Genomic DNA, 56,762 nt, shown 5'->3' with positions numbered 1-56,762 from the left:
GGCGGGCAGCGGCCGGCGCAGCCCGCGGCCGCGGACCCGCCTGCCCGACGGCAGGGTCAGCACGCCCGGTGCGTCCGGGTCCCAGGGTCGGCCCACCGGGTCACGGTACCGAGGGGCCAGGCTAAGGTCACGGGCGTGACCCAACGCACTCTCGTCCTGCTCAAGCCTGACGCGGTCCGGCGCGGCCTGGTCGGCAACGTGCTGGCCCGGTTCGAGGCCAAGGGCCTGAGCATCGTGGCCATGGAGCACCGCCACATCGACGCGGCGATGGCGGATGCCCACTACGCCGAGCACGTCAAGCGCGACTTCTACCCGCCGCTGCGCACGTTCGTGACCAGCGGACCGCTCGTGGCGCTGGTGCTCGAGGGCGACGAGGCGATCGAGGTCGTCCGCGCGCTCAACGGCGCGACCGACGGGCGCAAGGCCGCTCCCGGCACCATCCGTGGGGACCTGTCGCTCTCCAACCGGGAGAACCTCGTCCACGGCTCGGACTCGCCGGAGTCGGCGGAGCGCGAGATCGCGCTCTGGTTCCCCGGCCTGCGCTGAGGGCTCGCGGGGGCTGCGGGAATCGCCGGTCGACCGGCGATCCCGGCACTTGTCGGGCGTTGCAACGCGCGACAAGTGACAGTTCTGCCCGCCCAGTGTGACCCCTGTGACTCCTGAGACCAGGCGCGCCGCACCGGCGTGCCTGCGCGCCTGAGCCGCCGCCGTTCCTTACGCTCGCAAGCGGAGGCCGTCGGATCGTGCGCTCGGCAGCCTCCCCGGCGCTCCATCGGCCGGCTTCCCCGACGCGCACGGACGGTCCTGTCCGCCGACGGGTCCGGCGACGTCTTGCGAGGAAGCGTGAGGGCGAACTCCATCATCGGCCGCGACATGGCCGTGGACCTCGGCACCGCCAACACGCTCGTCTACGTCCGCCGCCGCGGCGTCCTCCTCGACGAGCCGAGCGTGGTCGCGCTCAACGACAGCTCCGGCGAGGTGATCGCCGTCGGGCACCAGGCCAAGCAGATGCTCGGCCGCACGCCGGACAACATCACCGCCCTGCGCCCGCTGCGCGACGGCGTCATCGCCGACTTCGAGGCGACCGAGCAGATGCTGCGCCACTTCATCGCGCGCGTGCACCGGCGCCGCTACTTCGCCAAGCCCCGCATGGTCATCTGCGTGCCGAGCTCGATCACGCCGGTCGAGCAGCGCGCGGTCAAGGAGGCGGGTTACCAGGCGGGCGCCCGCCGCGTGTACGTCGTCGAGGAGCCGATGGCCGCCGCGATCGGCGCCGGACTGCCGGTGCACGAGGCGACGGGCAACATGATCGTCGACGTCGGGGGAGGCACCACGGAGGTCGCCGTCATCTCGCTCGGCGGCATCGTCACCTCCCTGTCGGTCCGCACCGCCGGCGACGACCTCGACGCGGCCATCATCGCGTGGATGAAGAAGGAGCACGGGGTGATGCTCGGCGAGCGCACCGCCGAGGACGTGAAGATCACCCTGGGCTCGGCGTTCCCGCGTCCCGGTGAGCCCCAGGGCGAGGTCCGCGGCCGCGACATGGTGACCGGCCTGCCGCGCACGGTCGACGTCACCGCCGCCGACATCCGGCACGCGCTGGAGGAGCCGCTGCACGCCATCGTCGACGCCGTCCGGGTCACCCTCGACCAGACGCCGCCCGAGCTCGCCGGGGACATCATGGACCGGGGCATCGTGCTCACCGGCGGAGGAGCGCTGCTGCGCGGCCTCGACGAGCGGATCCGGCACGAGACCGGCATGCCCGTCCACGTCGCCGAGGACCCGCTGGTCTCGGTCGCCATGGGGGCGGGGCGCTGCGTCGAGGAGTTCGAGGCCCTCCAGCAGGTGCTCGTCACCAACCAGCGGCGGTTCTGACGCGATGGCGATCGACACCCGACCCCCGACCTCGCCGGTCCGGCGCACCGGCACGTCGCGCGACCCCGACCACGACTCCGGGCGGCCTCCGCGCTCCCTGGTGCTCGCGCTGGTGCTCGCCTGCGCCGCCCTCATGGTGGTCGACAAGGCCGGTGGCGACAGCTCGCCCCTCGATCCGGTCCGCCGCGTCGTGGGAGAGGTCGTCGGACCGGTCCAGGCCGGAGTCTCCACCGTCGTCCGCCCGCTCGTCGACCTGCCCGGCGCGCTGCGGACCAACGGATCGCTGCGCGACGACGTGGCCGCGCTCGAGGCCGAGAACGCCGACCTGCGCAACCGGCTCGCCAAGGCCGGGTACGACGACCGGCGGCTGGCCGAGCTCGACGGGCTGCGCGCCATCGCCGGCGACCTCGGCTACGCCCTCGTGCCGGCCCGGGTGATCGCGATCGGCTCCGCCCAGTCGTTCTCCAGCACGGTCACCCTCGACGCCGGGTCCGACGCGGGCCTGCGCCCCGACATGACGGTCGTCGCCGCGCAGGGCCTGGTCGGCCGGGTCACCTCGGTGACCGCCCACACCGCGACCGTGCTCCTCATCGTCGACGACAGCTCGCGGGTGGGCGGCCGGATCGGCGACAACGGCGAGCTCGGCTTCGTCCGCGGGCACGGCACCCTCGGCACCGACGACCGGCTGGAGCTGGAGCTCGCCGACCACCGCGTGGTGCCGAAGATGGGCCAGCCGATCCTCACCTGGGGCAGCGAGGGCGGCTCCCCGTACGTCGCCGGGGTGCCGATCGGCACGGTCGGCAAGGTCTACGAGTCCCTGCGCGAGACGTCGTACCGCGCCGTCATCACGCCGGCCGTCGACTTCACCGCGCTCGACCTGGTCGGCGTCGTGGTGCCCTCCGGCACCCCGAGCGCCACCATCGAGGCCGACGGGAGCCTGGTCCCATGAACCGCCGCGGACGCCTGGGCGCCGTGCTCGTCGCCGTCTTCGCCGCCCTGCTGCTGCAGGTGACCGTCCTCCCGCACGTCGCGTGGGACATCGGCGGCCTCGGCGTCGTCCCCGACCTGGTCCTCCTCGTCGTGGTCGCGACCGCCGTCGCCACCGACACCCGCTTCGCCACCCTGACCGGCTTCTGGGCCGGCCTGCTGCTCGACATCGCGCCGCCCGCCGACCACCTCGCCGGCCGGTGGGCGCTCGCCCTCATGGTCGTGGGGTACGTCATCGGACGTCTCGTCCACGACCACGCCGGCGACCCGGGCGGCGCGGCCGGGGGGAGCCGGTTCGCGCAGTTCGGCACCCGCCGCCCGCCGCTGCCGCTCGCGCTGGCGGCGGCCGCCGGCGGCTCCTTCGTCGGCACGTCGGTGTTCGCGCTCTCCGGCGTCCTGCTCGGCGACTCCGCCGCGCCGGTCGGCGACCTGCTGCCGGTGGCGCTGGTCGCGCTCCTGCTCGATGTCGTGGCCGCGGTGCTCGTCGTCCCCGCGACGCTCCGGCTCCTGCGGCGCGCCGCCGGCGACGCCGCGCCGCGCGTCACCCCACGGATCCGGGTCCGCGCCTGATGCCGTCGACCCCCGTCCCCACCGCCGGCGCCTCCCACCGCAGCCGGCTGCGCCTGATCGTCATCCAGACCCTCGTCTTCTCGCTCCTCGCCACCCTCGGCGTGCGCCTCTACTACCTCCAGGTGATCTCGGGGGAGAGCTACCAGGGCAAGGCCGCCTCGCAGTCCGTGCGCGAGATCGTCGTGCAGCCGCAGCGCGGCCTCGTCGTCGACGCGATGGGCCGCCCCCTCGTCACCAACCGGCTCACCTGGGTCGTCTCGATGGACCGCACCCTGCTCGGGCGGATGTCGGCCGCCGACCGTGCCGAGCTGCTGAGCCGCACCAGCGAGGCGATCGGGGTCGACGTCGCGGCGATCGAGACGAAGCTTGTGCTGTGCGGCGATGCCGGCGCCGTCGCGGGGGAGTGCTGGAACGGTTCGCCCTACCAGCCGGTCCCGATCGCCCGCGACGTCAAGGAGGGCGCCGCCCTGCGGATCCTCGAGCAGCCCGAGGACTTCCCGGGCGTGGTCGTCGACCGGCAGAGCCTGCGGCAGTATCCCGCTCCCTACGGCATCAACGCGGCCCACGTGCTCGGCTACCTCAGCCCGATCACCAAGGAGGAGCTGGAGTCCGCGGAGGACGCCGGCGACAGCTCGGTCAACGGCGCCTCCGTCGTCGGCCGCGCCGGCGTCGAGAAGGAGTACGACGAGTGGCTGCGGGGCCAGCCCGGCTACGACCAGGTCGCGGTCGACTCCCAGGGCCGGGTCCGCGAGGACGTGTCCGGGCTGGAGGCGCAGCCCGGCGACACCCTCGTCACCTCGATCGACGCGAAGGTGCAGAGCGTGGTCGAGGAGCAGCTCGCGGCGATGATCGCCAAGCAGCGCAGCACCCGCGACCCCGTCACCAAGCGCAACTTCGAGGCCGACTCCGGCGCCGCGGTCGTCATGGAGGCGAAGACCGGGCGGATCGTCGCCATGGCCAGCCAGCCGACGTACGACCCGTCGGTGTGGGTCGGCGGCATCACCGACAAGCAGCTGCAGCGGCTCTACTCCGAGGCCGCCGGCACCCCGCTGCTCGCGCGCTCCTTCCAGGGGCAGTTCGCGCCCGGCTCGACGTGGAAGCCGTTCATGACCGTCGGCGCGCTCACCCACGGATACGCCCCGTCCACCGTGCTCGGCTGCCCGTCGGCGGTGCAGATCGGCAACCGCCCGTTCCGCAACCACGAGTCGGCGGCGTACGGGTCGATCGGCTTCGCCAAGGCGCTCGAGGTCTCCTGCAACACCTTCTTCTTCCAGGTCGGCATGAACTTCTGGCAGAAGTACGGCTCCGACCCCGACGACGTCGACGCCAAGGACCCCCTCGTGGAGGAGGCCGAGAGGTTCGGCTTCGGCGAGCGGACCGGTGTCGACCTGCCCGGCGAGGCCTCGGGCCGGGTCGCGGACCGGAAGTGGAAGCGTGCCTACTACGAGTCGATGAAGGACTACTACTGCGGGATCGCCGACAAGCCGCAGGACGACGACACCTCCGACTTCGTCTACAGGTTCTCCCGTGAGTTCTGCGTCGAGGGCTGGAAGTACCGCCTGCCCGACGCCGCCAACTTCGCCATCGGACAGGGCGACACCATCGTCACCCCCCTGCAGCTGGCCCGCGGGTACGCCGCGATCGCCAACGGGGGCACGCTCTGGGAGCCCCGGGTCGGCAAGGCGATCGTCTCGCCCGAGGGCGAGGTGATCCGTGAGATCGAGCCGCAGAAGGACCGCAAGCTCAAGATCCCCGCCTCCGTGCTGAGGTACGTCGACGAGGCGCTCCAGGGCGTCGCGAGCCGCGGCACGATGAACTGGAAGCTCGCCGGGTTCCCCCTCGACAAGGTCGCGATCCGCGCCAAGACCGGTTCGGCCGAGGTCTACGGCAAGCAGTCGACGGGCTGGGTCGCGTCGTACACCGAGGACTACGTCGTCGTGATGATGATGAGCCAGGGCGGCACCGGATCCGGGTCCACCGGCGACGGCATCCGCGCCATCTGGGAGGCGCTCTACGGCGTCGACGGCGACCAGGTGGATCTCGACCGGGCCGCGATCCCCGGCGGCCGGCCCCCCGCGCAGCTGCCGACCTTCGGCGACGACGGCTCGATCCTCCCGCCCGCGCGGGCGACGAGCGCGAAGAAGGGCGAGTGATGAGCAACCGGATCCAGGGCAGCACCCGCCGCACGACGGCCTCGCGCCGCGTCGGCCGGCTCCAGTGGGCCGACCTCGACCTCGTCCTACTGGGCGCCGTGCTCCTCCTCTCGCTGCTCGGCTGCCTGCTCATCTGGTCGGCCACCGTCGAACGCGACCACCTCACCGGCGGCGACCCGCGCGCGTACCTCGTCAAGCAGGCCGTCAACGTCGGTGTCGGGCTCGGCCTGATGGCGCTCGTCGTGGTCACCGACCATCGGTGGGTGCGGATCCTGGCGCCGATCGGCTACCTGCTCGCCGTCGGCGGTCTCGTCCTGGTGCTCCTGATGGGCTCGACGATCAACGGATCCCGCTCGTGGCTGATGTTCGGCGGGCTGTCGATCCAGCCCTCGGAGCTGGCCAAGCTCGCCGTGGTGGTGGGCATGGCCCTCGTCGTGGCCGAGCGCAGCGAGGGCCGCTGGCGCGATCGCGTCGGCACCGGCGACGTCCTCCTCATGCTGCTCGTCGCGGGCGTGCCGGCCGTGCTGATCCTCGCCCAGCCGGACCTCGGGACGATGCTCGTCCTCACCGCCACGGTCTTCGGCGTGATCGCCGCCTCCGGCGCGCACCGGCGGTGGCTGGCCGTGCTGGCCGGCGGCGGCGTGGCGGCCGCCGTGGTGGCGGTGTCGAGCGGGATGTTGAAGGACTACCAGGTCGACCGCTTCCTCGCGTTCACGAACCCCGCCCTCGACCCGAAGGGCGCGGGCTACAACGTCGAGCAGGCGCGGATCGCGGTCGGCAACGGCGGGCTCTTCGGGCAGGGCCTCTTCCAGGGCTCGCAGACCCAGTCGGGCTTCGTCCCCGAGCAGCACACCGACTTCGTGTTCACGGTCGCGGGCGAGGAGCTCGGCCTCGTCGGCGCGGCGGTGATCGTCCTCCTGCTCGGCGTGGTGCTGTGGCGCGCGCTGCGGATCGCGGCCCGGACCGATGACGTCTTCGGCCGGATCGCCGCCGCCGGCATCGCCTGCTGGTTCGGGTTCCAGGCATTCCAGAACATCGGGATGTGCCTCGGCATCATGCCCGTCACCGGCGTCCCGCTGCCGTTCGTGTCGTACGGCGGCTCGTCGATGTTCGCCGGCATGCTCGCGGTCGGCCTGCTGCAGAACATCCATCTGCGGACCCTCTCGGCCCCGGCCTTCCGCTCGGCGCCCCAGCAGCGGGTGCTCGTCCGGGGCTGATCAGGCGACGGCGCAACTACCGAATTCGTCGTCATCCCGGTCGGTTGACGACAATTCCGGTCGTTGCGCCGCACGCCGCCGACCACGCGTCCGGCAAGATGGCCCCGTGCTGACCGTCCGCCGAGCCCCACGCCGCCGCGTGGCGCCGCTCGCGACGCTCGGCAGCCTGGAGAGCGTCACCGCGCTGGTGCTCGCCCACACGATCGCCGGGGGAGCGGTGCCGTCGCTGTGGTGGCTGACCGCCTTCGCCGCCCTCGTGTACGCCGCCGGCGGACTCGTGCTCCGCGGCCGCGCGCGCATCCGGGTGGTCCTGCCCGCGCTCGTCGTCGCGCAGCTGCTGGGGCACGCCTGGCTGGTGACCCTGGCTCCGGAGGCGCACGGGCACGGGCACGCGATGCCGGCCCTGCTCGGGCTCGCCCCGGGGATGCTGGCCGCCCACCTGGTGGCGGCCGCGGCGACGGGGACGATGTGGGTGCTGCGGCGGCGCGCGGTCGAGGTGCTGCTGCGCTGGACCGACCCGGGCGTCGTACCCCCGCCCGTGGGGCGACGCGCGCCGGCCACGGCCTCCGCACGTCCGCGGACCGCGCAGCACGAGCGGACCCTCGCGCCGACGCGGGGCCCTCCGGGCCCGCACGCGGCGACCGCCTGACTCCGGCTGCGGAGGCGGGCGGCTGCTCGCTGTCCGCTTCCGATCACCCGAGTCAGAGAGAGACACTCCATGCAGATCCGACGCTTCACCCTGCCCAACCCTGTGCGTGTGACGACTGCGACGGGCGCCCTTGCCGGTTCCCTCGCCGTCGTCGCCCTGACCGCCGGCACGGCGGGCGCCCACGTCACCGTCACCCCCGACACGACCTCGGCCGGCGCCTACGCCGTGCTCACCTTCAGCGTGGGACACGGCTGCGAGGGCTCGCCCACGACCAAGCTGGCCATCCAGATGCCCGAGTCGATCCCGGTCGTCACGCCGACGATCAACCCGAACTGGACCGTCGAGAAGGTCGACGAGCAGCTCGCCGAGCCGGTCACCGACGCCCACGGCAACGAGATCACCGAGCGGACCGCCCAGGTCGTCTACACGGCCAAGACGCCGTTGGCCGACGGCTTCCGCGACACCGTCGCGCTCTCGGTCCAGCTGCCCGACGCGGCGGGCGACACGCTGGCCTTCCCGGTCGTCCAGACCTGCGAGCAGGGCCGGACCGGCTGGACCGAGACCGCGGCCGAGGGGCAGGACCCCGAGGAGCTCGCCAGCCCGGCTCCGGTCCTGACGATCACCGAGGCGACCGGTGACGGGGGCCACGGCGGCTCCTCGTCCGACGCCGACACCGATGCCGACACCGATGCCACCGACGAGAGCGGTGCCGCCGACGACGCCGACGCGACGTCGGACGACGACGGCGGCAACGGTCTCGCGATCGGCGGTCTCGTCGCCGGCCTCGGCGGTCTCGCGCTCGGCGGGCTGGCACTGGCGCGCTCGGGCAAGAAGGCCTGAGGGGCATCGTGATGCGGCGTGCGCCGGCGTACCTCCTCGCCCTCGTGGTCGCCGTCCTGGTCGTCACCGGGACGGTGCTCGCGACGGCGGGTCCCGCGTCGGCGCACGCCACCCTCGTCTCCACCGACCCGGCCGAGGGGACGGTGCTCGCGGAGGCGCCGTCGTCGGTGACCTTCACCTTCGACGAGCCGGTCCAGCTCGTGCCCGACGGGCTCCTCGCCTTCGACGCCGAGGGACAACGGGTCGACGTCGAGCCGTCCGCGAAGGGCGCCGAGGTCACCGGCCGACTGCCCGGCGACCTCGGCGACGGGACCTATGTCGTGACCTGGCGCGCCGTCTCGGCCGACGGCCATCCGATCGCGGGATCGCTCACCTTCCACGTCGGTGCGCCGAGCGCCAAGGTCGTGCCGCCCGAGACCGGCCCGGCCGACGCCGGAGCGGTGCGGACGGTGCAAGGGGTGGTCCAGGGGCTCGGCTACGCCGCGCTCCTGCTCGCCGGGGGACTCGCGATCTTCCTGAGCTGGACGGCGCGGGGCGTCCGCCTCTCCGACGAGGTACGCCGCCGCCTGGTCCGCGTCCTGCGCGGCAGCGCGCTCGTGGCGGTCCTCGCCGCCGCGGCCGCCGTCCCCCTCGCCGGCGCCTACCAGCTGGGCTCGGGTCTCGGCGGGGTGCTCGACCCGGCCTCGTTCGACCCCGGCCTGGTGCAGGACGACCTGCAGGTGTTGGCGCTCCAGGTCGCCGGCCTGGGCGTGGCCGCCTGGGCGGCCGGCCAGGCCCGGTCGTCGCTGGTCGTCGACCTGGTCACGGCACTCGCCGTCTGGTCGCCCGCGCTGGTCGGGCACACCCGCGCCTACGAGCCGAGCATGCTCCTCGTCGTCACCGACGCCCTCCACCTGAGCGCCGGAGCGGTCTGGCTCGGCGGGCTCGCCGGCCTCGCCCTCACCCTGCCGTCCATCGCGGGACGGCCGAAGGAGTCCGCCCGGCTCCTCGCGCGCTTCTCGGCCCTGGCCGCGGGCCTGCTCGCCGCGATGGCGCTCACCGGTGTGCTCCTCGGCTGGCGGATCGTCGGCTCCTGGGCGCGGCTGGTGGAGGAGACCTACGGCCGGCTGCTGCTCGTCAAGGTGGCGCTGGTCCTCGTCGTCGTCGCGATCGCGGCGTTCAACCGGTTCCGCCTCGTGCCCCGGGTCGCGCGCGACGGCGGGCACGACCAACGCCGGCGGGCCACCGGCCTGGTTCGGCGTACCGTCCTCGCCGAGGCGGCGCTCCTCGTCGCCGTCCTGGGCGTCACCGGGTTCCTCACCCAGAAGCCGCCGGGCGGGGAGGGGCCCGCCCAGTCCCGGACCGCCGACACCGGCGTGGTCACCGGCGTCGCGGGCGACGACCTCAAGGTGCTGGCGGTGCTCGACCCGGGACCGGGCCTGCAGCGCCGCCTGATCGTGCAGGTGCAGGACCTCGCCGGTGAGCCCCTCGACCTGTACGACGCCCCGGCGGTTGCCCTGCGCTCGGACCGGGTCGACCTCGGCGAGGTCCCGGTGACCCCGAGCGGGTCGGGCACCTACACCGCCGATGTCGTGTTCCCGCACGCCGGAGCCTGGAAGCTGCAGGTCAGCGTCCGGGTCGACTCCTTCACCAGCCCGGTCACCACGGTGGACCTCGAGGTCGACTGACCGGCCGTGCGCGATGGTGGGCCCCGGGCCGGGACGATCAGCGCGACCCGGGGGCTGCGCGGACGTGGGCTCGTTCGCCCTGCTTGCCGATCAGGCTGAGGAACTCGACCGGTCCCGAGCCGGTGGCGGCGAACCAGTGTGGGGTGCGCGTGTCGAACTCGGCCGCCTCGCCCGGCTCCAGGGTGAGGTCGTGCTCGCCGAGGACGAGCCGGAGTCTGCCGTTGAGGACGTAGACCCAGTCGTAGCCTTCGTGGGTGCGCAGGTCCGGATCGGCGTCGTCGCGGCCGGTGGGAAGCACGAACTTGTAGGCCTGGATCCCACCCGGCCTGCGCGTCAGCGGCAGGATCGTCGATCCGTCCGCGCAGGCGATGGGTCGCAGGTTGACGCGTGGGTTGCCGGTCGGCGGCGCGTCGACGAGCTCGTCGAGCGTGACGCCGAACGTGCGAGCTAGAGGGAGCAATTGCTCCAGGGTGGGGTGGCGCAGCCCCGCTTCGAGCCGGGACAGCGTGCTGGTCGAGATCCCGGTCTCCACGGCGAGGTCGCTGAGAGTGATGCCGCGCCGCTGACGGAGCCGTTTGAGGCGCGGACCCACCGCGGCGAGGGTGCGATCGGTCGAGTCGCTCATGCCGACGAGTTTGCCATTCGGCAACGATCATTGCGAATCCGACATCTCGGGCACACCATCGAGCCGAGCGGCGATCGAGTGATGGCCTCGGGAGATGCGGAGGAGTGACAATGGCAGAGCAGGACGCGCCACCCGACGTGGCGCAGGACGTGGTCGTGGGCAGGCCGGGCGAGGCCGGATCGAGTGCTGCCCCGTCGTCGGAGACCCACCCGTTCGATCGGCAGTACTGGGAGCGGCGCTGGCAGCCCGACGGTGCCGGCGCCGCGCTCGCCATGGCTGGAAGCCCGCCCAACCCCTACCTGGTGCGCGAGGTCGACGAACTGAAGCCCGGGAAGGCCCTCGATGCGGGGTGCGGTGCCGGAGCGGAGGCGACGTGGCTCGCGTCCCGCGGTTGGCGGGTCACCGGCGTGGACATCGCTGGTGAGGCGTTGGCGCACGCCGCCGAGCGCGCGGCCGCGAGCGGTGTCGCCGATCAGGTGCGGTGGATCCGCGCCGATCTGTCCGACTGGGAGCCGGGCACGCTCCATGATCTGGTGACGACCCACTACGCGCACCCCGCGATGCCGCAACTGGAGTTCTACGACCGGATCGCCTCCTGGGTCGCCCCGGGCGGGACCCTGCTGATCGTCGGTCACCTGCACCACGGAAGCGACCACCGGCACGGTGGGAGTGAGCCGCCGGTCTCGGTGTCGCTGACCGCTGCGGACCTCACGGCGCGGTTCGATCCCGCCCGGTGGGAGATCGTGACCGCCGAGGAGTCGCACCGCGCACTGCCTGGCCATGGTCGCGAACCGGTGACGCTCCACGACGTCGTCGTGCGGGCGACTCGCCTGACCTGATTCGAGCCTCGCGCGTCGGCGTCACCCAAGGCGTCGGTGTCCCCGTCGGCCTGCTGCTGTGCAGGTGTTGAAAGGAACATGATGAGTATTCACGCACGTCCCCCCGGTGCCGACCTCGGCGACACCGTCGACCGGACGATCCACGACGCGCGCCGGCGCCGCGTGGTCCTGATCGCGGTCTGCGTCGCGCTGATGGCCGTCATCGCCTCGGTGACCGGTCTCAACGTCGCGCAGCCCGAGCTCGCCGTGGAGTTCGGGGCCTCGCAGAGCACGGTGTTGTGGTTCATCAACCTGTACACGATCAGCCTGGCCGCGCTCCTGCTGCCGCTGGGCGCACTCGGCGATCGGATCGGCCGCAAGCCGGTGCTGCTTACCGGCCTCGCCGTCTTCGGAACCGCGAACATCGTGGCCGGGCTCGCGACCACCTCAGAGGTGATGCTCGCCTCCCGGTTCGCCGCCGGCGTGGGTGCCGCCATGATCATGCCGGTCACCTTGGCAGTCATCACCTCGACGTTCCCGGAGGAGGAGCGGGCCACGGGCATCGGCGTGTGGACCGGCGTCGCCGGTGGTGGCGGCATTCTCGGAATGTACCTATCCGCCCTGCTCGTCGACGTCGCCACCTGGCGCTGGCTGTTCGTGCTGCCCGTCGTGCTCGTTCTCGTCGCGATGGCGATGACGGTGCGCTCGGTGCCGAACTCGCATGAGCACACCGGACAGCGGTTCGACACCATCGGCTCCGTCACCTCGATCCTGGCCGTCCTCGGGCTGATCTTCGCGCTCCACGAGGGGCCGGTCCACGGTTGGGCCGAACCCGCGACGCTCGTCGGCCTCGTCGGCGGCATGCTCGCCGCGGTCGCCTTCGTCGCATGGGAGCAGCGCCAGAGCATGCCGCTACTCGACGTGCGACTCTTCGGCGAACGGCACCTGGCGAGTGGTTCGCTCTCGCTGCTGGTGGTGTTCGGCGTCCAAGCCGGCATCTTCGTGGTGCTCTTCCCGTTCCTCCAGGCGGTACTCGGCTGGTCCGCCCTGCGGGCCGCACTCGCGATGATGCCGATGGCCCTGCTGATGATGCTCGCCTCCGGCCTCGCCCCCCGGGTCGCCGGCCGCCTCGGAGCACGAGCCACGATGGCCACGGGCGTCCTCCTCGGCGGTGCCGGCCTCGCCCTCATGGCCGGTCTCGTCTCCGTCGAGGACGGCTACCTCTCGATCCTCCCCGGCATGCTGGCGATGGGCCTCGGCATGGGCCTGTCGATGACACCCGCGACCGAGGCCATCACGAGCTCGCTGCCCCGGGAGCGCCAAGGCGTCGCATCTGCCCTCAACGACGTGACCCGCGAGTTCGGCACAGCCCTCGGCGTGGCGCTTCTTGGGGCCGTCCTGTCGGCCGGCTACCGGAGCGCGATCGACGGCCGGCTGGGCGGCGTCCCGGACGGTGTGGCCGCGACCGCCCGCGAGGGCGTCGCGAACGCGATCGCCGCCTCCGACGGTGCCGGCCCGCGGTCCGACGCACTGGTCAGTGCGGCGCGACAGTCGTTCGTCGAAGGCTGGCAGCATGCGATGTGGGCGGGTGCCGTCGTCATGGTCGTCCTGTTCGGTTACGTCCTGGCTCGCGGGCCCCTGCGTCCGACTCGAGACACGGTCGCCGTCACCGACGCGGCCCGATGAGCACGGTGATCCTCGGACGGGTCAGCCGAGGACCGGCGCGGTCACGGCGATCTGGTGCAGCAGGCCGTCGACGCGCACCTGCAGGAACAGCCGGTAGTCGCCGGGCTGGGTGAAGACCGTGTGGAAGGTCAGCACCGTCCCGTCGTCGGTGACCTCGGGCGCGCCGTACGGATGCACGTGCACGAAGCCCCGCGAGTCGGCGGCGAAGCCGGTGAGATGGGCGCTGGCACCCAGGTAGCTGCCGAGAGTGACGGGCTCGCCGTCGGCATCGGTGAGCCGCAGCCGGAGACGGCCGTTGGGGCCGATCTCCCCGGCCGCGAGCAGGCGGGCCCGGACCACGCCGTCGTCGCCGGTCCGCGCCTCGTCGCCGCGCGGGACCTCGACCCGGGTCCACTCGCCCGCGACACGCAGGGTGGCGCCGACGACGAGTGGCGTCGTCGAGCCCTCGGGGATGAACTCCGCGACGACCCGCCAGCGCCCCGGAGCGCCGAGGTCGACCCGCGCGGTCCAGGTGCCGTCCTCGGCCAGGGTCGGGTGCAGGTGTCGGAACTGGGAGAGGTCGTCGCGCACGACGTAGAGGTGGAGCAGCTTGGTCTGCTCCTCGGTGTACGTCAGCAACGGCTCCCCGGAGGGGGCGAGGATCCGGAACGAGACGTCGCCGGTGCCGGTGGCGTCGGGCAGGCGGACGTCGGTCATCCGGTAGCCCTCGACGTCGGTGCTGGTGCCGTCGCCGACGGGGTTGCCGACGGGCTGGGCGCCGCTGCCGCCGTCCTTGGCGGGGGTCAGCACGATCCGGTCGGGGTCGGCGGGCTGCTCGGACGAGCAGGCGCCGAGGGCCAGGGCCAGCGCCGCGGCCGCCAGACCGGCGCCGGGGGCGCGCAGGGAGCGCCGGGTCACGGTGACACCGTCAGGAGCAGGAAGGCCGCGAGGAGCAGCAGGTGGACGATGCCGTTGAGCGGCTTGGCACGGCCCGGCACGACAGTGAGGATGCCGACCGTCGCGGAGAGGGCGAGCAGGACCAGTTGGAGCGGCTCCAGGCCCAGCGCCAGGTCGCCCTCGAGCCAGATGGAGGCGATCGCGATGGCCGGGATGGTGAGACCGATCGAGGCCATCGCCGAGCCGTAGGCGAGGTTGAGGCTGATCTGGACCCGCTCGAGCAGGGCGGCCCGCACGGCGGCGATCGTCTCGGGCGCCAGCACCAGCATCGCGATGACGACGCCGACCACGGCGTGGGGGAAGCCGAGCCAGTCGACGGCGTCCTCGATCGAGTAGGACTCGACCTTGGCCAGGCCGACCACGGTCACCAGCGCGAGCACGAGCAGGGCGAGGCTGGTCCAGGTCTCGCGGGCGGTCGGCGGATCGGCGTGGGTGTCGCCGTCGGCGTCGTTGTCGGCCGTCCACCCGCCGGGGGTCGAGGTCGTGCCCGGGAGGAAGAAGTCGCGGTGCCGGACCGTCTGGGTGAACACGAAGGAGCCGTAGAGGATGAGCGAGGCGAGGGCGGCGAAGGTGAGCTGACCGCCCGTCAGCACCGGACCGGACTCGCTGGTCGTGAAGGTGGGGACGACCAGCGTCAGGCCGGCGAGGGTGATCACCGTCGCGAGCGCGGAGCCCGTGCCCTCGGGGTTGAACACCGCGAGATGGTGGCGCAGCGCGCCCACGACGAGGGACAGGCCGACGATGCCGTTGACCGTGATCATCACGGCCGCGAAGACGGTGTCGCGGGCCAGGGTCGACGTGTCGCCGCTGCCGGAGACCATGAGCATCACGATGAGGCCGACCTCGATGACCGTCACCGCGACGGCCAGCAGGAGCGAGCCGAACGGCTCCCCGACCTTGTGGGCGACGACCTCGGCGTGGTGCACGGCCGCCAGCACCGCGCCCACCAGGGCCACGCCGATCAGGCTCGCGGCGAGCGGGCCGGGATGGGTTCCCCAACTGAACGCCAGCACGATCGCGGCCACGGGCGGCGTGATGACCGTCCACCCGAGTCGTCCGGAGGTGGAGGCGCTCATGATGCGGAATCCTACAAAAGGGACCTGACGACGATGACGGCCGCACGTGGCACGGACCGTAGAATCGGGGTCATGTCCGTCGAGACCGTCGAGTCCGTCTTCCCCCGGCTGGAGCCCCACCTGCTCTCGGTCTCCAAGCCGATCCAGTACGTCGGCGGCGAGCTCAACATGGTCTCCAAGGAGTGGGACGCGGCCGAGGTCCGCTGGGTGCTCATGTACCCCGACGCCTACGAGGTCGGTCTGCCCAACCAGGGCGTGCAGATTCTCTACGAGGTGCTCAACGAGCGGGAGTGGATCCTCGCCGAGCGCACCTACGCGGTGTGGCCCGACATGGAGAAGGTGCTGCGGGAGCAGCAGATCCCGCAGTTCACCGTCGACAACCACCGCCCCGTGGGCGCCTTCGACCTGTTCGGGGTCAGCTTCTCCACCGAGCTCGGCTACACCAACCTGCTCACCGCGCTCGACCTGGCCGGCATCCCGCTGCACGCCGTCGACCGCTCCGACGACCACCCCGTCGTCATCGCGGGCGGTCACGCGGCGTTCAACCCCGAGCCGATCGCCGACTTCGTCGACGCGGCCGTCCTCGGCGACGGCGAGGAGGTCGTGCTCAAGATTTCCGAGGTCGTGCGCGAGTGGAAGGGCGAGGGCCGCCCCGGCGGCCGCCGGGAGCTGCTGCGCCGGCTCGCCGTCTCGGGAGCGGTCTACGTGCCGCAGTTCTACGACGTCTCCTACGACGACAGCGGCGCGATCGCGGCCGTCGTACCCAACCACCCGGAGGCGCCCGACCGGGTCCGCAAGCACACGCTGATGGATCTCGACCAGTGGCCCTACCCGCGCAACCCGCTGGTGCCGCTCGCCGAGACCGTGCACGAGCGGTTCTCGGTGGAGATCTTCCGCGGCTGCACCCGCGGCTGCCGGTTCTGCCAGGCCGGCATGATCACCCGCCCGGTGCGTGAGCGGTCGATCGAGACCATCGGCGCGATGGTCGACAACGGCATCAAGAAGACCGGCTTCGAGGAGGTCGGGCTCCTCTCGCTGAGCTCCGCCGACCACACCGAGATCGGTGACGTCGCCACCGGACTGGCCGACCGCTACGAGGGCTCGAACGTCTCGCTCTCGCTGCCGTCCACCCGCGTCGACGCGTTCAACATCACGCTGGCCAACGAGTTCTCCCGCAACGGCCGCCGCTCCGGACTGACCTTCGCGCCCGAGGGGGGCAGCGAGCGGATGCGCAAGGTGATCAACAAGATGGTCACCGAGGACGACCTGATCCGCACCGTCGCGACGGCGTACTCCCACGGCTGGCGGCAGGTGAAGCTCTACTTCATGTGCGGTCTCCCGACCGAGACCGACGAGGACGTCCTGCAGATCGCCGAGCTCGCCAAGCGGGTGATCGCGACCGGCCGCGAGGTCTCCGGTCGCAACGACATCCGCTGCACCGTCTCCATCGGCGGCTTCGTGCCCAAGCCCCACACGCCGTTCCAGTGGGCCGCCCAGCTCGACGCCGAGACCACCGACCACCGCCTCCAGGTGCTGCGCGACACCGTCCGCGCCGACAAGCGCTTCGGCCGCGCCATCGGCTTCCGCTACCACGACGGCAAGCCCGGCATCATCGAGGGACTCCTGTCGCGCGGCGACCGCCGCGTCGGCCGGATCATCGAGCAGGTCTGGCGCGACGGCGGCCGCTTCGACGGCTGGTCCGAGCACTTCTCCTTCGACCGCTGGGCCGCCTCCGCCGCGATCGCGCTCGAGGGCACCGGCGTCGACCTCGACTGGTACACCACCCGCGAGCGCGAGTACGACGAGGTCCTGCCCTGGGACCACCTCGACTCAGGACTCGACAAGGACTGGCTGTGGGCCGACTGGGAGGACGCCCTCGCGGTCGGCGACGGATCGTCCGACGTCGAGGTCGAGGACTGCCGCTGGACTCCCTGCTACGACTGCGGCGTGTGCCCGGAGATGGGCACCGAGATCCAGATCGGGCCGACCGGGCAGAAGCTGCTGCCGCTCAGCGTCGTCTGAGCATGGGCACGCCCATCGTCGTCACCGAGGAGCGGTCCATCGCCGCACCTCCCGCTGTCGTCTGGACGCTCGCGACCGACCCGGCGCACCATCAGCGGCTCTCGCCGCGGTGCCGACTGATCTCGGCCACGGGCGAGCCCGGCACGCCAGGCTCGGAGGCGGTCGACGTGATCCGCATGGGTCCCTTCCGATATCGGGTGCGGTCCCGCGTCGCCGCGGCGCGGACGGGTGAGGAGATCACCACCGAATCGTGGCGAGGACGCCGGCCCGCGGGCGTGCAGCGGGGTGAGTTCCTGCCGTACGGCGACGGGGTGCTCCTGCGGTGGACCGTCACGCTCCCCGACGGTGGGCTCTTCCGCCGGCAGGTGGAGGCCACGTGCCGGGCCAACTTGGTGACCTGGCTGGCGGCGATCGAGCGCGAGGCGCTCACGCATGACCTGCGCTGATCACTGACTGACTGCTGCGGGCTGCCCGGACCGGGCGGGGCCGCTCGGAAACGCCTGTTTCGTAGGTCCTATGGGCGGTAGACGAACTGGTAGCGGCGGTCGAAGGCGCTGGTGAGGCGATCGAGCAGTTTCAGCGCTTCGAGGTCCGAGTGCTCGGTGCGGCCCTGTCGTTGCCGTTGTTCGGCCCAGGCCGCGAGATCCCTGGCCAACTCGGGCGGGGCGCCGAAATCGATGAACTCCTCCGCGTCGCTGAACAGGAGCCCCGCATGCCACAACGGGCAGTCGACATCGTCTTCGGCCATCAGCTTGATGACGTCGCCCTCATGGAGGTCGAAGGGGCTATCGCCCGGGGCGATCTCCGCGCCGTCACCGTACGCGTAGATGCCGGCCGGACGAGGCGGGTCCTCGCTCATGCGCCCGTCGTCCCGGCGAGGTCGCGCAGCCGACCGGTGATCTTCTCGCCGTCGCCCCGCTCGACGTAGCAGAAGAACGCGTCGCCGCGCTCCGGCTCGCCCTCGTCGAAGGTGTCGATCTCGATCCGGGGGACGTAGTCGCCGCTCCTGATGGCGTCCAGATAGACCGGTTCCAGGCCGGGGAGCTCCCCGCAGAACTCGAACCCTGAGAAGTCGTCGTAGAGCGCCACCAGGTCGTCGTCGAACCGGCCCGCCCAGATCACCTCGCCGGCGTGCGGGTCGCCGCAGGAGGCCTCGATCGGGTCGTCGAGGAAGTCGATGTCGATGCACTGCCCGGCGGTCGCCTCGTCCTCCCAGACCGTGCGGCTGCCCATGATCCCGGCGAGGACCAGGAACCCGATCCCGGCCAGGAGGACGACCGCGCCCACGACGAGCCCCGTGACGGCGGCCCACCGTCCCGATCGCCGCCCGCCGCCGGTGCGGACGATGCCGGCGATCCCCAGCCCGATCCCGACCGGGGCGGCGCAGCACGACAGGGAGCAGACGAGCGCGGCGATCGACAGGCCGTCGTACGCCGGCGGCCCAGCAGTGGGGGAGGAGCCGTCGTACGGGTTCGGGCCGGGCTGGTACGACGGGTAGCCGCCACCGTACGGGTTCGTCATGGTGCCATCCGGCCCGTCAGAGGATCGGCTCGGTCAGCTCGTCGTCGGGCTCGACGTAGCAGACCAGGTGGTCGCCGACGCTGACGTCGTCGGGGTCCTCGATCACCGCGGCGAGGTCGGAGACGTAGGGCGCGAGCTTGGCGAGGTCGTCGGGGTCGATGGCCGTCGAGCAGTAGGAGACCATCCCGTTCTCGATGTCGCTGCGGTTCTCGGAGGTGACCTCGGCGATGCCGACGATCTCGGCGTCGTGCTCCTCGGTGCAGTCCTTCTTGCGCAGCATCACCAGGTCGTCGTCCTCGTCGACGTCGACGCACTGCCCGACCTCGGCGTTGCCCGGCGTCACGACCGACTCGGCGAAGATGAAGATCGCGGCGCCGACGGCGGCCGACACGATCGACATCAGGACGCCGACCGCGATGCCCGCGATCGCGAACCCCCGCCCCTTGCGCCGCCCGCCCTTGGTGCGGGACAGGCCGACGATTCCGAGAACGACGCCGATCGGAGCCAGGCAGCAGAGCAGGCTCGTCACGAGCGCGGCGATCGAGATGCCGTCCGTCCTCGGCGGCATCGGGTCGGAGCCTCCGGGGAACGACCCGGGCGCGCCGTACCCACCTCCGGCTCCACCGGGGTACGGCGGCGGCGCCGGCGGCTGGCCGTACGGGTTCGGGCCCGAGGGCGGCTGGCCGGGCGGATTCTGGCCGTAAGGATCGCTCACCGGCGACACCCTAGTGGGCCGCGTGGCTGCGGTCATCGGTAGCGCCTGCGGTACTGTTCTGCGGCACCCAGCCGACCCCTTGGTGAGGACGACATGACCGACCAGCAGTCGCCGGAGCAGTGGCGCGAGCGTGTGTTCGCGGCCGACGAGGATCTGCTGGCCCGCCACGCCGAGCTGGTCGCCGTCGACAACGTCATCGGCCTGGAGGCGACCGTCGCTCGGCTGCAGTTCGATCTCAAGAAGGCGCGCGAGCGCGTCAAGGAGCTCCAGGCGACGGTCCGCGCACGCGACGAGGAGATCGCCGCCATCCGGGCATCACGGACCTGGCGGGTCGGTCGGGTGTTCGTCCGGCCGCTCTCGAGGATGCGGGGATGACGGCGTCCCCCCTCTTCTCCGTCGTCACACCGGTCTTCGACCCGCCCCCTGCGGTCCTCCGGGCCGCCATCGAATCCGTGCTCGCCCAGACGTTCGACGACTGGGAGCTGGTGCTGGTCGACGACGCCTCGACCGATCCGGAGGTGCTGCGCATCCTACGCGAGCACGCGGCGCGAGACGCCCGCGTCACTGTCGTGGAGCGGTCGGCGAACGGGCACATCGTCGCCGCCACCAATGACGGCATCGCCGTGGCCCGGGGCACCTTCCTCGCCTTCCTCGACCACGACGACCTGCTCGCGCCCGACGCGCTGGCGCTCAACGCCCGCCGGATCGCGGAGCACGACGACATCGACTTCCTGTATTCCGACGAGGACCGGATCCGCGAGGACGGCCGGTTCTCCGACGCCTTCCACAAGCCTGACTGGTCGCCCGAGCGATTGCGCAGCCAGAACTACTGCAATCACCTCTCGGTGCTGCGGGCGTCGCTGGTCCGCGAGCTGGGGGGCCTGCGCGAGGGCTTCGAAGGCTCCCAGGACCACGATCTGGTGCTCCGCGTCACCGAGCGGGCTCGTCGCATCGTGCACATCCCGAAGGTGCTCTATCACTGGCGGATCCTGCCCGGTTCCGCGGCCGGTGACGGTAGCGCCAAGCCCTACGCTCTCGATGCCGGGCGACGTGCCGTCCAGGAGCACCTCGGCAGGGTCGGCATCGCGGGCACGGTCGAGGTGGTCGGGCCGGGCCGGTACCGCACCCGGAGACTCCTGCCGCGGGAGCGGCGGGTGAGCATCGTGATTCCCACCCGTGGGTCCGCCTCGCTCGTCTGGGGGCGCCGCAGGACGCTGGTGACCCGGGCCGTGCGATCCGCTCTCGCCGGCACGCGGCACGCCGATCTCGAGGTGGTCGTGGTCTACGACACCGACACCCCCGAGGCGGTCCTCGCCGAGTTGGACCAGATCGCCGGCGACCGGCTGGTGCTTGTTCCCTACGACGAGCCGTTCAACTACAGCCACAAGGTCAACCTCGGCGTCCTCGCCTCGACGGGGGACCGACTGGTCATCCTCAACGACGACGTCGAGGTGCGCAGCGAGCTGTGGCTGGAGGAGCTCCTCGCGCCGCTCGAGCAACCGGACGTCGGCCTGACCGGGGCGCGCCTGCTCTACTCCAGCACCGCGATCCAACACGTCGGTCTGGCGTACTCCCACGGGCGCTACGTCCATCCGTTCAAGAAGTCACCCGGCGATGTGCTCGGTGGCTGGGGGAAGACGGCCGTGATCGACCGCGAGGTCAGCGGGGTCACCGGGGCCTGCATGGGTGTCCGGCGCGAGGTGTACTTCGAGGTCGGCGGCCACACCGAGCTGCTGCGCGAGGACTACAACGACGTCGACTTCTGCCACAAGGTCGCCGCGGCGGGCTACCGCATCCTCTACCTCGCCCACTGCGAGCTGTTCCACTTCGAGTCGCAGACCCGCGAGGCGATACCGAACCCGGACGACACCCGGTTCCTCCGTCGCCGCTGGGGAGTCCCGTGGCGCGACCCGTACACCCCGGTCTATCCGAACCTGCCGAGGCCCGAGGATCGCGACATCGCTCTGACCCGCGGGCGTGTCATCGGAAGCCGAGGCTGATCGTGGCCGTGGAGCCGCGCCCGGTGCGGCCTTCCGCCGAGCGTGCCGCCGCCCGGATCAACCGTCACCTGGAGGACGGTGCTGGGGCGGTGAGCGGTCTGCGTCGCGTGGCTGCGCGTCCGTTGCGACGCCTCCTGCGCACGCAGGAGGCGAGGACCGCGTTGCTCGGGCGCGGGCTCGTCGAGCTCGGCGCCATCGTCGATGGCAATCGCCGCCGCACCGAGGGCCGAGTTCGCGCGCTGCGGAAGCGGATCCGGGATCTCGAGCGTCAGGTCGGCACATTGACCGCCGCGCGCGCCCATATCGAGGAGCTTGCTCGACGCGTGGACGGCGCGCAGGCGGCGATCTCCCGTCTGGACGCAGAAATGCAGGCGACGCCCTTCCTCGCGCCGGGGGCCCGGATCCGGGTCCGGAACGAGGACGCCGGCGACGTTCTCGCGTTGGGTGCTGAGGAGGGTGGTGCGTATGCCGACTTCGAGGACACGTACCGCGGCAACGAGGAGTTCGTGCGCCAGCGCTTGGTTTCGTACGTCGAACTGGTGGGTGACGGACCAGTCCTTGACCTCGGCTGCGGACGTGGTGAGTTCCTTGAGCTGATGGCGGCCGCGGGGATCGTGGCCCGAGGCGTCGATCTCGACGAGAGCATGGCGGCGCGGGCGCGCGCCAAGGGACTCGATGTCGAGACGGGTGACGGGATCGAGGCTCTCCGTGATGTTCCGGTCGGCAGCCTGGGAGCCGTCACCTCGTTCCAGGTCATCGAGCACATCCCGGTTGCTGTGGTCCGCGAGATGTTCGTCAGCGCGGCGGCCGCGCTGCGCCCGGGTGGGGTGTTGGTGGCGGAGACGATCAATCCCCATTCACCGGCGGCTCTGAAGACCTTCTGGCTCGACATCACCCATGTGCGTCCCCTCTTTCCGGAGTCCTTGCTGTTCCTGGCCAGGGAATGCGGGTTCGAGGAGGCGTGGATCCACCTGCCGCAAGGAACCGGCGACCTCGACCTCGACCTGCGCCAGTGCGGCGAGTACGCCATCGTCGCCCGTAAGGCATAGCTGTGCCGCGAAGCCGGGGCAGGAGCGGTGTGCGCCCCGTCCACCGAGCAAATGTCGGATTTGCTCGGGCCGTCGCCGACACCTACGGTGACGGGCGTGCCGTCGGTCTCCATCGTCATTCCCGCATTTCGAAATGCTCGGTTCATCGAGGAGACCGTCCAGTCGGCTCTCGGGCAGACCTACGACGACATCGAGGTCGTCATCGCCGACCACAGCTCGGACGACGGCACGTGGGAGGCAATTCAGCGCTTCCGTGGCGAATCGCGCGTCCGGCTGATGCGGACGCCGGCGGGCGGGGGAGCGCACGCGAACTGGAATGCGGTGACGGCAGCCGCCGAGGGCGCCTATGTCAAGCTCCTCTGCGGTGACGACCTGATCGCGCCCACCTGCGTGGAGCGGCAGGTGGAGGCACTGGAAGCTCACCCGACAGCCGTCGCCGCTGCTGCTCGGCGCGACCTGATCGACCCAGCCGGGAGGCTGCTCCTTGCAGGACGTGGAATCGACCCCTTGAGCGGTCTGGTTCCTGGCGGAGAGGCCATCCGAGCGCTCGTCCGGGCGGGGACCAACCTGCTCGGCGAGCCTGGTTGCGTTCTCATCCGGCGCGATGCGCTCGAGCGCGCCGGAGGCTGGCTCGACCCCTTCCCCTATCTCATCGACCAGTTCACCTACATGAGCGTTCTCCAGCACGGAGACCTCGTCGCCCTGCCGGAAACGCTCGCGAGCTTCCGGGTCAGCAATACCCAATGGAGCGTGCGGCTCGCTTCGGACCAGCGACGCCAGGCCGCCGCAACGCATCGGCACTTCCACCAGCGGATGCCGGACGTCGTCGGCCGGAACGATGTCGTCATCGGAAATCTCCGCGCGGGAGTGACCGCGTGGATGCGGCGAGCGGCCTACGTCGTGTGGCGCAAGCGGATGAAAGGGCTGGCGTGAGAACGCAGGTCAGAGCCCGGCTGGTCGACGTCGGCTATTACGCGATCCAGGCGGCGCTGGTCACGCTTCTCTCGTACCGGGTCCTCGGCTTCGTCGGCCGCCCCTTCTCCGTGCCGCTCGTGTACCGCAGTGACGCATTGGCGGGCGGTTCGCAGGTCAAGGCCACGCTGGAGACCGGGTGGTACGAGTCCAATCCGCTCCTGGGAGCGCCTCACGGGCAGAACCTCCACGACTTCCCCGTCGCCGACAATCTCCAATTCGCGATGGCCAAACTGCTGGGCCTGTTCACGGACCAGTGGGGAGCTGTCTACAACGCCTGCTACCTCCTGACCTTCCCGCTGACCGCGCTGGCCGCCACCTGGTTCCTCAGGGTCCTTGGGGTGCGCCGGATCACCGCCTTCTTCGTCGGCCTGCTCTACGCGTTCACGCCCTACCACTTCTTCCACGGCCAGCCGCACCTTGCGTTGTCGATGCTGTTCGTGGTCCCGCTGTTCGCCGGCCTGGTGGTGAAGATCCTCGACGAGCGTTCGATCTGGCGTCGTCGCGAGGGCACCCGTTGGTTCAACCCGGTCGGTCATCTGACCGCAACGACTCTCGGTACCGTCGGCATCCTCCTGCTGATCGGCTCGGCGAGTTCGTACTACTCCGTCTTCGGGCTGATCTTCATGAGCCTCGCGGTGGTCGTCTGTGGTCTGCGCCGGCGCTTCGCCCTGTCGGGCCAGGGCGTCGTCGCCGTCGCTGTCCTGATCGCGATCATGCTCGCCAACATGGCTCCCGACATCCTCTACCAACGGTCCGAGGGGGCCAGCCCGGCCGCTTTCGCGCGTGAGCCGTTGGAGTCGGAGATGTACGCGTTCAAGCTCGCCGGCCTCGTGCTCCCGGTCCCTTGGCATCGCGTGACCGCCTTCGCGGAGTACCGGTCCGACTACAACGCGACGTTCCCGCTCCCCTCGGAGAGCCCGGCGCTCGGCGTCGTCGCCGCGGCGGGCTTCCTCTACCTGTTGTTCCTTCCGCTGGTGGTCGCCGTCGTCCGCCGCCGCCTCGACGAGACGGGGCCGTTCGGGCGCACACAGCGGAGCCTGTCGCTCCTTACGATCGTCGCCTTCCTGTGTGGCACGATCGGCGGCTTCGGCACCCTCTTCGCGCTCTTCGTGTCCCCGGACATTCGGGCATGGAACCGGATCATCGTCTACCTCGCACTCTTCTCGCTGTCCTCTGTCGCGTTGCTGGTCGACTGCGGCCTGCGTTGGCTGGCGCGACGCGGGCCAGGCATGACTGAGTTCGCGGCCCGGAGCGTGGCCGTCGGCGTGTGCGGCGCCGTTGCGCTCGCCGGCCTCTACGACACAACGCCTCCGCGGGTGTGGAACGCCGACCCAGGCGTCCTGCGCGCCTGGGACAACGATGCCGACTATGTGGCCCGGATCGAGGAGCGGATGCCCCGAGACTCGAGCATCTTCGAGCTGCCGGTGATGCCGTTTCCAGAGTCCGAGCCGATCCACCGGATGCAGGACTACGAGGCGATCCGACCCTATCTCCACTCGGACGGCCTTCGCTGGAGTTACGGGGGGGTCAAGGGCCGGCCGCGCGCCGACTGGCAGGCAGCGCTCGCCGGGATGTCGACACCCGCGTCGGTCACCGCACTCGCCGCGGCCGGCTTCACCGGACTGCACATCGACCGCTTCGGCTACTCCCGCCGCGCCGTCAAGGAGCTCGAGGAACAGCTGGAATCGCTGTTCGGGGAGCCATTGCGCAGCCGCAACGGGCGTTTCGCGTTCTACGACATGCGCACCTTCGCAGCCACGACAGAGGCGTCGTACGACCCGGACGAATGGGCCAGCCTCGGCGACCACCTGGTTGGCGTGCCGTGCTTCTACTGGCAGCCGGGCTTCGAGAACCCCGGGCGCCCCGACAAAGACGGGCGACTCCGACTGATCGGCTCTGTCCCGGCTCCGGAGGGCCTCATCGACAACCCGGGTTCCGCGGTGCCGATGAGGTTCACCTTCCGGATCGGGGCGGTCGGCATCAAGCCGCCCACGTCGGTCACCGTCGGCTGGCCAGACGGGACACGGGAGACGGTGCGGGTCACGGCCGAGGGCACCGAGGTCGAGAAGGTCGTCGTGGTGCCGGGCGGCGAGTCGCGGATCAGGCTGCTTGGAGAGCCCGGCTCACTCAGCGTGAATCTCTTCGACTTCGCCATGGTGGATCCCGTCGTCGCGGACGTTGAGCTGCGTGGCCCGGCGGCCGAACTGGTCTCCTCGGAGCGTGACGCCGATCAGTCTCGGAAGCGGGCCGGCTGATAGCGTGCCGCGGGTGAGCAGCGCGCAGACAGGGACCGATGTCGCGCCCTTTCCGGTGCACACCGTGTCCGTGGTCGTCCCGGTCTACCAGGGCGAACGCACCCTCGCCGATCTCCTCGCCGAGATCGAGCCGTACTACACGGAGCAGACCACTGGAGCCGGTCATCGCTACGTCGTGACCGAGGTTCTGCTTGCCTACGACAACGGCCCGGATGACTCGGCCGCGGTCATCCGCCAACTCGCGGAGAAGTCCGAGAAGGTCCGGCCGGTGTGGCTGAGCCGCAACTACGGCCAGCACGCGGCGACCCTGGCCGGGATGGCCTCCTCGGGCGGCGACTGGATCGTCACGATGGACGAGGACGGTCAACACGACCCGGCCTACCTCCCTGACCTCCTCGACGCCGCTATGCGGGGACGCGCGGGTGTCGTCTACGCCCTACCGACGAACGCGGCGCCGCACGGACTCCTCCGCAACCTGGCCTCCAAGGGGGCCAAACGTGTGGTCGACGTCCTGGGCGGCGGCCAGGACATCTCCACCTTTCAGAGCTACCGCCTGATCCTCGGCGAGATGGGTCGCAGCGTCGCCGCTTACGCCGGGGCCGGCGTCTATCTCGACGTGGCTCTGTCCTGGGTCAACGGACGGATCGCGCAGTGCCCGATCGAGCTGCGCCAGGAGGGCGATCGCCCGTCGGGATACTCGACGCGGACGTTGCTGTCCCACTTCTGGCGATTGGTGCTGACCTCCGGAACTCGCGGCCTTCGGGCCGTCGCGCTGCTCGGGGCGCTCTTCGGGTTCCTCGGCTTCGCGTTCGCGATCTATGCGGTCATCGGGAGCGTGGTCGGCGGCATCTCTGCGCCGGGATGGGCGTCGACCGTGGTGCTGATCTCGCTCGGGACCGGGGCGATCCTGTTCTCGCTCGGAGTGATCGCCGAATACCTGGGGTCAGTCGTCGGCATGGCGATGGGCAGACCTCTCTACCTGATCAGCCACGATCCTGACGAGGGACCGCTCGGCCGCCAGCTGCCGAGCAGCACAGCTGTGCGCGACTCGTGACCACGCAGCCACTCACCTGGGTGCTCGGTGCGGGGGGCCTCCTCGGTGGGGCGGTGGTCGACGCCCTGCGTCGCCACGGAGTGCCGATCTGGTCGCCGCCGGAGCCTATCCGCTGGGGAAGACCCGACACCGACACTCAGGTCGCTTCGGCGGCACGTGCGTTCCTCGCTGCCGCCGCGACGGGGGGCGGGGGATGGCAGGTGTTCTGGTGTGCTGGTGCGGGCGTCACCAGCACCGGGCAGACGGACTTGGAGGCCGAGGTCGCCGTCTTCCGGTCGATGCTCGCGGCGCTGGGCGACGGCCAGCCTCCCGGCGCCGTCTTCCTGGCGTCTTCCGCGGGCGGCGTCTTCGCCGGATCGGCCGGGTCGCCGCGTGACGAGCTGACGGCACCGCGGCCGCTCGCGCCCTACGGCCAGGCCAAGCTTGCCCTGGAGGCAGCGGCGACCGAGTTCGGCGAGCGGACCGGGATCCCCGTCCTGATCGGACGGCTGTCGAACCTCTACGGACCGGGACAGGACCTCACCAAGCCGCAGGGGCTGATCTCCCACATCGCTCGGGCACACCTGCTCGGCCAGCCGATCTCGATCTATGTGCCGCTCGACACCATGCGCGACTATCTCTATGTCACGGACGCCGCACGCCTCGTGATGGACGGCATGGCTCGACTTCGCGAGCCCGGCCTCTCCCATCCGGGAGTCGTCACCAAGGTCCTTGCCTCTCACCAGAGCTTCACGGTGGGCTTCCTCGTCGCTGAGTTCCGCAGGGTGACCCGCCGCAAGCCGCGGGTCGTCTACGGTGCTTCCTCCGCAGCCGCCTACCAGGCGCGGGACCTTCGTCTGCGCAGTGTGGTGTGGCCCGAGCTCGACAGCACCCCCGTCACTCCGCTCCCGGTCGGGATGGCCCGACTGGTGCACGGCATGACGGAGTCGCTGCGTAGCGGCCAGCTCCGTTGACCGCTGCACGGCCCGCAGCGTCTCGGCGTCAGCTCCGCATCATCCCGCGCAGGCGGCGTGCCGCCCGACGACCCACCGCGGCCGGACCGGTCGGGGCGGCGGCCTTGGGAGCAGGCGGCGCAGTGCGGCGCGCGAAGGCATCGGAGGCCCAGATCTCCTCGAGCCGGGCACGGGCCACACGGGCGAGCGCCTCGTTGGAGAACTCCTCGCTGATGGTGCGGGCAGCCGCCTCGCCTCGTTCCTTCGCCTCCCGAGGGTTCTCGCGCACCTGGAGCATGAGCCGGGCTGCCTCGTCGAGGTCGGGCTCGGCCCATCGGGCGGTCGTCGGATAGGGGTCCGCTCCCGAGGGCACGGCCACCTTCGCATACGGGACCAGGTAGGAGTTGTCAGGCCGGGTGAACTCGAGATTCCCCGAGTAGTTCGTCGCGATGACCGGCTTCCCGATGGCCATCATCTCGGCCAAGGTCTGGCCGAACCCCTCTGACCGGTGGAGACTCACGTAGCAGTCGGCTCGGTGCATGAGGTAGTCGAGCTCCGGCCGGCTGAGATAGCGGTCGATCAGCACGATGTCGGGTCGCCCGGCGGCGAGGTAGCGGAGGTGCTCCTGGTCCTGCTGCCGTTTGCTGCCGTTGATCGCCTTGATCACCAGGCGGGCTGCTCCCGGCTGCGGATGCGCCTTCAAGAACGCCTCGACGAGGCCGGCGGGGTTCTTGCGCTGGAAGACGCTGAGGTAGTCGAAGACGAAGAGGTAGGTGAACACATCGTCGGCAGGGACCTCTTCGACGGCGGTGTCACTGAACGCCGGAGCGTGGGCCGGGTGGGGCACCACCTTGACCGGCCGATCGGTGTGCGCGGCGATAGCCGCGCGGTTGAACTCGCTGCACACCCAGATCTCGTCCAGCAGGCGAGCGGACTTCCGCATCCGCTTCGGAAAGTCGTCGAGCTCCCAGAACCACAACCCGATCCGGTAGCGGTTCTTCAGGTAGGCCGATCCGGCGTCCTTGGTGAAGCGCGGCAGTTGGTCGGCGTTGACGCAGACCAGCGCGATGTCGTTGCGCAGTCCGCCCTGAGGTTGGCGGTCCACCCACGGCGCTCCGAGGCGGCTCAGGGTATTGGTGTAGGTGGTCGTGGAGACCGGGAGGCCGGCCAGTTCCAGGCTGGCGACGAACTGCCGCCCGGATTCGCCGAGACCGAGGTCTGCCGTGAGATAGCCCGCGACCTCGACTCCGTGGCGGGGCGTGGTGGCGTCGACCGGCTCCGCCGGACGGCTCAGGAGCAGGCTGGCACGGGGGGTGGCGCTGAGTCGGCGCGCCGCGTCGAGCCGACCCTGCGCGATCCTGCCCTTGGCGACGCCGAAGACTTCGACCCACTCGAGAAAGTCGGTGATGCGACCGGACCGCACCTCGGGGTACGCCTTGCGTAGATCCACCCGACTCAGGTAGAGCTCCTCCAAGTACCGGGTCAGCCACGGGAAGCGCCCCTCTGCGGAGGGGGAGTCGAGCCACTCCTCCAGGGGCAGGCCAGTCTCCTGGCCCAGGCGCAGGTCGCTCCTCTCGCCGTTGTCGATCGCCAGCAGCTCTGCGCGCACCAGCTTCTTGGACAGCGGATCGAGTTCGACGCCGTCGAGCGTGGTGAAGGGAAGGGTGAAGTCGGCCTGGCGCTGGACGAACCCGTGCTGCTTGAGCCTCTCACCGTAGTCGTCGCACAGTTCGCGCAGCAGCGGATGCTCGCTGAGCTTGAGCCGCGGCTCGGGTCCTTGGTGCTTGCTCAGCAGATATGGCTTCTGGGGCGAGTATCCCGAGTAGTGGATGAAGGTCGGTGGCCGTCCCGAGATGAGGATCCGGCCGTCGGGGCCGCGCGTCAGGGGACGCGTGGCGAGGTTCCAGTACGCCGCGTTCCAGGACGGATCCTTCACGATGACGTGGTCGAACAGACCCGGAACGAGGTCGATGAACCGCTGGTCGGTGAAGAACCCGTTGGCGACGTCGACCACGGCGTCGGACCGGAGGCGAGTCCGCCACCAGTCGAGCATCGCGCGGCCGTCGTGCGTGTTGCCGACGCCGACGAAGCCGAGGTTGTACGTGCCCGACAGCATGATCGCCTGCTCGCTCGGTGCGCCGCCATCGCGTGGCATCGGCTCGGTGAGGTGAGGGGTGAGGACCACGGAGTGTTCCCTGGCCAGTGCCGGCAACTCGTCGATCGGGCGCTCGATCGAGATGTCCGGGTCGAAGTACACGGCGTGGTCATAGCCGCGGTCGAGGAGCGACATCAACGTCCAGGGCTTGACGGCGGTTGCCAGCTCGATGAGCTCATAGATCGCCGCCATCCGGCTCAGATCAGCGGGGGCGAGGCCGATCTCGTCGAGCATCAGGATGTCGGCTCCGTCCATCGACGGCCGCTCGGATGCGGCGTCGTCGATGAGCACGACGTCGAACGTCCCGTCGGGATGGTGCTGCCGGAAGGAATCGACCAGGACCTGCGCCTGGGCGAGGTAGTTGCGTGCGACGATCGTGCACGCGTGCATTACCGTCATGCATCCGTCCCGGGAGAGTTGTTGGTCTTCGTTCGATGCTCCGTCTGCACGCGCATGATCATACGGTGAGCGTCGCGACTACCATCCCGGGTATGCGGGACACCACTGAAGCCGACTACACGGCGCGACTCCGGGCGAAGCAGGATGTCTGGTGGAAGCGTGCGTTGCACGTTCAGGCGCCCTATCAATGGAACATCCGACGGCAGGGCCTGGGGCGGACGCTCGAGATCGGATGCGGTATCGGCCGCAATCTGGCGACTCTCGCCGCGGGATCCGTCGGGGTGGACCACAACGTGGAGTCGATCGAAGAGGCGCGTTCGCGCGGCTATGCGGCGCTCACCGTCGAGGAATGGGAGCGTTCCGAGCTCCGTGTCCCGAACGCGTTCGACGGATTCCTGATCGCCCATGTCATCGAGCACATGGACGGCGATCAGGCGCGGACGATGATGAAGGACTACCTCCCCTACCTGCGGCCCGGCGGGCGTGTCCTCTTCATCTGCCCGCAGGAGCGTGGCTATGACAGCGATCCCACTCACGTGGAGTTCGTGGACGGCGAGGCGCTCTGCTCGCTCGCGGTCGATGTGGGCCTCGTCCCGCAGAAGTCCTTCAGCTTCCCCTTCCCGCGGTTCACCGGCAAGGCGTTCATCTACAACGAGTTCTGCGTCGTCGCGACGAAGCCTGTCCACTCCGTCTGAGCCGAGGCCTCCACGAGCCGCTCAGAGCAGGTCGTCGAGGCGGCCCGCCGCGCCGGACGGCACATAGGCCTGGGCGATCTCGCCGGTGCCGACGATGCGGAGCTCGCCGTCGCCGTCGTCGGCGTAGGCGGCGTCGCCGCGGCGCAGATGCAGCATCTCGTCGCGCGCGTTGAGGACGGCGACCTCGCCGCCGGTGCACACGAGGAGGCGCGGCCCGCGGTGGGGGAGCACGGCCCCGGCGGGGTCGGCCTGGGAGCTCTGGGTCACCGAGAGTGCGAACTCGCGGGTGGGGCTGAACACGTCGGTCGACGTACCGAAGAGCTGAGGGGTGACCCGGGCGACCCGCGACATCCCCTCCTCCAGACATGAGACCAGGCCGGCGGGGTCGACGTGCTTCGAGGTCAGGCCGGCGCGCAGCACGTTGTCGGAGGACACCATGACCTCCAGGCACATGCCGCTGAGGTGAGCATGGATGATCCCGGTGCCGAGGTACGCCGCCTCGCCGGGCTGCAGCGTCAGGCGGTTCAACAGCAGGGACACGATCACGCCGACATCGCCGGGGTGGTGGGCCTCGATCTCGACCGCCGTCGCGTAGGCCCGCTTGATGTCGATGCCCTCGGCCAGCGCCTCGCGGCACTGGTCCACGATCTCGGCGACCGCGTCCGGGGGCGGCGGTGCGGCGAGCAGGCCCTCCACCAGTCGGACGATGCCGGCGAACCCGGGGTTGTCGCGCAGCTGCTTGGTCAACGCCTTCGCGGTGGGGTGCCCCAGCGGCATCAGGACCCGCAGGATCTCCGCCGTCGGGCGGAATCCGACGAGCGTGTCGAAGGTCGACAGCGCGTAGACCATCTCGGGCTTGGGGTAGGGGTCCTTGAAGACGCGGGTCGGGGAGCCCATCGGGATCCCACGCGCCTCCTCGGCGGCGAAGCCGGCACGCGCCTGGGCGGCGTTCGGGTGTGCCTGGATCGACAGGGGCCGGCTCGCGGCGAGGACCTTGAGCATGAAGTCCAGCTCGCCGGCCGCGTCCGTGAGGGGGCGCCGTTCGCCCCGTTCGTCGACGAACTGCGCCGTACCGAGCGGGTGCGTGCCGACCCAGACCTCGGCGACCGGGTCGCCGTTCGGTTGCCGCCGCTGGAAGCCCGGGATGGCCTCGGCGGATCCCCAGTCGTAGGACTGGGTCGGGCAATCGAGCGTGAGCAAGGAGACCTCCGAGGGAGCCGGTCGGTTGCGGGGGACGATGCGAGATTAGGGCACCCGGCGCGCTGGGCGTCGGCGATCGTGGGCAGGCGGGGGACTGCGAGGCGGCCCGGGTGCCGGCTGAGCGCTCCGGCGGGTGGACTCGATAGCCTCCCCGAGTGAGTCGTCAGCAGCCCGAACAGCAGGCACCGCCGGTCCAGCGGATCCGGATCCGGTACGCCAAACGCGGGCGGCTGCGCTTCACCAGCCACCGCGACGTCAGCCGGGCCATCGAGCGCGCCGTCGTGCGGGCCGCCATCCCGATGGCCTACTCCTCGGGCTTCCACCCTCACCCCCGGATCTCCTATGCCGGCGCCTCGCCGACGGGGGCGGCCAGCGAGTCGGAGTACGTCGAGCTCGGGCTGGCCGAGGTGCGGGAGCCCGCGGCCGTGGGAGCGGCGCTCGACGCCGTCCTTCCCGACGGGCTGGACGTGGTGACGGTCGTCGACGCCGCGGAGAGCGCCGCCGGGTCGCTGTCCGACCTGTTGACGGCCAGCCACTGGGTGATCGACCTGGGCGAGATGCCCGACGGTCGAGCGGCGGAGGCGGTGGCGCGCTTCCTGGCGACCGACTCGGTCACCGTGGAGCGGATGACGAAGAAGGGCCTGCGGTCCTTCGACTGCCGGGCGGCGGTGGTGCGGCTCGCCGTGACGGCGGACGGCGACCTGGACCTGCTCCTGGAGCACACGGTGCCCGCCGTCCGCCCCGACGACGTGCTGAGCGGGCTGCGCGAGGCCAGCGGCATGGAGGTGCCGGCGACCGGCCTGCTCACCCGGGTCGCCCAGGGTGTCCTGGAGCGTGAGACCGCCACGATCGGCGACCCGCTCGCGCCGCGCTGAAACGGGTGAGCGACCCGCTCGGCGCCCGGAGCGGCGACCCGCGGGCGACGCTGGGATGACGGCCCCGTGACGGCCGTGTGCGATACTCGCCACAGATCTACCCCCGCGCGCGTTCCACGGAGCAGCGTGCGGTGAGATCGACGACGTTCTCGCCGGACGGCAGGTGACTGACCGCCCGGCACGGTGGAGACGGACCACCGCCCGACGCGACGCGCACAGCGACCGCGGCAGGCGAGGGGCCCCGCCTCCGGCGACGCAAGGCCGCGGAGGGTGTCGTCCCACGAAGGCTTGTGGCGCCGCCTCGCGCGTGCGCCGATGACACCCCGGGTGCGTGAGAACGACCCGGGTGGAGGAGTAGCGCAATGACCGACGCGCCCACCGACGCCCCGACGGAGCAGCCCGCCGAGACACCGGCCGCCGCCGAGACCCCCGCCGGATCGACGTCGAAGACGGCCGACGCGACCGAGAAGCCGGCCGCGAAGAAGACCGCGGCGAAGAAGACCGCCGCGAAGAAGACGGCGGCCAAGAAGACCGCCGCGAAGAAGACGGCGGCCAAGAAGACCGCCGCGAAGAAGACGACGGCCAAGAAGACCGCCGCGAAGAGGACCACCGCGAAGGCGAAGGCCGAGGCGGCCCCGACGTCCGAGCAGCTCGAGCTCACCCCGGAGCTGGGAGCCGAGCCGGTTCCCGCCGACGCGGCCGCGCCCGCCCCCGACACCACGCCCGAGGTCGCCGTCGACGAGAGCGCCCCGAGCACCGCGTCCTCCGCCGCCGTGCTGTTCCAGGCGCCGGTCGCGCCGGCCCCCGCGGAGGCGCCGGAGGAGGCGGAGGAGGAGCCCGCCGCCGACGAGGAGGCCGAGGACGCGGAGTCGGTGGACGAGGCTCCCGCGACCGAGACGCCCGCTGCGGAGGCCGAGGCGTCCGCCGACGCCGACGCCGACGCCGACGCCGACGCCGTCGCCGACACCGGATCCGGGGCAGGAGCGGACGCGGCCACGTCCGCCACCGCCGGGGGCGAGGACGGTGAGGACAACGGCGAGGACAACGGCGACGAGGACGGCGAGGAGTCCGGCTCCGGCTCGGGCAACGCCCGCCGCCGCCGGCGTCGCGGTGGTCGTCGCCGCCGCAAGCCGGCGTCCGGTGGCGAGGGAGACGACGCCGACGGCACCGAGTCCTCCGACGACACGGCCGCCGAGTCCTCCGGCGCCACCGAGGGCGAGGCGGCGACCGCCGAGAACGACGACACGGAGGACGCCGAGGGCACGACGGGCTCCGGCGGGTCCTCGTCGTCGCGCCGGCGCCGCCGGCGCCGGCGCTCCGGAGAGGGCGGCGAGGGAGAGGGCGACGATCCCGAGAACACCGTGACGCGGGTGCGCAAGCCCCGTTCGTCCGAGGACGAGATCACGTCCATCTCCGGATCGACCCGGCTGGAGGCCAAGAAGCAGCGCCGCCGCGAGGGTCGCGAGGCCGGTCGCCGCCGGGCGCCGATCGTGAGCGAGGCGGAGTTCCTGGCCCGCCGCGAGTCGGTCGAGCGGGTGATGGCGGTGCGCCAGCGCAAGGACCTCACCCAGATCGCGGTGCTCGAGGACAAGGTCCTCGTCGAGCACTACGTCGCCCGCGAGTCGCAGACCTCGCTCATCGGCAACGTCTACCTCGGTCGCGTGCAGAACGTCCTGCCCTCCATGGAGGCGGCGTTCATCGACATCGGCAAGGGCCGCAACGCCGTGCTGTACGCCGGCGAGGTCAACTGGAGCGCCCTGGGCCACAAGGACGGCGAGCCCCGCAAGATCGAGTCGGTCCTCCAGTCGGGGCAGACCGTCCTCGTGCAGGTCACCAAGGACCCGATCGGCCACAAGGGCGCCCGGCTCACCAGCCAGGTCAGCCTCGCCGGCCGCTTCCTGGTCTACGTGCCCGACGGGACGACGTCCGGCATCTCCCGCAAGCTGCCCGACACCGAGCGTGCGCGGCTCAAGTCCCTGCTCAAGGAGATCGTCCCCGACACCGCCGGCGTGATCGTGCGCACCGCGGCCGAGGGCGCCTCCGAGGAGGAGCTGACCCGCGACGTCGAGCGGCTCAAGGCCCGCTGGGAGGACATCGAGGCGAAGGTCGGCAAGGGCAACGCGCCGCAGCTCCTCTACGGCGAGCCGGACCTCACCCTCAAGGTGGTCCGCGACCTGTTCACCGAGGACTTCGCGAAGCTGGTCGTCCAGGGCGACGACGCCTGGGCGATGGTCAAGGAGTACGTCGAGCACGTCGCCCCCGATCTCGCCGAGCGCCTCGAGCACCACGAGTCGGGCGACGGCGTCGCGGACCTGTTCGCGACGTACCGCATCGACGAGCAGATCGCGAAGGGCCTCGACCGCAAGGTCTGGCTCCCGTCGGGCGGCTCGCTGATCATCGACCGCACCGAGGCCATGACGGTCGTCGACGTCAACACGGGCAAGTTCACCGGCTCCGGCGGCAACCTCGAGGAGACGGTCACGAAGAACAACCTCGAGGCCGCCGAGGAGATCGTCCGCCAGCTCCGGCTGCGCGACATCGGTGGCATCATCGTGGTCGACTTCATCGACATGGTGCTCGAGTCCAACCGGGACCTCGTCCTGCGCCGCCTCGTCGAGTGCCTCGGTCGTGACCGGACCCGGCACCAGGTGGCCGAGGTCACCTCGCTGGGCCTGGTCCAGATGACCCGCAAGCGGATCGGCACCGGCCTGCTGGAGGCCTTCAGCGAGACCTGCACCCACTGCCAGGGCCGCGGGCTCCTCGTCCACGACCTCCCCGTCGAGCCCAAGCGCGGTGGCGGTGAGCAGGAGGAGTCGCGCCGCGGCAGCCGCCGTCGCAAGGGCAAGGGCGGCAACCAGGCCGAGGCCGCCGAGGCGCCGAAGGCGGTGCCGTCGCCGAAGGACATCGCCGCGATGGCGAAGCCGGCCGGCGACGAGCACGCGGAGGGCGAGCCGCCCGTCGAGCCCGCCGAAGAGGCCGTGGAGCCCGTGGCGGCCGAGCGGCCGGCCGCGTCCGCGCGTGCTTCGGAGCCCACCCCCGAGCCGGAGCCGACGCCCGAGCCGGAGCCGACGCCCGAGCCGGAGCCGACGCCCGAGCCGGAGCCGACGCCCGAGCCGGAGCCGACGCCCGAGCCGACGCCCGAGCCGACGCCCGAGCCCGAGCCGACGCCCGAGCCGACGCCCGAGCCGACGCCCGAGCCGGAGCCGACGCCCGTGGCCACCACGACGGTGGTGACCCGGACCCGGCGACGTGCGGCCACCCGGCCCGCGGGCCCGCCGGTGGACGCGTCCCCGGAGCCGGCTGCCGAGCCCGGCGCGGCCGAGCCGGGCGGGGCCGCGGCCGAGTCGGCCGAGCCGGCGGAGGAGCCGCACGTCGAGCACGTCCCGATCAAGCGCAAGGGTGGCTCGCGCAAGCGCTAGCCAGCACCCGGAGCGGCCGGGTCGGCACCCGTGATTTTGGCGGAACCGGCCCGGCTGCGTAACATTGTTCGTCGGTGCGCCGCCGAGGCGTTCCGTTCTGCTGGCACCCGGCATCGCGCGACGTAGCTCGCGACGTGGGATCCGCAGTGTGCCGTAGACCCAGACGTTGAACCAGAAGGAGCCCGGTGGTGTACGCGATCGTGCGCGCAGGCGCGAAGCAGGAGAAGGTCGCTGTCGGCGACGTCATCGAGATCGACAAGGTCTCCACGCCCGTCGGCGACACCCTGACCCTGCCGGTCGTGCTCGCCGTCGACGGCGACAAGGTGACGGCCACCGGCCTCGACAAGGCGGCCGTGACGGTCGAGGTCCTCGGCGCCGCCAAGGGCCCGAAGATCGTCATCCAGAAGTACAAGAACAAGACCGGCTACAAGAAGCGCCAGGGTCACCGCCAGAAGTACACCCAGGTCAAGGTCACCGACATCAAGCTCTGAGTCCCACCGGGCTCGACACACTCCGAAGGACTGAAACATGGCACACAAGAAGGGCGCGGCGTCCACCAAGAACGGCCGCGACTCCAACGCCCAGCGCCTCGGCGTGAAGCGCTTCGGCGGCCAGCTCGTCAACGCCGGCGAGATCATCGTCCGCCAGCGCGGCACCCACTTCCACCCGGGCTCCGGCGTGGGCCGTGGCGGCGACGACACGCTGTTCGCGCTGATCCCCGGTGCGGTCGAGTTCGGCCGCAAGCGCGGCCGCAAGGTCGTCAACATCGTCCCGGGTGAGTGAGCGACGCTCACTGTTTCATCGGGTCGAGTGACTTGACCTGAGGCTTCGAAGGGCGTCCCGTTCCGGGACGCCCTTCGCCCATTTCTACCGAAAGACTGAACCCACATGGCCGTGCCCACCTTCGTCGACCGCGTCGTCCTCTCCGTGTCCGCGGGTCGCGGGGGCAACGGCGTCGCGTCGGTGCACCGCGAGAAGTTCAAGCCGCTCGGCGGCCCCGACGGCGGCAACGGCGGCCCGGGCGGCTCGGTCATCCTGCGGGTCGACCCCGACGTGACGACCCTGCTCGACTACCACCACAGCCCGCGCCGCAGGGCCGAGCACGGGGGCCACGGCGCCGGCGACCGGCGCAACGGCTCCCACGGCGCCGACCTGGTGCTCCCCGTGCCGGCCGGCACCGTCGTCAAGCACCGCAACGGCGAGGTCATCGCCGACCTCGTCACCGCCGGTGCCGAGCTGGTCGTCGCCCAGGGCGGACGCGGGGGGCTGGGCAACGCCGCGCTGGCCTCGAAGTCGCGCAAGGCGCCCGGCTTCGCGCTGCTCGGAGAGCCGGGCGACGAGCTCGAGGTGGTGCTCGAGCTCAAGGTGGTCGCCGACGTCGGCCTGGTCGGCTATCCCAGCGCCGGCAAGTCGAGCCTGATCGCCGCGATCTCGCGGGCGCGGCCCAAGATCGCCGACTATCCGTTCACCACGCTCGTCCCCAACCTCGGCGTGGTCACCGCCGGCGAGACGGTGTTCACCGTCGCCGACGTCCCCGGCCTGATCGAGGGTGCCGCGGAGGGACGCGGCCTGGGCCACGACTTCCTGCGACACATCGAGCGCTGCGCGGCGATCGTGCACGTCCTCGACACCGCGACCCTCGAGCCCGGCCGCAACCCGGTCGACGACCTCGACGTGATCGAGGACGAGCTGGGGCGGTACGGCGGCCTGGAGGATCGTCCGCGCCTGGTGGCGCTCAACAAGGTCGACGTGCCCGACGGCCGCGGCATCGCGGAGCTCGTCGTCGAGGAGCTCCGCGAGCGGGGCCTGCGCGTCTTCGAGCTCTCGGCCGTGTCCGGCGAGGGCACCCGTGAGCTGATCTACGCCATGGCCGAGATCGTGGCTCAGGCGCGACGGGAGAAGGCCTCCGAGATCCCGGCGCGGATCGTGGTGCGACCCAAGGCCGTCGACGACGACGGCTTCACGGTCAAGCGCACGGGAGCCGGGTGGCGGGTCCGTGGCGCCAAGCCGGAGCGCTGGGTGCGCCAGACCGACTTCAGCAACGACGAGGCCGTCGGCTATCTCGCCGACCGGCTCGACCGACTGGGCGTCGAGGCCAAGCTCCTCGAGCTGGGCGCCGAGGAGGGCGATGCCGTCCTCATCGGGCCCACCGACGACTCGGTCGTCTTCGACTTCCGTCCGGGCATCGACGCCGGCGCCGAGAACCTGTCGCGCCGTGGCGAGGACGACCGGTTCCACGAGCAGCGTCCCGCCGCCGCGCGCCGCCGCGAGATCCAGGAGCAGCTGGGCGACCGGGCCGAGGGCGAGACCCGGGCCGACGTCGCGCGCCGCATCGACCAGCCCGACGTCTACGGCCCGAGCTCCTACGAGATCGGCTCCGAGCAGGACCCGGACCTCAAGGCGGCGACGGTCGACGACGACTGGCTCGAGGACGATCCCGGTGAGTGACCGCGCGGCCGTGACCACGGCCCGCCGGATCGTGGTCAAGGTCGGCTCGTCCTCGCTGACCACCGCGTCCGGAGGCATCGACCCGGAGCGGATGCGCGACCTGGTCGACGTGCTCGCCGCCGCGCGGGCCCGGGGCGCGGAGGTCGTCTTGGTGTCCTCGGGAGCGATCGCGGCCGGTCTGGCCCCGCTCGGGCTCCGGAAGCGGCCGCGTGGCCTCGCCGCGCAGCAGGCCGCCGCGAGCGTGGGCCAAGGGCTGCTGGTCCACCGCTACACCGAGGAGCTGGCCCGTCACGGGCTGATCGCCGGCCAGGTGCTGCTCACGCTCGACGACGTCACCCGGCGCTCCCACTACCGCAACGCGCACCAGACGTTCGCCCAGCTGCTGGAGCTCGGGGTGCTCCCGATCGTCAACGAGAACGACACGGTCGCGACCACCGAGATCAGGTTCGGCGACAACGACCGGCTCGCCGCGCTCGTAGCGCACCTGGTCCACGCCGACCTGCTGGTGCTGCTCTCCGACGTCGACGGCCTGTACGACGGCCCGCCGTCCCGTCCGGGCGCGCAGCTCATCACCGACGTGCGCGGCTCCGCCGACCTCGAGCACGTCGTCGTCGGCTCGGCGGGCGCGGCGGGCGTCGGCACCGGTGGCATGGTGACGAAGGTCGACGCCGCGGCGATCGCGACCGGCTCCGGCATCGCGGTGGTCCTCACCTCCGCCGACCGGGCGGGCGAGGCGCTCGCGGGGAAGCGGGTCGGGACCCTGTTCCACCCCACGGGCAAGCGCCGCCCGACCCGGCTGCTGTGGCTGCGCCACGCCACCGAGGCCAAGGGTGCGCTGGTCCTCGACGCGGGTGCGGTGCGCGCCGTCGTCGAGCGACGCGCCTCCCTCCTGGCAGCCGGTGTGACCGGGGTCCAGGGCGACTTCGGCGCCGGGGACCCGGTCGACCTGCTCGACCCCGAGGGCGCGGTCGTCGCGCGCGGCCTGGTCAACTTCGATGCCGGCGAGATCCCGACCCTGCTCGGCCGCTCCTCCAAGGAGCTCAAGCGCGAGCTGGGAGCGGCGTACGAGCGCGAGGTCATCCACCGCGACGACCTCGTGATCCTCTGACAGGCTGCTCCCCGCGCGGCGCACCTACCGGAATTGTCGCTGATCGGTCGGATCGGCAGCGAAAACGGTCGTTGAACCGTCGCGCCGATTCAGCTGCGGGACCCGCCGAGAGCGGCGAGGGCGCGCAGCAGGACGGCGTCCGGGACCAGCGCGGACAGGCGGTGCACGGGCGACGGTGCCTCGACCGCCCGGGCGGCGGCCCGGGAGGCCCGCACCACCCATCCCGCCGTACGCCGCCGCCGGGCCTCGAACGCCGCGAACGCCTGCTCCGGGACGGTGCCGGCGGTGAGCAGCGACGCGAGCAGCGCGGCGTCCACGAGCGCCTGGCCGCCGCCCTGGCCCAGGTGGGGGCGCATCGGGTGCGCGGCGTCGCCGATCACGACGACCGGTCCGTCGCGCCAGCGCCGCAGCGGCTCCCGGTCCATGACGTCGTTGCGGCTGACCGCGTCCGGGGCGGTGTCGGCGAGCACACGCGCGACCGGGTCCGGCCAGCCGGCGAACGCCGATGCCAGGTGGGCCAGCTCGTCGCCGGCTGTGCCGCCGGCGGGCTCGCGGACGGTGGCGAACCAGTAGGCGAGGTCCTCGCCGAGCGGCACGACGCCGAACTCCTGGCGTCGGCCCCAGAGCTGGACGGCCTCGAGCCCCGGCGTCCGGGACAGACCACGCCAGGCGGGGTAGCCGGCGTACGTCTCGGTCAGGCCGGGCTGGAGCGTGCGGGCGACCCGCGAGCGGTAGCCGTCCGCGCCGACGAGCGCTCGCGCCGCGAGGGGCCCGGAGGAGGTCGGCACCCGGACGCCGCCGTCGGTGCGCTCGTAGCCCGTGACGGCGGTGCCGAAGGTCACGCCCGCCGGGGCGCTCCGGGCGTGGAGGATCTCGACGAGCAGCCCCCGCCGCAGGGCCAGCGGCGCCTCGCCGAGCACGGTCGCGGTCCGGTCGACGTCGAGGGAGCGCAGCACCCGGCCGGTGTGGCTGCGGATGGTGCCCGCTGCGACGCGATGACCGGCGGCGCGGACCTCCGCGCCCGCGCCGATCCGGTCCAGGGCGGCGAGCGCGGCCGGCCAGAGCGTGATCGTGCCTCCGCTGCTGCCGAGCGCGGGTCGCTCGTCCAGCAGCCGGACGCGGTACGCCGCGCCGCCGTGGGCGAGTCCGGCCGCGAGCGCGAGACCGGCGATCCCGGCGCCCGCGATCACCAGCTCGGGAGGGTCGCTCACGCGGCCACGGTAGCGGCGTGCTGTAACTGTCTGTCCTTGCCTCTACCGGACTGGTAGACGGATCAGGCAGTGGCAAGGACAGGTAGTTACAGCTCCCCCCGGACGTCCCGGATGGGTACGCCGCGCGGCCGGGTCGTAACCTTGGAGACGCCATGAACGACTCCCGGACGGTCTATCTCGACCACGCCGCGACGACGCCGATGACGGACGTCGCGGTCGAGGCGATGACCGCCCACCTGCGCGAGGTCGGCAACGCCAGTTCGCTGCACGCGTCGGGCCGTCGGGCCCGGCGGGTGGTGGAGGAGTCGCGGGAGACGGTCGCGCAGGCGCTGGGCTGCCGCCCCGGCGAGGTGGTCTTCACCTCCGGCGGCACCGAGGCCGACAACCTCGCCGTCAAGGGTCTCTACTGGTCGCGCCGCGACGCCGACCCGGCGCGCACCCGGATCCTCGCGACCGCGGTCGAGCACCATGCCGTGCTCGACGCGCTCGCCTGGCTCGAGGAGCACGAGGGTGCGCAGGTCGAGCTGCTGCCCGTCGACCACGACGGCCGGCTCGACGTCGCGGCGCTGCGGGCCGCGGTCGAGCGCGACCCGGCGTCGGTCGCGCTGATCACGGTCATGTGGGCCAACAACGAGGTGGGCACGCTCCAGCCGGTCGGCGACGTCGTGGCGCTCGCGCGACCGCACGCCATCCCCGTCCACACCGATGCCGTCCAGGCGGTCGGGGCGACGCCCGTCGACTTCGCCGCCTCGGGCGTCGACGCGCTGTCGCTGTCGGGCCACAAGGTCGGCGGCCCCCAGGGCGTCGGAGCCCTGGTCGTGCGGCGCGAGGTCGAGCTGGCCGCGCTCGTGCACGGCGGCGGGCAGGAGCGCGACGTCCGCAGCGGCACCCTCGACGTGCCGGCGATCGCCGGCTTCGCGGCCGCGGTCGAGCTCGCGGTCAAGCAGCAGACCGAGTACGCCGCCCGCCTGGTCGGCCTGCGCGACGAGCTCGTCGCCGCCGTACGACGGGCGGTGCCGGATGCCGTCCTCAACGGCGATCCCGTCGACCGGCTGCCCGGCAACGCCCACCTGAGCTTCCCCGGCTGCGAGGGCGACTCGCTGCTCATGCTGCTCGACGCCCGTGGCATCGAGTGCTCCACCGGGTCGGCCTGCTCGGCCGGGGTGCCGCAGCCCTCCCACGTCCTGCTGGCGATGGGCCGCACCAGCGACGAGGCGCGCAGCTCGCTGCGGTTCAGCCTCGGACACACGAGCACCGCCGCGGACGTGGCGGCCGTCGCCGAGGCGATCGGTGCGTGCGTCGAGCGCGCCCGCGCGGCTCGCGCCTGATCCGGACGAAGGGACTGCCCGTGAAGGTCGTCGCCGCCATGTCCGGGGGAGTGGACTCCGCCGTCGCGGCCGCCCGCGCCGCCGAGGCGGGCCACGAGGTCACCGGCATCCACCTCGCGCTCTCGCGCAACCCGAAGTCGTACCGCACCGGCGCCCGCGGCTGCTGCACCATCGAGGACGCCAACGACGCCCGCCGCGCGGCCGACGTGATCGGCATCCCGTTCTATGTCTGGGACCTCTCCGACCGCTTCCACACCGACGTGGTCGAGGACTTCATGGACACCTACGCGGCGGGGCAGACGCCGAACCCCTGCCTGCGCTGCAACGAGAGGATCAAGTTCGCCGCCGTGCTCGACAGGGCACTGGCGCTCGGCTTCGACGCCGTCGCGACCGGCCACTACGCGACGGTCCGCACGTCCGCGGCCGGCGACGTCGAGCTGCACCGCGCCGTCGACGGCGCGAAGGACCAGTCCTACGTCCTGGGCGTGCTCGACGAGCAGCAGCTGCGCCACTCGCTGTTCCCACTGGGCGACACGCCGAAGCCGCGGGTGCGTGCCGAGGCGGCCGCCCGTGGCCTGCTGGTCGCGGACAAGCCCGACAGCCACGACATCTGCTTCGTCGCCGATGGCGACAACACCGGCTGGCTGCGGGAGAAGCTCGGCGACCGCGCGCCCAACCAGGGCGGTGAGATCGTCGACGACGCGACCGGCGAGGTGCTCGGCGAGCACACCGGGACCTACGGGTTCACCATCGGCCAGCGCAAGGGTCTGCGCCTGGGTCACCCGGCGCCCGACGGGCGGCCCCGCTACGTCCTCGACATCGAGCCCGTCTCCGGCACGGTGACCGTCGGGCCGCGCGAGCGGCTCGCCGTCGACCGGGTGGAGGGTGACCGGCTCCGCTGGTGCGGCCGACCGCTCGCCGAGGGGACCGTCCTCGAGGGCGACGGGGTGACGGTCCAGCTGCGTGCGCACGGTGCCGAGCACCGGGCGGTGGTCCGGGTCGGCGCCGGCGCGCTGCGCGTCGACCTGCTCGAGCACGCCGAGGGCATCGCGCCCGGCCAGGCGGTCGTGGTGTACGACGGCACCCGGGTCGTCGGCTCGGCGACGATCACCGCGACCCGGCGGGTCGAGGCCGGATGACCAGGGGCACCGGCGTCGGTTCCTTCCCCGGCACCGCTCAGCGTGACTACGACGAGGCGCTCGCGATCGTGCTCGGCGAGCTGGCCCCGAGCGCGCACGGACTGGCGTTCGTGCCCGAGGTCCCGGGGCGCGGTGCGACCGCCGGCATGACCGGGCGCACGCTGGGCCTGGTCACCGAGCTCGACGCCGACCTGCAGCCCGACGGCTGGCGGCTCACCGGGACGTCCGGTGCGCCCGCGGTCGACCAGCGCCGCGCCCGCAGCCTGCTGGCCCAGGACCTCGACGCCCTCGAGGAGCGCGCCGCCGGCCATGCGGGCCCGGTGAAGACGCAGGTCGCCGGGCCCTGGACGTTGGCCGCGACGGTCGAACGGCCGCGCGGCGACAAGCTGCTCGCCGATCACGGTGCCCGCCGGGAGCTGGCCCAGGCGCTGGCCGTCGCGGTGACCGACCACGTCGCGGATCTCCGCCGCCGGCTCCCGGGGGCGACCGAGCTGATCGTGCAGCTCGACGAGCCGGCGCTGCCGGCGGTCCTGGCGGGCGGCGTACCGACGGCATCGGGCTTCGGCAAGCACCGCACCGTCCACCCACCGGAGGCCAGCGAGGCGCTGGCGTGGGTGGTGGACGCGGCCTCCGCGGCCGGTGCGACCCCGTGGGTGCACTGCTGCGCTCCCGGCGTGCCGATCGGGCTGCTGCGGGGTGCCGGCGCGCGAGGGGTGATGCTCGACCTCGACCTGCTCGACGCCGAGGGGCACGACGCCGCCGCCGAGGCGCTGGAGGCGGGCGACACCGTCGTGCTGGGCGTCGTTCCGACGTCGGGTCGCCCACCGGCCGACAAGGTGCTGGTCGAGCGCGTGCTGCGGTGGCTCGACCTGCTCGGCCTCGACCCCGAGAAGGTCGGTGGGGGGCTGGCGATCTCGCCCTCCTGCGGCCTGGCCGGCGCGTCGCCGACCGACGCGCGGCGCGCGCTGGAGCTCGCCCGCGCCGTCGCGACGTCCGTGTCCGGCTGACCCGCGGCGCGCCCGGCACCACCGGGGGAGGGGCGCGTGGTCGCGACGCCCAGCTCCCGAGATCAGGAACGGCGGCCGTCCGGTTGGACGACCGCCGTTACTGCGAGGCGGGGATCAGCCGACGTGGACGCCCTCGGGCGCGTCATCGGCGAGCTCGGTGTGCTTGACGTTGAGCAGCAGCCAGATGACGAGGGATGCACCCCAGATCATGAACGCGCCCACGAGGAACGCGTGGGTGGCTCCGTCGGCGAACGCCGCTCCCGCGTTGAGCGGGTCGTTGGGGTTGTCGGCCATCAGCCCGCCGAGCTTCTCGGTCGTGTAGTGCGAGGCGACGGCCGAGAGGGTCGCGAGGCCGAGCGCGCCACCGACCTGCTGCATGGTGTTGAGCACGCCGGAGCCGATGCCGGCGTCCTGGGTGCGCACGCCGTGCACGGCGGTGAGCGTCATCGGCACGAAGGTCAGCCCCATGCCGAGCGACATCAGGACGACGAACGGCGCGATGTCGGTCCAGTAGCTCTCCTGGCCGAACTCCAGGCGCGAGAACATGAACAGCGCGAATCCGGCGAGGATGGTGCCGGTGCCGGCGAGGAAGCGCGGGTCGACCTTGGCGGCGAGCTTCGAGGAGAGCGTGGCGCCGAACACCATGCCGACCGCGAAGGGCAGGAACGCGAACCCGGTCTTGAGCGGTGAGTAGCCCATGATGTTCTGCACGTAGAGCGAGAGGAAGAAGAACATCGCGAACATCGCCGCGGGGGTGACCATCATGGCCACGAACGCGACCGCGCGGGTGCGGCTGGCGAAGATCGACAGCGGCATGAGCGGGTGCTTGATCCGCGTCTCGACGAGCACGAACGCGACCAGCGCGACGACGCCGAGGACCATCGCGGTGAGGGCCAGCGGGTCGCCCCAGCCATAGCTGGTGCCGTGCGGGTTGGCGGCCGTGATCGTGTCGGCGTCGACGTTGCTGGTCCGGGTGATGCCGTAGACCAGGGCCAGCAGGCCGCCGGTGCCGAGCACCGCGCCCGGCAGGTCGAGCGTGCCGGCGTGGTGGTCGGTGTCGGGCAGCAGGCGCGGGGCGAAGTACGCCGCCACGAGGCCGATCGGGACGTTGATCAGGAAGGTCAGGCGCCAGCCCCAGCCGGGGTCGAGGTCGGTCAGCCAGCCGCCGAGCACCAGGCCGATGGCGGCGCCGATGCCGGACATCGCGGCGAAGACCGAGAAGGCGCGGTTGCGCTGGGGGCCGGCGGGGAACGTCGTGGTGATCAGCGCCAGCGCGGTCGGCGAGGCGAGTGCGGCACCGAGGCCCTGGAGGCCCCGCGAGCCGAGCAGCATGGCCTCGTTCTGGGCGATGCCGCCCAGCGCGGAGGCGACGGCGAAGAGCGCGACGCCGGCGATGAACACCCGGCGCCGGCCGTACAGGTCACCGAGCCGGCCGCCGAGCAGCAGCAGTCCGCCGAAGGCGAGCGCGTAGCCGGTGACGACCCAGGACAGGTTCGACGGGTCGATGGCGAGGTCGGTGCCGATGTAGGGCAGCGCGATGTTGGCGATGGTGCTGTCCAGCACCACCATCAGCTGCGCCACGCAGATGAGGACGAGCGCCCAGCCGGCATGCTTCACGGCGGGGGTGACCTGCTCCTTCTCGGGCAGGTCGGAGGCGGTCATTTCGGCCACAAGGGTTCCTTGGGTGTGAGGAGTGAGTGGGTGGTGGAGCGGTCAGCCACGGGTGGCGGCCGGGAGGATGACCTGATCGACGACGCGGGCGATCAGGTCGGTGGTCGGCGGGTCGCCGAGGAGGAAGCCGCGGTGCAGCACGATGCCGGGCAGCGCCGCGGTGAGGATGTCGAGGTCGATGTCGTCACGCAGCTCGCCCCGCTCCCGCGCACGCTGGTAGACCTGACGGCCCACGGCGACCTTCGGCGCGATGAACCGCTCCCGGAACGCCGTGGCGAACTCCGGGTCGCGGCCGATCGCCGTGACGACGCTGCCGAGGAGGGCGGTCTGGTGCTGGTCGGTGAGACCTCCGTGCCCGCAGAACATGGCGAGCAGGTCGCCGCGGAGGCTGCCGGTGTCGGGAGGGACCTCCACCGGTGTCTTCTGCGACATGAGGGCGTCGATGACGAGCGCGGCCTTGCCGTCCCACTTGCGGTACAGCGTGGCCTTCGACGCCTTCGCACGGGTGGCGACGGCGTCCATGGTGAGCCGGTCGTAGCCGACGTCCACCAGCACGTCGAGGGTGGCGTCGAGGATCTCCTGCTCGCGATCTCCCTCGACCCGGGGACGGGTCGGCGCCTCGGGAGAGCTCGGCTTGCGGGGGGACACGGCGGCCTCCGGGTAGATGGTACGGAACGGTTTCGTTTCGTTGATCGATGATACGGAACGGTTTCGTTCTGTCAACTCGGTCTCCTCCCTCCGCATTCCACGACCCTGCCGGAGACCACCGACAGTGCGTCCCGCGGTGGCCTCCCGGTGGCTCCCGACCGGGCGACCGAGGGTCGGCCGGCCGCCGCCGCGCCGTCGGTGGGACGCGGCAAGATGTCCCCATGACCCAGGCCGACCTCCCCGTCGTACCGCCCTCGGCCCGCGAGGAGCACGCCGCGCTCGTCGACGAGGTGGAGGAGGCCCGCTGGCGCTACTACGTGCTCGACCAGCCGACCCTGTCCGACGCCGACTTCGACGCCCGGATGCGCCGCCTCGAGGAGCTCGAGGAGCAGTACGCCGAGCTGCGCACACCCGACTCGCCCACGCAGAAGGTCGGCGGTGCCGTGTCGACCGAGTTCACCGCGGTCGACCACCTCCAGCGCATGGAGAGCCTCGACAACGCCTTCTCCTATGAGGAGCTGGCGTCCTGGTACGCCCGCCTCGGTCGCGACGGGATCACCGACCCGGCGCTGCTGTGCGAGCTCAAGGTCGACGGCCTCGCCATCAACCTGCTCTACGAGAAGGGCCGACTGGTCCGGGCGCTGACCCGCGGTGACGGCCGCACCGGTGAGGACGTCACTCCCAACGTGAAGACCATCGCCTCGGTGCCGCACCGGCTGAGCGGCACCGAGGAGTTCCCGGTGCCGGCGCTGGTCGAGGTGCGTGGCGAGGTGTTCCTCCCGGCCGAGGCGTTCGAGGCGCTCAACGTGTCGATGACCGAGGCCGGCAAGCCCGCCTTCGCCAACCCGCGCAACGCCGCCGCGGGCTCGCTGCGGCAGAAGGACCCCCGGGTCACCGCCACCCGTGCGCTCGGCATGGTCTGCCACGGGGTCGGCGCCCGGGAGGGCTTCGAGCCGCGGGCGCAGTCGCAGGCCTACGAGGCGCTGGCGGCCTGGGGGCTGCCGGTCTCCGAGCAGGTGCGCGTGCTGCCCACCCTCGCCGAGGTCCAGGGCTACATCGAGCACGCGGGCGAGAACCGGCACTCGATCGTGCCCTACGAGATCGACGGGGTGGTGGTCAAGGTCGACGACGTCGCCCTGCAGCGGCGGCTCGGCTCCACCAGCCGGGCGCCCCGCTGGGCGATCGCGTTCAAGTACCCGCCCGAGGAGGTCAACACCAGGCTGCTCGACATCGCGGTCAACGTCGGGCGCACCGGCCGCGTCACGCCGTACGGCGTGATGGAGCCGACCAAGGTCGCGGGCTCGACGGTGGAGAACGCCACCCTGCACAACTTCCACGAGGTCGAGCGCAAGGACGTGCGTCCGGGCGACACGGTGATCCTGCGCAAGGCCGGCGACGTGATCCCCGAGATCGTCGGCCCGGTCCTGCCGCTGCGTCCCGAGGGTCTCCAGCCCTGGGTGGCGCCGACGACCTGCCCGGCGTGCGGCACCGAGCTGGTCGAGCAGAAGGAGGGCGACAAGGACCGCCGCTGCCCCAACCACGAGTCATGCCCGGGGCAGGTGCGCGAGCGGGTGTTCTTCGTGGCGAGCCGCAACGCGTTCGACATCGAGGGCCTGGGCTACGAGGCCGCGGTCGCGCTGCTCGACGCCGGTGTGATCACCAACGAGGGCGACGTGTTCGACCTCGACGCCGACAAGCTGCGGGCGACCGAGCTGTTCACCCGCGCGCCGAAGAAGGGCGAGGACGGCCCGCAGCTCAGTGCCAACGGGGAGAAGCTGCTCGCCAACCTCGACGCGCGCAAGGACGTCGCGCTGTGGCGGGTCATCGTCGCGCTCTCGATCCGGCACACCGGCCCCAGCGCCTCGCGCGCCCTCGCCCAGGAGTTCGGCTCGATGGCCGCGATCCGGGCGGCCACCGAGGAGCAGCTCGCCGCCGCGGAGGGCGTCGGGCCGACGATCGCGCGCGCCGTCATCGAGTGGTTCGAGGTCGACTGGCACGTGGCGATCGTGGACAAGTGGACCGCCGCCGGCGTGTCCATGGAGGACGAGCGCGACGAGTCCGTCGCCCGCACCCTGGAGGGCCTCACCGTCGTCGTCACCGGCTCCCTGCAGGACTTCTCCCGCGACTCGGCCAAGGAGGCGATCCTGTCGCGCGGCGGCAAGGCGTCCGGGTCGGTGTCGAAGAAGACCGACTTCGTCGTGGTCGGCGAGAACGCCGGCTCCAAGGCCGACAAGGCCGAGGCGCTCGGGGTTCCCGTGCTCGACGAGGACGGGTTCAAGGCGCTGCTCGAGAACGGCCCGCCCGCCGCCGACGCTGCAGACGACGCTGCCGAGGACGCCGCCGAGGGGGAGTGAGACCGGTGGCCGAGCGCACCGACCGGGCCGAGGGCGAGCGACGGGTGTGGCCGTGCCGGATCGCGGCGGTCCTCGTCCTGGCGGTGGTGGCGGCCATGATGGCCGGGTGCTCCGGTGCCCGCGAGCCGGGCACCGGCCCGGCGACGGCGCCGACATCGCCGACGTCGCCGACGTCGCCGCCTGCCCCGAGCGGCGACGCCTCGCCCAGCGATGAGCCTGCTGCCGCCGTACCCCATCCGGTGTCGCTGCCCGCTCTCGCGCAGACGGCGTTCGACGGAGGCCGGCTGCGCCTGGGCGCGGAGGTGGCCCGGACCGCGCGGCACCGGCAGTACGCCGTGACCTACCGCAGCGCCGGCCTGACGGTGTCGGGGCGGCTCGCGGTGCCGGAGGGGCCCGGCCCGTTCCCGGCCGTCGTGCTCGCCCACGGGTACATCGATCCCCGGATCTACGTGAACGGCCAGGGGATGACCCGGGAGCGGTCGTGGTTCGGCGACCAGGGGTACGTCGCCCTGCACGTCGACTACCGCGGTCATGCCGGCTCGGACCGCGATCCGAGCGGCGGTCTCGACATGCGGCTGGGCTACACCGAGGACGTGGTCAACGCCGTCCTCGCCCTGCGCGGCTGGGACGGCCCCGTGGACGACGAGCGGATCGCGCTGGTGGGCCGGTCGATGGGTGGGGGCGTGGTCTACAACGCGCTCGCCGTCACGCCGGGCCTGGTCGACGCGGCCGTGGTGTTCGCGCCGGTGAGCTCCGACGCCGTGGACAACTTCGAGCGTTGGATCCGCCCCGACCCGGCCCGCGACGGGGTCGCCCGGCGGATCCTGCGGAGGTACGGCGAGCCGTCCGCCAACCCCGCCTTCTGGCAGGGCGTCAGCGCGCGCACCTACTTCGGCGAGGTCACCGAGCCGGTGCTCATCCACCACGGCACGTCCGACGACTCCTGCCCGATCCGGTGGAGCCGGACGACGGCGCGGCTGATGGAGCAGGCCGGCGTCGACGTCACCCTGCGCACCTACGCCGGCGAGGAGCACGCGTTCGGGCCGGAGTGGAACCTGTCGATGGAGCGGACCGGACGGTTCCTGCGGCGCCACCTGCCCTAGGGTTCCCTAGGCGTGGACCAGAGCGCGCAGCCAGCGGTCGGCGGCGTCCGCGTCCGCCAGCCGGAGGACCTCGAGGCCCGGAAGCCCCGACGCGGCCGTCGCGACCCAGCCCAGGTCGGGCGCGCGCAGGTCGGAGCGGATCCGGCGCAGGGTGCGGCGCACCCGGCCGGTGAAGCCGGCCGGATCCAGGTCGACCTGGAGGAGCAGGTCCGCCCGCCCGAGGAGCGTGGGGCGCGCCCACTCCTCGTCGGCCGTCGTCACCCAGCCGTCGAACGCCGCGAGGCGGGCCACCTCGGCGGGCCCGGAGAGCTCGGCGAGGGGGACCAGCGGCACGTCGAGCGCCGCCGCGAGGCGGGCCAGGAAGGCCGCCAGCTGCTCGCCCGGGGCACCGGCCACGACGACGCGCTGCGGGAGGCGGCGTGGGACGGGAGCGAGGGCGTGCACCCGCCGGATTCTAGGGACCGGCCGACGACCTAGAATCGCCGGCATGTCTCAACTCACCCGCGACGAGGTGGCCCACCTGGCCGACCTCGCCCGGATCGACCTCGACGACGCCGAGCTGGACCATCTCGCTCCCCAGCTCAACGTGATCCTCGAGGCGGTCGCGTCCATCAGCGGTGTGGCCGGCGACGACGTGCCGCCGACCTCGCACCCGATCCCGCTGACCAACGTCTTCCGCGACGACGTCGTCGTGCCCGGCCTGACCGCCGAGCAGGCGCTCGCCGGCGCTCCGGAGGCCGAGGAGCAGCGGTTCCGGGTCCCGCAGATCCTGGGGGACGAGCAGTGAGTGAGCTGATCCGGAGCACGGCGGCCGAGCTGGCCGAGGCGCTGGCCGCCGGCGAGACGACCTCGGTCGAGATCACCCGGGCCCACCTCGACCGCATCGCCGCCGTCGACGGCGACGCCGAGGCCGGCGTGCACGCCTTCCTCCACGTCGACGCCGAGGGCGCGCTGGCCCAGGCCGCCGAGTCCGACGCGCGGCGCGCCGCGGGGGAGACCCGGCACACGCTGGACGGCGTGCCGATCGCGGTCAAGGACGTCCTCGCGACGCAGGGGCTGCCCACGACCTGCGGCTCGCGGATCCTCGAGGGCTGGGTGCCGCCGTACGACGCCACGGTGGTGCGCCGGATCAAGGACGCCGGCCTGCCGATCCTCGGCAAGACCAACATGGACGAGTTCGCGATGGGCTCCTCCACCGAGCACTCGGCGTACGGCCCGACGCGCAACCCCTGGGACCAGACCCGGATCCCGGGCGGCTCCGGCGGCGGCTCGGCAGCGGCCGTGGCGGCCTTCGAGGCGCCGCTGGCTCTGGGCACCGACACCGGCGGCTCGATCCGCCAGCCCGGCGCGGTCACCGGCACGGTGGGCGTGAAGCCGACCTACGGCGGCGTCTCGCGCTACGGCCTGGTCGCGCTCGCCAACAGCCTCGACCAGGTCGGGCCGGTCACCCGCACCGTGCTGGACTCCGCGCTGCTGCACGAGCTGATCGGCGGTCACGACCCGCTCGACTCGACCTCGGTCGACACCCCGGTGGGTGGCTTCGTGGAGGCCGCTCGTCAGGGCGCGACGGGCGACCTCGCCGGCCTCAAGGTCGGCGTCATCAAGGAGCTCGCCGGAGACGGCTGGCAGCCGGGCGTGATGGAGCGCTTCGCCGAGACCGTCGCCCTGCTGAAGGACCTCGGCGCCGAGGTGAGCGAGGTGTCGTGCCCGACCTTCGTGCACGCGATGGCGACCTACTACCTCATCCTCCCGGCGGAGTGCTCCTCCAACCTCGCCAAGTTCGACGCCATGCGCTACGGCCTGCGCGTCGTCCCCGAGGCGGCCGGCAACGGTGCCCCGCCGAGCGCCGAGGCGGTCATGAAGGCGACCCGCGACGCCGGCTTCGGCGACGAGGTGAAGCGCCGCATCATGATCGGCACCTACGCCCTGTCGAGCGGCTACTACGACGCCTACTACGGCCAGGCGCAGAAGGTCCGCACGCTCATCTCGCGCGACTTCGCCGCGGCCTTCGAGGACGTCGACGTCCTCGTCTCGCCCACCGCGCCGACCACGGCGTTCCCGCTGGGGGAGAAGCTCGACGACCCGCTGGCCATGTACCTGCAGGACCTCGCCACGATCCCGGCCAACCTGGCCGGCGTCCCCGGCATCTCCGTCCCCGCCGGCCTCGCCGCCGAGGACGGCCTGCCGGTCGGCTTCCAGGTGCTGGCGCCGGCGCTCGCCGACGACCGGCTCTACCGGGTGGGTGCGGCTGTCGAGGCCGCGCTGACCGAGCGCTGGGGTGGTCCCATCCTGGCGAAGGCTCCGACGCTGGAGGGTCCCCGATGAGCGAGGTGCTCGTTCCGTTCGACGAGGTCGTCGCGAAGTACGACCCGGCCCTCGGCCTCGAGGTGCACGTCGAGCTCAACACACACACGAAGATGTTCTGCGGCTGCCCCACGGCCTTCGGTGCCGAGCCGAACACCCAGGTCTGCCCGACCTGTCTCGGCCTGCCGGGCGCGATGCCGGTCGTCAACGGCAAGGCGGTCGAGTCGGCGATCCGGATCGGCCTGGCGCTGAACTGCTCGATCGCCGAGTGGTGCCGGTTCGCGCGGAAGAACTACTTCTACCCGGACATGCCGAAGAACTTCCAGACGTCCCAGTACGACGAGCCGATCGCCTTCGACGGCTGGCTCGACGTCACCGTGCCGTCCGAGGACGGCGAGGTCGAGACCTTCCGGGTGGAGATCGAGCGCGCCCACATGGAGGAGGACACCGGCAAGTCGACCCACGTCGGTGGCGCGACCGGTCGCATCCACGGCGCCGACTACTCGCTCGTCGACTACAACCGCGCGGGCATCCCGCTGATCGAGATCGTCACCCGCCCGATCCTGGTGCCCGCCGAGAAGGCGCCGGCGGTGGCCCGTGCGTACGTCGCCCAGCTCCGCGACCTCATCGTCGCGCTCGGCGTCTCGGACGCCCGGATGGACCAGGGCTCGATCCGGGCCGACGTCAACCTCTCGCTCGCGCCCAAGGGCGAGGCGAAGCTCGGCACCCGCAGCGAGACGAAGAACGTCAACTCGCTGCGCTCGGTCGAGCGCGCGGTCCGCTTCGAGATGTCGCGGCACGCGGGCATCCTCGACGCCGGCGGAGCCGTCCTCCAGGAGACCCGGCACTTCCACGAGGACGACGGCTCGACCTCCTCGGGGCGGGAGAAGTCCGACGCCGAGGACTACCGCTACTTCCCCGAGCCCGACCTGGTGCCGGTGGCGCCGTCGCGGGAGTGGGTCGAGGAACTGCGCGCGACGCTGCCCGAGAACCCCACCCAGAAGCGGGCCCGGCTGCAGGAGGAGTGGTCCTTCACCGACCTGGAGATGCGCGACACCGTCGGCGCCGGCGCGCTCGACCTCGTCGAGCAGACCGTCGCGGCGGGTGCCACGCCCCAGGCGGCCCGGAAGTGGTGGCTCACCGAGCTCGCCCGTCGCGCCAACGACGCGGGCGTCGAGCTCGGCGAGCTCGCCGTGACACCGGCCCAGGTGGCCGCCGTCCAGGCGCTCGTCGACGCGAAGACGATCAACGACAAGCTGGCCCGCCAGGTCTTCGACGGCCTGCTCGCCGGCGAGGGCACACCCGAGGAGATCATCGCCGCCCGGGGGCTCGCCGTGGTCTCCGACGACGGCGCGCTGTCGGCGGCGGTCGACAAGGCGATCGCCGAGAACCCGGACATCGCCGACAAGATCCGCGACGGCAAGGTCGCCGCGGCGGGCGCGCTGATCGGGGCGGTCATGAAGGAGATGCGCGGCCAGGCCGACGCCGGCCGGGTCCGCGAGCTGGTGCTCGAGAAGCTCTCCTGACTCCCGCCGGAGGGCTCCCTCGCCAGGTGTGACACCGCGGCTGCGGTGTTACACTTGGCGCATGCCCACCAGCCGGCCGCGCCATGCGATCACGGAGACCGACGCGGTCACCGCTGCGCTCGATGCGGCCGCGCGGAAGTGGCCGGAGGACAGGGACCGGCCGGCCCGGCTGCTGACCCATCTGGTCGAGGTGGGTTTCCACGCCATCGAGGTCGAACTCGACGAAGCATCCCTGGCGCGCCGGCAGGCGCTCGATGACTTCGCCGGCTCCTTCACCGGGGTCTACTGGCCGGGATATCTCGAGGAGATCCGTGAGGGCTGGCGGGAATGATCGCTCTCGACGCGAACGTGCTGATCGCTGTCGGTGACGCGAACGATCCCCATCACAGCGTGGCCAAGGGACTCGTGGCCCGTCGCGGCGACCGACCGCTGGTCATCGGGACGTTGAATCTCGCCGAGGCTCTCGTCGGTCCGGCGAAACAGGCGCGGGCCGAGGAGTTCATGCGAGGCCTGTCGGCGATCGGCGTCACAGAAGTCGCCTTCCCGGCGGACGCCGCGACCCGTCTCGCCCACCTTCGCCTGACGACCCGTCTGACGATCCCCGACTGCTGTGTGCTCCTGACCGCACAGCAGTCGGGCGCCGCTGTCGCCACCTTCGACGGCCCGCTGCGCGCCGCCGCCCGCTCCCTCGGCCTGGCGGTGGTTCCCGATGACGACGACCCGGAGCCCCGGAGCTAGACTCCGCAGGACACATCGAGAACACGCCCGTGGCGGGGGAAGCCGGTCGAATCCCGGCGCTGACCCGCAACCGTGGACCGCTCCTCCGGGAGCGGTGAGCCGGAGCACCCGCCGTGGCGCGTCCTGACACAACGCTGTCGTGGAGAGCAGCGGGTCAGCGGCACAGGAGATCTGGGCCCGCCCGCCGTCTGCAGCGGGAAGGCCCCACATGTCCACTCGTTCCCTCGTCCACCGCGCGATCGCCGCCGTCGCCGGAGGTGCCGTCGTCGCCGGTGGCCTGATGGCCGTCGCGCCCGCGCCGGCCGCGCACGCCGCACCAGCCAACGCCGAGGCGCAGGCCGTGGCCGCCTGGCTCGAGTCCGAGCTCCAGAACGGCCTGATCGGCGGCGACGTCGGCACCACCATCGACTACGGACTCAGCCTGCTGGCGACCGGCACGGCCACTCCCGCTCGGTTGGCCGCCCTGCGCGACGGCGTGGACGACGGTGTCGCTGCCTGGGCCAACACCGACGGCCGGAAGGCGAAGGCCGCCTACTTCGTCACCGCCGCCGGCGGCGACGCCACGAACGCGGGCGGGCTCGACCTTGCTGAGGCGACGGCCTCCGCCGTTGACGACGCGACCGGCGAGATCGACGGCGGCAGCGTCTACAGCCAGGTCTGGGCAGTGCTCGCCCTCGACGCGCTGGGCAATGCCGAGGCGCCTACCGCGGCCAGCGCGCTCACCGCGACCCAGTGCGCCGGTGGCTACTGGTCCTTCGACTGTGCCTTCCCGGACGTCGACTACACGGCCTACAGCGTGATCGCGCTGCGCTCCGTCGACGCGACCCCAGCGATCGTGACCTCGGTCAGCAAGGCCGTCGACTTCCTCAAGACCAAGCAGGCCGCCGACGGAGGTCTCGGCGACAGCGGCGACAAGAGCGACCCCTACTACACGCCCGACAACGCCAACACCACGGGCGTGGCCGCGTGGGCCCTGGGCGTCGCGGGCGAGACGGCTGCGGCCGCCAAGTCTGCAGCCTGGATCGCAGGGCACCAGGTGGTCGCCCTTCCCGGGTGTGGAGGGCGCGGGATCGACACGGAGCACGGCGCGGTGTCCTACTCCACCTCCTCGATGAAGGAGGCCGTGGACGCCGGTGCGATCGCTCCCGGCCCGATCGCCGGTGAGTGGCAGCTCGCCAGTGCCCAGGCGCTGGCTGGCCTGGCCTATCTCGCGCCGGCGCAGCCGAGCCTGCCGACCTTCGTCGACGCAGGGACGACGGCCGCCGTCGCGCTCCAGGGCACCCGCGCGGGCCAGCAGGTCTGCGTGACCGGCCTGGGCACGGCCCAGCGGCTCACGGCGCCGGCCAGCGCGTCGTTCCCGATCCCGGCCGGCACTGCGGACCACGCCGTCACGCTGACCTACCTCGGCGGCACCACGACGTCGACCCTCAAGGCCCTCGACGCCACCAAGCTCAAGGTCAAGGTCCCGGCGATCGTCAAGGCCAAGAAGAAGGTCACGATCAAGGTCAAGGGGCTCGCGGCCGGCGAGCCGGTCACGGTCAAGGTCGGCAAGAAGAGCGCGACCGCCACGGCGAACGCCCAGGGCGTCGCCAAGGTCAAGGTCAAGGTGAAGAAGAAGGGCAAGGCCAAGGTCAAGGTGGTCGGCGCGTTCCCCGACCGCAAGGGCAAGGCCACGACCCGGGTCCGCTGATGACCCTCGGCAGCGCATCGCGAGCGGTGGCCGCGACGATCCTCGTCGCGGCCACCGCCGTGCTGCTTCCCCAGAGCGGCGCCAGTGCCGCGGCCTGCGGAGGCGCGAAGGGCATCACCGTC

Annotated in this window: 52 protein-coding genes (2 of these 52 only partly in view); 39 read left to right on the top strand and 13 right to left on the bottom strand. The window is 72.0% G+C overall.

Features of this window, described 5'->3' with window-relative positions:
- Positions 1-96 carry the beginning of a phosphatase domain-containing protein gene (locus tag ACPZVR_RS09710; RefSeq protein ID WP_436699374.1) on the bottom strand. 354 nt of this gene lie to the left of the window's left edge, so only the first 96 of its 450 coding nucleotides appear in the window; it begins with the start codon at positions 94-96; the stop codon falls past the left edge of the window.
- A gap of 39 nt (positions 97-135) precedes the next feature.
- Here ACPZVR_RS09710 and ndk point away from each other — a divergent pair, with 39 nt between their 5' ends.
- From ndk to ACPZVR_RS09665, 9 genes are all read left to right on the top strand, one after another.
- On the top strand, positions 136-546 hold the full coding sequence (ndk, locus tag ACPZVR_RS09705) for a nucleoside-diphosphate kinase (protein ID WP_436699372.1): 411 nt from the start codon (positions 136-138) through the stop codon (positions 544-546).
- A 297-nt stretch (positions 547-843) separates the two neighbouring features.
- Entirely contained in the window at positions 844-1,875 is a 1,032-nt protein-coding gene (locus tag ACPZVR_RS09700; RefSeq protein ID WP_436699371.1) for a rod shape-determining protein, read from the top strand.
- A 4-nt stretch (positions 1,876-1,879) separates the two neighbouring features.
- On the top strand, positions 1,880-2,824 hold the full coding sequence (gene mreC, locus ACPZVR_RS09695; RefSeq protein ID WP_436699370.1) for a rod shape-determining protein MreC: 945 nt from the start codon (positions 1,880-1,882) through the stop codon (positions 2,822-2,824).
- Positions 2,821-3,432, top strand: a complete 612-nt coding sequence (gene mreD / locus ACPZVR_RS09690) for a rod shape-determining protein MreD (RefSeq protein WP_436699369.1) — start codon at positions 2,821-2,823, stop codon at positions 3,430-3,432. The genes mreC and mreD overlap by 4 nt, the downstream gene beginning before the upstream one ends.
- Positions 3,432-5,585, top strand: coding sequence for a penicillin-binding protein 2 (mrdA, locus tag ACPZVR_RS09685; protein WP_436699368.1), 2,154 nt, complete (start codon positions 3,432-3,434; stop codon positions 5,583-5,585). The genes mreD and mrdA overlap by 1 nt, the downstream gene beginning before the upstream one ends.
- The gene (rodA, locus tag ACPZVR_RS09680) at positions 5,585-6,802 is read left to right on the top strand and encodes a rod shape-determining protein RodA (protein WP_436699367.1); all 1,218 of its coding nucleotides are present in this window, start codon (positions 5,585-5,587) and stop codon (positions 6,800-6,802) included. Before mrdA ends, rodA begins: the two co-directional genes overlap by 1 nt.
- A 106-nt stretch (positions 6,803-6,908) precedes the next feature.
- Complete coding sequence (locus tag ACPZVR_RS09675; RefSeq protein ID WP_436699366.1) at positions 6,909-7,451, top strand: hypothetical protein; 543 nt, start codon at positions 6,909-6,911, stop codon at positions 7,449-7,451.
- 108 nt (positions 7,452-7,559) lie between these two features.
- Complete coding sequence (locus ACPZVR_RS09670; RefSeq protein ID WP_436699365.1) at positions 7,560-8,291, top strand: YcnI family copper-binding membrane protein; 732 nt, start codon at positions 7,560-7,562, stop codon at positions 8,289-8,291.
- Positions 8,292-8,302: 11 nt separating this feature from the next.
- A complete protein-coding gene (locus ACPZVR_RS09665; RefSeq protein WP_436699364.1) occupies positions 8,303-9,958 on the top strand; it encodes a copper resistance CopC/CopD family protein in 1,656 nt (551 codons plus the stop codon).
- 37 nt (positions 9,959-9,995) lie between these two features.
- Here the strand turns inward: ACPZVR_RS09665 and ACPZVR_RS09660 are convergent, their stop codons facing one another.
- Positions 9,996-10,583 (bottom strand): helix-turn-helix domain-containing protein, encoded by a 588-nt coding sequence (locus ACPZVR_RS09660; RefSeq protein WP_436699363.1) that lies wholly within the window; start codon positions 10,581-10,583, stop codon positions 9,996-9,998.
- A gap of 110 nt (positions 10,584-10,693) precedes the next feature.
- Between ACPZVR_RS09660 and ACPZVR_RS09655 the strand changes: the two genes are divergently transcribed.
- Positions 10,694-11,422 (top strand): class I SAM-dependent methyltransferase, encoded by a 729-nt coding sequence (locus tag ACPZVR_RS09655; RefSeq protein WP_436699362.1) that lies wholly within the window; start codon positions 10,694-10,696, stop codon positions 11,420-11,422.
- Positions 11,423-11,503: 81 nt separating this feature from the next.
- Complete coding sequence (locus ACPZVR_RS09650; protein ID WP_436699361.1) at positions 11,504-13,087, top strand: MFS transporter; 1,584 nt, start codon at positions 11,504-11,506, stop codon at positions 13,085-13,087.
- A gap of 21 nt (positions 13,088-13,108) precedes the next feature.
- On the opposite strand, the gene ACPZVR_RS09645 is transcribed toward ACPZVR_RS09650, so the two are convergent.
- Positions 13,109-13,984 carry a DUF8832 domain-containing protein gene (locus tag ACPZVR_RS09645; protein ID WP_436699360.1) on the bottom strand — a complete coding sequence of 292 codons (876 nt, stop codon included), beginning with the start codon at positions 13,982-13,984 and terminating at the stop codon, positions 13,109-13,111.
- A complete protein-coding gene (locus ACPZVR_RS09640) occupies positions 13,981-15,099 on the bottom strand; it encodes a calcium:cation antiporter (protein ID WP_436699359.1) in 1,119 nt (372 codons plus the stop codon). Before ACPZVR_RS09640 ends, ACPZVR_RS09645 begins: the two co-directional genes overlap by 4 nt.
- A 72-nt stretch (positions 15,100-15,171) precedes the next feature.
- Between ACPZVR_RS09640 and ACPZVR_RS09635 the strand changes: the two genes are divergently transcribed.
- Entirely contained in the window at positions 15,172-17,121 is a 1,950-nt protein-coding gene (locus ACPZVR_RS09635) for a TIGR03960 family B12-binding radical SAM protein (RefSeq protein WP_436699358.1), read from the top strand.
- A 2-nt stretch (positions 17,122-17,123) separates the two neighbouring features.
- Positions 17,124-17,567 carry an SRPBCC family protein gene (locus ACPZVR_RS09630; protein WP_436699357.1) on the top strand — a complete coding sequence of 148 codons (444 nt, stop codon included), beginning with the start codon at positions 17,124-17,126 and terminating at the stop codon, positions 17,565-17,567.
- 68 nt (positions 17,568-17,635) lie between these two features.
- Here the strand turns inward: ACPZVR_RS09630 and ACPZVR_RS09625 are convergent, their stop codons facing one another.
- Genes ACPZVR_RS09625 through ACPZVR_RS09615 form a run of 3 tightly spaced genes read right to left on the bottom strand, consistent with a single transcriptional unit; the run spans position 17,636 to position 19,357 of the window.
- Positions 17,636-17,980 carry a hypothetical protein gene (locus tag ACPZVR_RS09625; RefSeq protein ID WP_436699356.1) on the bottom strand — a complete coding sequence of 115 codons (345 nt, stop codon included), beginning with the start codon at positions 17,978-17,980 and terminating at the stop codon, positions 17,636-17,638.
- On the bottom strand, positions 17,977-18,642 hold the full coding sequence (locus ACPZVR_RS09620; RefSeq protein ID WP_436699355.1) for a hypothetical protein: 666 nt from the start codon (positions 18,640-18,642) through the stop codon (positions 17,977-17,979). The genes ACPZVR_RS09625 and ACPZVR_RS09620 overlap by 4 nt, the downstream gene beginning before the upstream one ends.
- A 16-nt stretch (positions 18,643-18,658) precedes the next feature.
- On the bottom strand, positions 18,659-19,357 hold the full coding sequence (locus ACPZVR_RS09615; RefSeq protein WP_436699354.1) for a DUF4190 domain-containing protein: 699 nt from the start codon (positions 19,355-19,357) through the stop codon (positions 18,659-18,661).
- A 93-nt stretch (positions 19,358-19,450) separates the two neighbouring features.
- Between ACPZVR_RS09615 and ACPZVR_RS09610 the strand changes: the two genes are divergently transcribed.
- The 7 genes from ACPZVR_RS09610 (at position 19,451) to ACPZVR_RS09580 (ending at position 27,643) form a co-directional block, all read left to right on the top strand.
- Positions 19,451-19,732 carry a hypothetical protein gene (locus ACPZVR_RS09610; RefSeq protein ID WP_436699353.1) on the top strand — a complete coding sequence of 94 codons (282 nt, stop codon included), beginning with the start codon at positions 19,451-19,453 and terminating at the stop codon, positions 19,730-19,732.
- Entirely contained in the window at positions 19,729-21,357 is a 1,629-nt protein-coding gene (locus ACPZVR_RS09605) for a glycosyltransferase family 2 protein (RefSeq protein WP_436699352.1), read from the top strand. Before ACPZVR_RS09610 ends, ACPZVR_RS09605 begins: the two co-directional genes overlap by 4 nt.
- Before the next feature lie 2 nt (positions 21,358-21,359).
- Entirely contained in the window at positions 21,360-22,406 is a 1,047-nt protein-coding gene (locus ACPZVR_RS09600) for a class I SAM-dependent methyltransferase (protein ID WP_436699351.1), read from the top strand.
- A gap of 96 nt (positions 22,407-22,502) precedes the next feature.
- The gene (locus ACPZVR_RS09595; protein ID WP_436699350.1) at positions 22,503-23,339 is read left to right on the top strand and encodes a glycosyltransferase family 2 protein; all 837 of its coding nucleotides are present in this window, start codon (positions 22,503-22,505) and stop codon (positions 23,337-23,339) included.
- On the top strand, positions 23,282-25,636 hold the full coding sequence (locus tag ACPZVR_RS09590) for a hypothetical protein (RefSeq protein ID WP_436699349.1): 2,355 nt from the start codon (positions 23,282-23,284) through the stop codon (positions 25,634-25,636). Before ACPZVR_RS09595 ends, ACPZVR_RS09590 begins: the two co-directional genes overlap by 58 nt.
- Positions 25,569-26,690, top strand: a complete 1,122-nt coding sequence (locus tag ACPZVR_RS09585; protein ID WP_436699348.1) for a glycosyltransferase — start codon at positions 25,569-25,571, stop codon at positions 26,688-26,690. The genes ACPZVR_RS09590 and ACPZVR_RS09585 overlap by 68 nt, the downstream gene beginning before the upstream one ends.
- The gene (locus ACPZVR_RS09580; RefSeq protein ID WP_436699347.1) at positions 26,687-27,643 is read left to right on the top strand and encodes an NAD-dependent epimerase/dehydratase family protein; all 957 of its coding nucleotides are present in this window, start codon (positions 26,687-26,689) and stop codon (positions 27,641-27,643) included. Before ACPZVR_RS09585 ends, ACPZVR_RS09580 begins: the two co-directional genes overlap by 4 nt.
- A 28-nt stretch (positions 27,644-27,671) precedes the next feature.
- On the opposite strand, the gene ACPZVR_RS09575 is transcribed toward ACPZVR_RS09580, so the two are convergent.
- Positions 27,672-30,176 (bottom strand): glycosyltransferase, encoded by a 2,505-nt coding sequence (locus ACPZVR_RS09575; protein ID WP_436699346.1) that lies wholly within the window; start codon positions 30,174-30,176, stop codon positions 27,672-27,674.
- 92 nt (positions 30,177-30,268) lie between these two features.
- On the opposite strand from ACPZVR_RS09575, the gene ACPZVR_RS09570 reads away from it, so the two are divergent.
- Positions 30,269-30,871 carry a class I SAM-dependent methyltransferase gene (locus ACPZVR_RS09570; protein WP_436699345.1) on the top strand — a complete coding sequence of 201 codons (603 nt, stop codon included), beginning with the start codon at positions 30,269-30,271 and terminating at the stop codon, positions 30,869-30,871.
- A 21-nt stretch (positions 30,872-30,892) separates the two neighbouring features.
- On the opposite strand, the gene manA is transcribed toward ACPZVR_RS09570, so the two are convergent.
- Positions 30,893-32,071 carry a mannose-6-phosphate isomerase, class I gene (gene manA, locus ACPZVR_RS09565; RefSeq protein ID WP_436699344.1) on the bottom strand — a complete coding sequence of 393 codons (1,179 nt, stop codon included), beginning with the start codon at positions 32,069-32,071 and terminating at the stop codon, positions 30,893-30,895.
- Positions 32,072-32,226: 155 nt separating this feature from the next.
- Here manA and ACPZVR_RS09560 point away from each other — a divergent pair, with 155 nt between their 5' ends.
- From ACPZVR_RS09560 to proB, 6 genes are all read left to right on the top strand, one after another.
- The gene (locus ACPZVR_RS09560) at positions 32,227-32,946 is read left to right on the top strand and encodes a TIGR03936 family radical SAM-associated protein (protein WP_436699343.1); all 720 of its coding nucleotides are present in this window, start codon (positions 32,227-32,229) and stop codon (positions 32,944-32,946) included.
- Between the two features lie 362 nt (positions 32,947-33,308).
- A complete protein-coding gene (locus ACPZVR_RS09555) occupies positions 33,309-36,365 on the top strand; it encodes an Rne/Rng family ribonuclease (RefSeq protein WP_436699342.1) in 3,057 nt (1,018 codons plus the stop codon).
- Between the two features lie 188 nt (positions 36,366-36,553).
- Entirely contained in the window at positions 36,554-36,856 is a 303-nt protein-coding gene (rplU, locus tag ACPZVR_RS09550; RefSeq protein ID WP_179724571.1) for a 50S ribosomal protein L21, read from the top strand.
- Positions 36,857-36,893: 37 nt separating this feature from the next.
- Positions 36,894-37,148, top strand: a complete 255-nt coding sequence (rpmA, locus tag ACPZVR_RS09545) for a 50S ribosomal protein L27 (protein WP_204838959.1) — start codon at positions 36,894-36,896, stop codon at positions 37,146-37,148.
- 105 nt (positions 37,149-37,253) lie between these two features.
- Positions 37,254-38,813, top strand: coding sequence for a GTPase ObgE (gene obgE, locus ACPZVR_RS09540; RefSeq protein WP_436699341.1), 1,560 nt, complete (start codon positions 37,254-37,256; stop codon positions 38,811-38,813).
- Entirely contained in the window at positions 38,806-39,921 is a 1,116-nt protein-coding gene (gene proB / locus ACPZVR_RS09535) for a glutamate 5-kinase (RefSeq protein WP_436699340.1), read from the top strand. The genes obgE and proB overlap by 8 nt, the downstream gene beginning before the upstream one ends.
- Before the next feature lie 89 nt (positions 39,922-40,010).
- Here the strand turns inward: proB and ACPZVR_RS09530 are convergent, their stop codons facing one another.
- Positions 40,011-41,132: an FAD-dependent monooxygenase gene (locus ACPZVR_RS09530; RefSeq protein WP_436699339.1), complete on the bottom strand. Its 1,122-nt coding sequence runs from the start codon at positions 41,130-41,132 to the stop codon at positions 40,011-40,013.
- Positions 41,133-41,284: 152 nt separating this feature from the next.
- Between ACPZVR_RS09530 and ACPZVR_RS09525 the strand changes: the two genes are divergently transcribed.
- From ACPZVR_RS09525 to ACPZVR_RS09515, 3 genes are read left to right on the top strand one after another with little or no spacing between them, the layout of a single operon-like run.
- The gene (locus ACPZVR_RS09525) at positions 41,285-42,460 is read left to right on the top strand and encodes a cysteine desulfurase family protein (RefSeq protein WP_436699338.1); all 1,176 of its coding nucleotides are present in this window, start codon (positions 41,285-41,287) and stop codon (positions 42,458-42,460) included.
- Between the two features lie 20 nt (positions 42,461-42,480).
- Positions 42,481-43,599, top strand: a complete 1,119-nt coding sequence (mnmA, locus tag ACPZVR_RS09520) for a tRNA 2-thiouridine(34) synthase MnmA (RefSeq protein WP_436699337.1) — start codon at positions 42,481-42,483, stop codon at positions 43,597-43,599.
- Positions 43,596-44,606 (top strand): uroporphyrinogen decarboxylase/cobalamine-independent methonine synthase family protein, encoded by a 1,011-nt coding sequence (locus tag ACPZVR_RS09515; protein WP_436699336.1) that lies wholly within the window; start codon positions 43,596-43,598, stop codon positions 44,604-44,606. The genes mnmA and ACPZVR_RS09515 overlap by 4 nt, the downstream gene beginning before the upstream one ends.
- Positions 44,607-44,720: 114 nt before the next feature.
- Here ACPZVR_RS09515 and ACPZVR_RS09510 read toward each other — a convergent pair whose 3' ends face one another.
- The gene (locus ACPZVR_RS09510; protein ID WP_436699335.1) at positions 44,721-46,268 is read right to left on the bottom strand and encodes an MFS transporter; all 1,548 of its coding nucleotides are present in this window, start codon (positions 46,266-46,268) and stop codon (positions 44,721-44,723) included.
- Between the two features lie 51 nt (positions 46,269-46,319).
- Positions 46,320-46,925, bottom strand: a complete 606-nt coding sequence (locus tag ACPZVR_RS09505) for a TetR/AcrR family transcriptional regulator (RefSeq protein WP_436699334.1) — start codon at positions 46,923-46,925, stop codon at positions 46,320-46,322.
- 221 nt (positions 46,926-47,146) lie between these two features.
- On the opposite strand from ACPZVR_RS09505, the gene ligA reads away from it, so the two are divergent.
- The gene (gene ligA / locus ACPZVR_RS09500; protein ID WP_436699333.1) at positions 47,147-49,279 is read left to right on the top strand and encodes an NAD-dependent DNA ligase LigA; all 2,133 of its coding nucleotides are present in this window, start codon (positions 47,147-47,149) and stop codon (positions 49,277-49,279) included.
- Between the two features lie 5 nt (positions 49,280-49,284).
- Positions 49,285-50,382, top strand: coding sequence for an alpha/beta hydrolase family protein (locus tag ACPZVR_RS09495; RefSeq protein ID WP_436699332.1), 1,098 nt, complete (start codon positions 49,285-49,287; stop codon positions 50,380-50,382).
- Between the two features lie 6 nt (positions 50,383-50,388).
- Here the strand turns inward: ACPZVR_RS09495 and ACPZVR_RS09490 are convergent, their stop codons facing one another.
- A complete protein-coding gene (locus ACPZVR_RS09490) occupies positions 50,389-50,826 on the bottom strand; it encodes a hypothetical protein (protein ID WP_436699331.1) in 438 nt (145 codons plus the stop codon).
- A gap of 43 nt (positions 50,827-50,869) precedes the next feature.
- On the opposite strand from ACPZVR_RS09490, the gene gatC reads away from it, so the two are divergent.
- The 7 genes from gatC to ACPZVR_RS09455 form a co-directional block, all read left to right on the top strand.
- Complete coding sequence (gene gatC / locus ACPZVR_RS09485) at positions 50,870-51,169, top strand: Asp-tRNA(Asn)/Glu-tRNA(Gln) amidotransferase subunit GatC (RefSeq protein ID WP_436699330.1); 300 nt, start codon at positions 50,870-50,872, stop codon at positions 51,167-51,169.
- Entirely contained in the window at positions 51,166-52,707 is a 1,542-nt protein-coding gene (gatA, locus tag ACPZVR_RS09480) for an Asp-tRNA(Asn)/Glu-tRNA(Gln) amidotransferase subunit GatA (RefSeq protein WP_436699329.1), read from the top strand. The genes gatC and gatA overlap by 4 nt, the downstream gene beginning before the upstream one ends.
- Positions 52,704-54,212 (top strand): Asp-tRNA(Asn)/Glu-tRNA(Gln) amidotransferase subunit GatB, encoded by a 1,509-nt coding sequence (gatB, locus tag ACPZVR_RS09475; protein ID WP_436699328.1) that lies wholly within the window; start codon positions 52,704-52,706, stop codon positions 54,210-54,212. The genes gatA and gatB overlap by 4 nt, the downstream gene beginning before the upstream one ends.
- Positions 54,213-54,273: 61 nt before the next feature.
- Positions 54,274-54,543: a hypothetical protein gene (locus tag ACPZVR_RS09470; protein WP_436699327.1), complete on the top strand. Its 270-nt coding sequence runs from the start codon at positions 54,274-54,276 to the stop codon at positions 54,541-54,543.
- Positions 54,540-54,950, top strand: coding sequence for a type II toxin-antitoxin system VapC family toxin (locus ACPZVR_RS09465; RefSeq protein WP_436699326.1), 411 nt, complete (start codon positions 54,540-54,542; stop codon positions 54,948-54,950). Before ACPZVR_RS09470 ends, ACPZVR_RS09465 begins: the two co-directional genes overlap by 4 nt.
- A 208-nt stretch (positions 54,951-55,158) precedes the next feature.
- Positions 55,159-56,640, top strand: a complete 1,482-nt coding sequence (locus ACPZVR_RS09460) for a hypothetical protein (RefSeq protein ID WP_436699325.1) — start codon at positions 55,159-55,161, stop codon at positions 56,638-56,640.
- A protein-coding gene (locus ACPZVR_RS09455; RefSeq protein WP_436699324.1) for a hypothetical protein crosses the window boundary here: on the top strand, positions 56,640-56,762 show its 5' end (the start). The gene runs 774 nt beyond the window's last position; the window shows 123 of its 897 coding nt (coding positions 1-123); it begins with the start codon at positions 56,640-56,642; the stop codon falls past the right edge of the window. Before ACPZVR_RS09460 ends, ACPZVR_RS09455 begins: the two co-directional genes overlap by 1 nt.

Origin of the sequence: Nocardioides segetis, from assembly GCF_051390595.1 — a bacterium.
Taxonomy (GTDB): Bacteria; Actinomycetota; Actinomycetes; order Propionibacteriales; family Nocardioidaceae; genus Nocardioides.
Note: the sequence above shows the minus strand (reverse complement) of the source record. Positions and strands in the feature narration are given on the sequence as shown.

Coding starts and splice junctions, on each gene's coding strand:
- mreC (WP_436699370.1), top strand. CDS start 1,880: ATGGCGATCGACACCCGACCCCCGACCTCGCCGGTCCGGCGCACCGGC.
- mreD (WP_436699369.1), top strand. CDS start 2,821: ATGAACCGCCGCGGACGCCTGGGCGCCGTGCTCGTCGCCGTCTTCGCC.
- mrdA (WP_436699368.1), top strand. CDS start 3,432: ATGCCGTCGACCCCCGTCCCCACCGCCGGCGCCTCCCACCGCAGCCGG.
- rodA (WP_436699367.1), top strand. CDS start 5,585: ATGAGCAACCGGATCCAGGGCAGCACCCGCCGCACGACGGCCTCGCGC.
- ACPZVR_RS09665 (WP_436699364.1), top strand. CDS start 8,303: ATGCGGCGTGCGCCGGCGTACCTCCTCGCCCTCGTGGTCGCCGTCCTG.
- ACPZVR_RS09660 (WP_436699363.1), bottom strand. CDS start 10,583: ATGAGCGACTCGACCGATCGCACCCTCGCCGCGGTGGGTCCGCGCCTC.
- ACPZVR_RS09655 (WP_436699362.1), top strand. CDS start 10,694: ATGGCAGAGCAGGACGCGCCACCCGACGTGGCGCAGGACGTGGTCGTG.
- ACPZVR_RS09650 (WP_436699361.1), top strand. CDS start 11,504: ATGAGTATTCACGCACGTCCCCCCGGTGCCGACCTCGGCGACACCGTC.
- ACPZVR_RS09640 (WP_436699359.1), bottom strand. CDS start 15,099: ATGAGCGCCTCCACCTCCGGACGACTCGGGTGGACGGTCATCACGCCG.
- ACPZVR_RS09635 (WP_436699358.1), top strand. CDS start 15,172: ATGTCCGTCGAGACCGTCGAGTCCGTCTTCCCCCGGCTGGAGCCCCAC.
- ACPZVR_RS09630 (WP_436699357.1), top strand. CDS start 17,124: ATGGGCACGCCCATCGTCGTCACCGAGGAGCGGTCCATCGCCGCACCT.
- ACPZVR_RS09625 (WP_436699356.1), bottom strand. CDS start 17,980: ATGAGCGAGGACCCGCCTCGTCCGGCCGGCATCTACGCGTACGGTGAC.
- ACPZVR_RS09620 (WP_436699355.1), bottom strand. CDS start 18,642: ATGACGAACCCGTACGGTGGCGGCTACCCGTCGTACCAGCCCGGCCCG.
- ACPZVR_RS09610 (WP_436699353.1), top strand. CDS start 19,451: ATGACCGACCAGCAGTCGCCGGAGCAGTGGCGCGAGCGTGTGTTCGCG.
- ACPZVR_RS09605 (WP_436699352.1), top strand. CDS start 19,729: ATGACGGCGTCCCCCCTCTTCTCCGTCGTCACACCGGTCTTCGACCCG.
- ACPZVR_RS09575 (WP_436699346.1), bottom strand. CDS start 30,176: ATGACGGTAATGCACGCGTGCACGATCGTCGCACGCAACTACCTCGCC.
- ACPZVR_RS09570 (WP_436699345.1), top strand. CDS start 30,269: ATGCGGGACACCACTGAAGCCGACTACACGGCGCGACTCCGGGCGAAG.
- ACPZVR_RS09555 (WP_436699342.1), top strand. CDS start 33,309: ATGACCGACGCGCCCACCGACGCCCCGACGGAGCAGCCCGCCGAGACA.
- rpmA (WP_204838959.1), top strand. CDS start 36,894: ATGGCACACAAGAAGGGCGCGGCGTCCACCAAGAACGGCCGCGACTCC.
- obgE (WP_436699341.1), top strand. CDS start 37,254: ATGGCCGTGCCCACCTTCGTCGACCGCGTCGTCCTCTCCGTGTCCGCG.
- ACPZVR_RS09525 (WP_436699338.1), top strand. CDS start 41,285: ATGAACGACTCCCGGACGGTCTATCTCGACCACGCCGCGACGACGCCG.
- ACPZVR_RS09515 (WP_436699336.1), top strand. CDS start 43,596: ATGACCAGGGGCACCGGCGTCGGTTCCTTCCCCGGCACCGCTCAGCGT.
- ACPZVR_RS09510 (WP_436699335.1), bottom strand. CDS start 46,268: ATGACCGCCTCCGACCTGCCCGAGAAGGAGCAGGTCACCCCCGCCGTG.
- ligA (WP_436699333.1), top strand. CDS start 47,147: ATGACCCAGGCCGACCTCCCCGTCGTACCGCCCTCGGCCCGCGAGGAG.
- gatC (WP_436699330.1), top strand. CDS start 50,870: ATGTCTCAACTCACCCGCGACGAGGTGGCCCACCTGGCCGACCTCGCC.
- gatB (WP_436699328.1), top strand. CDS start 52,704: ATGAGCGAGGTGCTCGTTCCGTTCGACGAGGTCGTCGCGAAGTACGAC.
- ACPZVR_RS09470 (WP_436699327.1), top strand. CDS start 54,274: ATGCCCACCAGCCGGCCGCGCCATGCGATCACGGAGACCGACGCGGTC.
- ACPZVR_RS09465 (WP_436699326.1), top strand. CDS start 54,540: ATGATCGCTCTCGACGCGAACGTGCTGATCGCTGTCGGTGACGCGAAC.
- ACPZVR_RS09460 (WP_436699325.1), top strand. CDS start 55,159: ATGTCCACTCGTTCCCTCGTCCACCGCGCGATCGCCGCCGTCGCCGGA.